Here is a 57529-nt window from a genome sequence, read left to right as displayed (position 1 = left end):
GGAGCCTCCGAGGGCGATCAGCAGCACCCCGGCAAACGCGATGACGATCCCGATGACCAGCGGTCGCGCAAACCCTTCGCCCATGAACAGACCGGCAAAGATCGCCACGAGTATCGGCGCGAAGTTGACGAGCAGGGCGGCGGTGCCGGCGTCCAGGTGCTGTTCGGCCCAGTTCAGCAATACCGTGTACGCCGCAAACCAGAGCAATCCGTAGCCGATGACCAGCGCCAGTGCGCGCCCCCGCGGGATGGGCCTGCGGTACCGCATCGCGATCACCACCAGCACCGCCGCACCGACCAGAAGCCGGGAGAAAGCCATCGCCCCGGGCGACAACGATTCCCCGACGAAACGGATGACGACAAAAGAGGACGCCCAGAGCAGCACGGTGATCACTGCGGCAACAACGGCGAGGTTGCTCGAGAGCTTGGCTTTCATACTCCTACTGTCGTCGACCCGCATACGTAAGCACAAGCGATTACTTCTTGTTGACAATTCAGTCCGACTGTACGGTTAGCAGATGCTGGATGTGCACCGCTTACGTATTTTCCGGGCCGTCGTCGCGGCCGGCTCGATCAACGGCGCCGCGGCCGCGCTCGGATACACGCCGTCGGCGATCAGTCAGCACCTCACCGCTCTGCAACGGGAAACCGGTCTCACCCTCGTCGAGAAACACGGACGCGGCATAGAGACGACCGCGGCGGGTCGAACCCTCGCCGAGGAAGCCGCTCACGTCCTCGAGCGGCTGGCGGAACTCGAATCACTCGTCGCCGATCTGCGATCGGGTCGAGTCGGCAGTTTGTCCGTGAGTTACTTCGCGTCGGCGGGCGCAGCCTGGATACCTCCCGTGATCGCCGCGATCACCCACGAGTTCCCCAGGCTCCGAGTCGATTTGCGGCTCGTCGAGCTGGCCCACGATTCTTCGGGTGACCCCGATGTGGAGATCTATGTCGAAGGTGCCGCGTCGACCTCGCTGCGCGGTTACGAGGTCGAGGAGCTGCTGAGTGAGCCCTACGTGGTGGTCTTGCCCGAACACCATCTGCTCGCCGGCCGCGACCACGTGGAACTCGCCGCGCTGCGCGACGAGCGGTGGGTCGACAACGATGTATCGCGCGGACCCTGCCGGCAATCGATTCTCGATGCCTGTTCGGTGGTGGGTTTCAGTCCCGGATTCCACATCGAGACACACGACTATCCGACGGCCATCAGCTTCGTCGCCGCAGGCGTCGGCATCACCGTCCTGCCCCGACTCGGCGTCGGGATCCTGCCACCGGGATTGGTGTCGAGGCCGCTGATCAATCCGACCCCGATGCGGACGATCGCCGTCCGGACCCGGGAGGCGGTACGAGACAACCCTGCGGTGCGGCGGATCATCGACCTGCTCCGGGAGCGGGTCGACGTGCGTCAGGCCGCCTGAGGAGGAATGTCGTCGACGCGGCGGACGATGATCGCGGCCATGCCGTAGATCATCCAGGTCGACAAGAGGATGCCCTGAAGGACGACGAGAATAGGAAAGAACTGCACTGGGGACTCCTGGAGTGAGGGGTTTACGATGCCGCTGGAGTCGGCACTGACTCACTTCTCGACTGACGTACTCGGTGATCAACCGTCCGATGTGGCCGGGTCGATCAAGGTCCCCAACATAGGCGCGCAGTGCGGCGGAGTCGAGCCAGGAGCAACCTCCTGTGACGAAGCCGACCATAGGCCCACTAATGTTGAAGGGTCCACGAGGTCCAGACCGCGCCCCGTCTCATCACTACACGTCAGAGGTGCCCATGGCTGAAAATCGAGTGAGTGGCGCGGTGGACAGGGCCACCGACAGCACGGCGTTCGAACGGGCGGCTCGCGCCGGCCACATCGTGAGCGGGCTGGTCCACCTGCTGATCGCGTTCATCATCACCCGCATCGCCTTCGGCTCCGGCGGCAACGCCGACCAGTCCGGGGCATTGGGGACGCTCGGCAGCAGCCCCGGCGGCAAGACAATGCTGTGGATCGCGGCCGTCGCCTTCCTGGCGATGGCGCTGTGGCGGGTCGCCGAGGCCATCATCGGTCCGCACGCCACCGAACCGGGTGACGGCGACTCAGGTGCGTCCGGACTCTTCGATCGCGCAAAGGCCGCCGGCGTGGCGGTGGTCTATTTCGGGTTCGCTTTCTCGGCGTTCCAGTTCGCCCGCGGCACCGGCCAGTCGAGCGGTCAGCAGAGCGCCGGTCTGTCGGCACGTCTGATGGAGAACACGGCAGGCAAGACCGTTCTCGTCATCGCCGGCTTGGTCGTCATCGCCATCGGCGGGTACCACGTGTACAAGGGCGTGACCAAGAACTTCCTCGACGACCTCAAGATCTCCGGCAGCACGATCATCACGCCGCTCGGCATCGCCGGATACACGGCGAAGGGTCTGGTCCTGGTCGGCGCAGGAATCCTGGTGATCGTCGCGTCCATCAACTCGGACCCGTCCAAGGCCACCGGTATCGACGGGGCCGTCAAGACCCTGGGGGAAGCGCCGTTCGGCAAGTTCCTGTTGATCCTCGCCGGGATCGGGATCGCCGCCTACGGCCTCTACAGCTTCGCGATGGCCCGCTACTCGCGCATGTAGCCCCCGGAAGTGGTGGGTTCTGGCGTCCCCCACCTGGGGAAATGCTCGCCAGAACCCACCAAAACCGGTCAGCCGAGCTTGCGCAGGCGGGGCTCGAGATCCTTCTGGAAGTTGGTCAGGAACCGCTGCTGATCGTGGCCCGGTGCGTGGAAGACCAGGTGGTTGAGGCCGGCGTCGGTGTACGCCTTGACCTTCTCGACCGCCTCATCGGGATCAGAGGCGACGATCCAGCGCTTGGCAACCTGCTCGATCGGCAGCTCGTCGGCGAGGCGTTCCATCTCAGTCGAGGAGTTCACACTGTGCTTCTGCTCCGGGGTCAGCGACAGCGGCGCCCAGAACCGGCAGTTCTCCAACGCCAACTCGGGGTCGGGATCGTAGGAGATCTTGATCTCGATCATCCGGTCGATGTCGTCGAAGTTCCGCTCGGCCTTGTCCGCGCCTTCCTTGACCGACGGGATCAGCTTCTCGGTGTAGAGCTCCATGCCCTTGCCCGAGGTACAGATGAAACCGTCACCCGACCGGCCCGCGTAGCGAGCGACGACTGGGCCACCGGCCGCGATGTACACCGGCACCGGCTGCTCAGGGAGGTCGTACATGTAGGCGCCCTGGGTCTTGTAGTACTCGCCGTCGAAGTTCACCTCGTCGCCGGTCCACAGCTCACGCATCAACCGGACCGCCTCACGCAGCCGCGCGAACCGTTCCTTGAACTCGGGCCACTCACCCTGGAAACCGGTCGCGTACTCGTTGAGCGCTTCGCCGGTGCCGACCCCGAGCATGATCCGGCCCGGGTACATGCAGGCCATCGACGCGAACGCCTGCGCGATCACCGCCGGGTTGTACCGGAACGTCGGCGTCATCACCGAGGTACCGATCTGCACCCGGTTGGTCCGCTCACCCACCGCGGCCATCCACGCCAACGAGAACGGGGCATGCCCACCCTCATGCCGCCACGGCTGGAAGTGATCGGACACCGCCACCGAATCCATGCCGTGTTCCTCGGCCGCCACCGCGATCTCGACCAGCTCACGCGGGTTGAACTGCTCTGCCGAAGCCTTGTATCCGAGCCGCAATGCCACCAGACCATCTCCCTCATCCGCCGTGTTGTCATTCCAGTTCATCACAGGCCGCAGACGGGGCCTTTTCGAGCGGTCGAATTCAGCTGTGGGCAAACTCCATTGACTTCAAGTGAACTTGAACTTCTACTGTAGGGATCATGAGTATGGAGTCAGTTGCCTGGAACACGATGTATCGGTCGATGAACGGGCCCGACCTGAGCAAGGAACGCCGTCGCGAGAACCGCGGCATCACGGTGCGACGGATTGCCGCGTTCGCCAAGCCGCACCGCGGCAAGCTCACGGTGTTCATGGTCCTGAGCATCGTCGTCGCCATCCTGACCGTCGTCACCCCGATCCTGGCCGGCCGGGTGGTCAACAACATCGTCGGCGACGGAGCGACCTCGACGGTGGTGTGGCTCGCCGTCCTGATCGCGATCATCGCGGTGGCCGAGGCAGCGACCGGCCTGGTGGTGAGCTGGCTGTCGTCGAACATCGGCGAGGGCTTGATCTACGACCTGCGCCGCGCGGTCTTCGACCACGTCCAGAAGATGCCGATCGCCTTCTTCACCCGCACCCGCACGGGCGCACTGGTCAGCCGACTGAACAACGACGTGATCGGCGCCCAGCGTGCGTTCTCCGACACCCTGTCGGGCGTCGTGTCGAACATCGTCACCCTCACCCTGACCTTGGCGGTGATGATCTCGATCAGCTGGCAGATCACGTTGCTGGCACTGGTCCTCTTGCCGCTCTTCGTGCTTCCGGCCCGCCGGATGGGCAAGCGGATGGCGGCCCTGTCCCGGGAGGCCGCCGAATACAACTCGCTGATGTCGACACAGATGACCGAACGCTTCTCCGCGCCCGGAGCGACGCTGGTGAAACTGTTCGGACGCCCCAGCCAGGAATCCGAAGAGTTCTCGTGGCGCGCCGACAAGGTCCGCGACATCGGCGTCCGGAGGTCTCTGGCGCAGAGCATCTTCGTCACCTCGCTGACCCTGGTGTCCGCGCTGGCTCTCGCGCTCATCTACGGACTGGGCGGATACTTGGCCCTACAGGGACATCTCAACGCCGGCGCCGTGGTCTCGCTCGCCCTGTTGCTGACCCGCATGTATGCGCCGATGACGGCTCTGGCCAACGCGCGCGTCGAGATCATGAGTGCACTCGTCAGTTTCGAGCGCGTCTTCGAGGTCCTCGACCTGGCGCCCCTGATCGCCGACAAGCCCGACGCCATCACCGCGCCGACCGGCCAGCAGTCCCTGAGCTTCCAGAACGTGAGCTTCAGCTATCCCTCGGCGGAGAAGGTGTCGCTCGCATCGCTCGAAGAGGTTGCAGTGCTGGACAAGCGGGGCGGCGACGAGGTGATCCATGACGTGTCGTTCACCGTCCCGCCGGGCAAGATGGTCGCGCTCGTCGGCAGCTCGGGTGCGGGCAAATCGACGATCGCACAGTTGGCGACGCGCCTGTACGACGTCGATTCCGGAGCGATCAAACTGGGCGACAACGATATCCGCGACCTGGAAAGCGGGTCGATGCACCGGGCCATCGGGCTGGTGACGCAGGACGGTCACCTGTTCCACGACACCGTCCGCGCAAATCTGTTGCTGGCCAACCCGGCAGCGACCGAACAGGACATCTGGGATGCGCTGCGGCGCTCACGCCTCGACGGACTGGTGGCGAGCCTGGCCGACGGTCTCGACACCGTGGTCGGCGAGCGCGGATACCGCCTCTCCGGTGGAGAGCGCCAACGACTGACGATCGCCCGGCTGCTCTTGGCCCACCCGGCCGTCGTCATCCTCGACGAGGCCACAGCGCATCTGGATTCGACGTCGGAGGCGGCGGTGCAGGAAGCTCTGGCCGAGGCGCTGGAAGGACGGACCTCCGTGGTGATCGCGCACCGGCTCTCGACCATCCGGGCCGCCGACGAGATCCTGGTCCTGGAAGACGGACGGGTTGTCGAACGCGGCACCCACCTCGAGCTGCTCGCGCGCAGCGGCCGCTACGCGGAGTTGTACCGCACGCAGTTCGCGGACGACACCGATCAGCGGGCGGTGTCCGACGACTCGCCCGGTCCTTCGGTGCCTTCCGAACGAGCCTGACTCACCAGCTTCGCGGCCTTCTCCAGGCTCAGACCCCGGTCTGCGCGACGTAGCTTGCGGATGGCATTGACCTCGTTGTCGATGCCGGCGGTGACCTCTCGGACCTCAGACATCGTCCAGGGCAGAGGCTTGGGCTTGGGCCGGAGTTCGGTCGCGACCAACGCGATGTTGACGGCGATAATCACCATCCCGAGCGCGAACCAGCCCCACCTACCGTCATTTGCCCAGCTCACCGACAACAATGCGACACAAATCATCAGCACCAGCGAGCCGATCACGGTCAGGCTGGAACCGAGCCTCTTCAGAACGTGCATGCCTCAAGTGAACACGGCCACCCCTCAGGGCCGCACTCCGGCCTGCGCGAATCCCTTCAGTGCGTACTTGTTGTATCGGACCTTCGCCGGCAGGCGCCGGTAGAGCGGATCGATCGCGCGGACGCCGGCACAGAACCGCCGGTAGTTGCGCTCTTTGCGCTCACTCCACGGCAGGTCGAGCTGCTCCCGCGAGCGTTCCGGCATCCCGCCGGTGGTGATGAAGGCCGCGAACGGATTCACCAGACGGGAGAGCACCTTCCACACCAGCGGGTGCATGCCAGGCGGCAGCGGATAACCCTTTGTGACGTATCCGACCCCGTACCGGGCGGTCTTGTGCGGAATGAGCACCTCGTCGACGGTGCGATCCCAGTACTCGACGAAGTCCGCGTAGGTAGCCGGCATCGGACGATCACTGACGCCGTAGCGGCGATACCAGGTGATCGATTCCGCGTAGATCTGCTCTTTCTCCGCGTCGGTCAGCTTCTTGATCATCCGATCGGTACCGGTGAGCAACGCATCGACGAACGTGGCGTGCGCCCAGTAGTACGTCTCGGGATTCAACGCGTGATACCGCTCCCCATCAGGCATCGTGCCCTTGATATCCGTGTGAAAATCACGAACCATCGCGCCCACCGGATCGCCTTCGGAAGAGTAGACGGTGCCGTAGATCCCCGGCAGAGACCGCTTGATCCGGGCGAACGGATCGTCGAAGAACACCGAGTGCTCCATCACGGCCTGCCCCAGCGCGGGCAGCATGTTCTCGAGAACCGCAGGACGCGGCCCGAGCAGACCCAGGCGGCTGTCGCCGAAGTACTTCCAGGTCAGCGAACCCGGTCCGAGTGGAGCTCCGACGAGCTCGGGACGGTCGGCATCGTCCGCCAGTTCTGCAGACGGCGTGTCTATTGCGTCGGTCATAGGGAAACCGTAGCAGCAAAGGAACACAATCTCCATAGTGTTCCATTGAGTCCGACGCAGCGGCTCCCTCAGACCGCGACGGCGCGATCTGAGGCTCGAGGATCGACGATGTCCGAGAAATGTGAGGCGTCGCCGGCGACGACTCGGCTCTGCGCACCGTCGACACCGACGGGGACATCACCGGCCAGGGTGATCCGGTTGAGTCGGCGGTACTGGTCGTCGTAGTCGGCGACCGCGTAGTGCTGCGTGGCGCGGTTGTCCCAGATCGCCAGGTCGCCGGACTCCCAGTTCCATCGGACCGTGTTCTCCAGCTTGATGATCCGGGCCTGCAGGACGTTGAAGAGCTCCGCCGACTCGACGCTCCCGAGGTCGACGAAGCGTTTGACGAAGTTACCGAGGAGCAACGCCCGCTCACCGGTCTCCGGATGGACCCGGACCACGGGGTGCTCGGTCTCGTAATACGACGACTGGAACTCGGCGCGGTAGGCGTCCGCGAGATTGGTCGAGCTCCGCTGCGCTACGTCTCCCGGGCCATTCTTGGCATTGACGAGTTCGGCTGCCGTTCCGGCGTAGTCGGTCACGTTCGTGTGGACCGCCCACAAGTTCTCGGTCAGCGCCTTGAGGGATGTCGGCAGATTCTCGTACGCCGCGACCGTGTTCGCCCAGGTGGTGGATCCGCCATAGGTCGGCAGTGTGACCGCACGCAGGATCGACGCCTTGGGAATCCGGTCAACGAAGGTGACATCGGTGTGCCAGCTGTTCGCGCGCCCGTAGTCGGAGTCGATCGGCAAGATGGTGTCGCCGCGGGAGGTGACCGTCGGGTGGGCGATCGTCGGGATCCCGAGTGACCGCGCGAACGCGAGCTGTCCGTCGTCGTCGAGATGATCCTGCCCGCGGAAGAAGATCACCTTGTGGGCGAGCAGAGCGTTGTTGATCGTTGCCAGCGTCGCGGAGTCGAGATCGCCCGAGAGCGTGACCCCGTCCACCCGCGCGCCGATATTGCCCCCGATTTTGACGACGTCGATCTGTGCAGACATGGCCTACCTCCCGAAGAACTGGACTGCGAATATGTTCTCCGCGAACGTAGTTGCCGCACCTCTCCTTGAGAACGTTATGACGCAGCGTGAGCCGAAGGGCGCCCACCAACACACCCAGCTACTCCAGGAAGACCCAGGTGCTGCAGCACCTGGGTCTTTTGGAACGAGTGGGTTTGCGGAATCAGCGGAAGGCGTCGTGACCCGTCAGCGCCTTGCCGATCATCAGCTGGTGCATCTCGGAGGTGCCCTCGTACGTCAGCACCGACTCCAGGTTGTTGGCATGCCGGATGATGGGGTACTCGAGGGTGATGCCGTTGGCGCCCAGTATCGTCCGACACTCACGGGCGATCTTGATCGCCTCGCGGACGTTGTTCAGTTTGCCGAGGCTGACCTGCTCCGGCCGCAGCGAACCCGCATCCTTGAGCCGACCGAGGTGCAGGGCGAGCAACGTCCCCTTGCCCCATTCGAGCGCCATATCCGCGAGCTTCGCCTGGGTGAGCTGATACCCGGACAGCGGTTTGTCGAAGACATCCCGCTCCCCGGCATAGTCGATCGCTGTCTCCAGGCAATCGCGCGCCGCCCCCACCGAGCCGAAGACGATGCCGAAACGGGCCTCGTTCAGACAACTCAGCGGTCCGCGCAGCCCCTCGACTCCGGGCAGCATCGCCGACGCGGGTAGCCGAACCTCCTCGAGGACGAGTTCCGAGGTCACCGAGGCACGCAGGGAGAGTTTGTGTTTGATCTCCGGCGCACTGAACCCGGGGGTATCGGTGGGCACCACGAAACCGCGCACACCCCGCGAGCCCTCCCCCAGATCGGTGCGCGCCCACACCACCGCGACATCTGCGACCGAGCCGTTGGTGATCCACATCTTGGTGCCGTTGAGCACCCAGTCATCTCCGTCGCGCTTCGCGTTGGTCCGCATGCCCGCCGGGTTCGACCCGAAGTCGGGCTCGGTCAGCCCGAAGCACCCGATCGCCTTGCCTGCCGCCATATCCGGTAGCCACTGCTGCTTCTGCTCTTCCGAGCCGAACTCGTGGATCGCGAACATGGCCAGCGAACCCTGCACCGAGACGAAGCTCCGCAGTCCGCTGTCGACGGCCTCGAGTTCGGTGCAGACAAGGCCGTAGGTGGTGGCCGACATCCCGGCGCAGCCGTAGCCGTCGAGGTGCATCCCCAGCACCCCCAGCTCACCGAGTTCGGCGGCCAGTTCCCGGACCGGAAGCGAACCATCCTCGAACCACTCGGCCACGTGCGGACGCAGTCTCGATCGACCGAAAGCCGCCACCGTGTCCCGGATCTCCCGCTCGTCGTCGGTGATGAGCGGGTCGGTGGCGAACAGCTCGGCCAAGGTTTGCTTGTCGGTCATCGGTATCAACCCACTCCTTCTAGTTCACTGTTCTCGCGCCCGACGCGCGCCGCAGCGGCGGCCTCTTTGGCGAATGCGGCTGTACGCGCAATGGCCCGCAGTGCGTCGGGCAGCCTGCCCGCGAGCACCGGGAACGCGTGGACCTGCCAGGAATAACTGTGCAGTTCGGCCTGCACCCCGTCGGCCGCCAGGTTCTCGATCAACTCCAGCGCGTCGGGTTCGAGCATCTCGTCTTCGGCCGTGACGAGGATCGTCGGCGGGAACGCCTCCGAGGGAACGTCGGCGATACGGCGGGCGCCGCGTAGCGCGATCGGGCCCTGATCGAACCGCGGCCGGAGTTTGCCCAGTTTGCCGATCGGCAGATACGCGTCGGATCTGCTCGTTCGGTCCGGGTTGGCCGCGAGATCGAGATCGAGCAGCGGCGAGTAACCGATGAATGCCGCGGGAGCTGGCATCCCATCACGGTGTGCGAACTCGATGACCTTGCCCGACAGGAAGCCACCGGCCGAATCCCCGGCCACCACCACGTGAGAGAAACCGCGCTCGGTGATGAGCTCCCGGTAGGCCTGATAGGCGTCCGTCGCCGAGGTACCGACCCCCGCCTCGGGCAGTTGCCGGTAGGCGACGGAGTACACCGGCAACCCGGTGTCGCGGCACAACCGAGAAGCAACCGCCCGGTGCGTGGCGAGACCGCACACGACCATCGCGCCGCCGTGCAGGTACAGGATCGCGGTGGCGTCATCGCGATTGCTCGGGCCGGCGGGCAAGGACAGTTCCACCGGCCGCCCAGCCAGTTGCATCTGCTCCCGCACTATCCCCTTGGCCTTGGGACCCAGGGCGAAGATCTCGTCGATCAGGAACAGCGGCCGCAGCCCCAGCGCCCCGATCGGCCACAGCGTCAGGGCCGGTTTGATCAGCAGTCGCGACGCCAGCCAGACCGGGTACGAGCGAAGGCTCGGGTGGCGGTGCCTGGTCACAACCATCTGTTACTCCCTTCCACGGTTACTTCCATCCTGCTGCGCGCCGCCTGCAACGACAAGGCCCGCCGGTTCCGTGTTCGTGAACGGGAGGCCAACCGTTGGTGAAGTTACGGCTCTCACCTGCGCTGTTGAGCCAGCGCAATGGCTGGAAAATGCCCGACGCGTCCTCTCGTGGGCATCGCGGTACGCGCCCAGCTGAGACAATGACCGGACCAAGTACGACGAAGGAAGGACCTCGGTGACCGCTCCGACCCTCGCGCAGTTCAACAGATCTGCGCAGGCGCCGACCGCACGGACCCTGATGGACATCTTGACGGAGACCTCGTCAGCCCATCCCGATGCGCCCGCCATCGACGACGGCGACGTCGTCCTCACCTATTCCGAGGTGATGGAACTCGTCGATGAGGGTGCGGTCTGGCTGGGGAGTCGAGGGATCGGCCTCGGTGATCGAGTCGGGATCCGGATGCCGTCGGGCTCCCGCGAGCTCTACCTGGCCATTCTGTCGACCCTCGCCGCCGGAGCCGCCTACGTCCCCGTCGACGCCGACGATCCGCCCGAGCGCGCCACCCTCGTGTTCGGGGAGGCGAAGGTGGCAGCGATCCTCGGCGCCGAAGGACTCACCTGGCCGTCGGACCTGGGGCTCACCCGCAGCGACACCGATGGCGATGCCGTCCGCCCCGACATCGACAACGACGCCTGGATCATCTTCACCTCGGGTTCCACCGGGACACCGAAAGGCGTGGCCGTCACCCATCGCAACGCCGCCGCGTTCGTCGACGCCGAAGCGCAGATGTTCTTGCAGGACGAGCCACTGGGCCCGGGTGACCGGGTGCTGGCCGGGCTGTCCGTCGCCTTCGACGCCTCCTGCGAAGAGATGTGGCTGGCCTGGCGTCACGGCGCCTGCCTCGTCCCCGCCCCGCGGTCGCTGGTGCGGTCCGGGATGGACCTCGGCCCGTGGCTGGTGCAACGCGACATCACCGTGGTCTCGACGGTCCCGACCCTCGCCTCCCTCTGGCCGCCCGAGGCCCTCGAGGCCGTCCGGCTGCTGATCTTCGGCGGCGAAGCCTGCCCGCCCGAGCTCGGCGAACGGCTCGCGGTGGACGGCCGCGAGGTGTGGAACACCTACGGTCCGACCGAGGCAACCGTCGTCGCCTGCGCCGCGCTTCTCGACGGCAGCAAGCCCGTGCGTATCGGGCTGCCGCTCGCCGGCTGGGATCTGGCCGTCGTCGACGCCGAAGGCGTACAGGTGGCGCCCGGGGAGGTCGGCGAACTGGTCATCGGCGGCGTCGGACTGGCCCGCTACCTCGACCCGGCCAAAGACGCCGAGAAGTACTCGCCCATGGCCACCCTGGGCTGGGATCGCGCCTATCGCAGCGGCGACCTCGTGCGGTTCGAGGTCGAAGGCCTGGTGTTCATGGGCCGCGCCGACGACCAGGTGAAGGTCGGTGGACGCCGCATCGAACTCGGCGAGGTCGACAACGCCCTGCAGCACCTGCCCGGAGTGGGCGGCGCGGCCGCCGCGGTCCGAAAATCGGCCGCCGGCAACTCCGTACTGGTGGGCTACCTCGTCTCCACCGATCCCGGCTTCGACCTCGCCGCGGCTCGTGACCACCTGTCCGACCAGCTACCCGCAGCCCTGATCCCCCGGCTCGTATTGGTCGACGAGCTGCCGACACGCACCTCCGGGAAGGTCGACCGCAACGCCTTGCCCTGGCCGCTGCCGTCCTCCGGAGGAGATGACGACACGAGTCATCTCGGAGCCACCGAGGCCTGGGTCGCACAGCACTGGACCTCGGTACTCGGGGTCACGATCACCGACACCAAGGCCGACTTCTTCTCCGAGGGCGGTGGCTCATTGGCCGCAGCCCAATTGGTGACGATCCTGCGCCAGCGCTTCCCGACCGTGACCGTCGCCGATCTCTATGACCATCCGCGGCTGGGCTCACTGGCGCAGATGCTCGACGACATCAATCCCGGTGCAGTCACCGAACCCCGCATCGTCGCACCGACCCCACGCAGGGCCGGTCTCGCGCAGGTCGCGTTGTCGGTGCCGCTCACCACGCTCACCGGCCTGCAGTGGGTCACCTGGCTGGCGATCGCCAACAACGTGCTGTCGCGCTTCTACGACGCCGCCTGGATCACGCCGATCAACTGGTGGATCGTCGTCGCCGCGTTCATCGTCTTCATCACTCCGCTCGGCCGGATGGTCACCGCCGCGGCCGGGATCCGGATGTTGCTCGCCGGGGTCGAGCCCGGCGACTACCCCCGCGGCGGGTCGGTGCATCTACGGCTGTGGATCGCCGAACGGCTGACCGAGGCGAGCGGCGCCGCGAATCTGTCCGGAGCCCCGTGGATGATCTACTTCGCCCGCTCGCTGGGCGCGCAGATCGGCCGCGGCGTCGACATGCACACCCTGCCCCCGGTCACCGGCATGATCACCCTTGGCGACGGCTGTTCGGTGGAACCCGAGGTGGATCTGGCCGGCTGGTGGATCGACGGCGACGTGGTCCACATCGGCGACATCGAGATCGGTTCCGGAGCCAGCGTCGGCTCCCGCTCCACTCTCATGCCCGGCACCCGGATCGGCCCGAACGCCGAGATCGCGCCGGGCAGCGCCGTGATGGGCAAGATCAAGGGCGGCCAACTCTGGGCCGGGTCACCCGCCGTCAAGACCGGCAAGGCCCAGCGTCCCTGGCCCGATCACCGGCCGGAGAAACGCAGCTACTGGGTGCCGATCTTCGGGATCTCGTCCGTCCTGCTCGCCGGGGTGCCGTTGCTGTCCCTCGGTGCCGGGCTCGCGGTGATCGGCAGCTGGGCCGCCGATGCCGACCGATTGCGGTCCGTCGCACTGCGATCCGTCGCACTGCTCCCCGTCGCAACCCTGGTGAGCCTGCTCGTCTTCGCGGTCATCACCGCGGTGCTGGTGCGGCTGTTGTCCATCGGGATGCAGAAGGGCTATCACCCGGTGCGCTCGCGCGTCGGCTGGCAGGTATGGGTCACCGAACGGCTGATGGACGCGGCGCGAACCTTCCTCTTCCCGCTCTACGCCTCGCTGCTGACGCCCTGGTGGTTCCGGCTGCTCGGCGCCGACATCGGCAAGGGCACCGAGATCTCCACCGCCCTGGTGATCCCGAAGTTCACCACCGTCGGCGACGGCGCGTTCCTGGCCGACGACACCATGGTCGCGTCGTACGAACTCGGCGGTGGCTGGATGCACATCGATGAGGCCAAGGTCGGCAAGCGCGCCTTCCTCGGCAACTCGGGGATGACCGGCCCGGGCCGCAAGGTCCCGAAGAACTCTCTGGTGGCTGTGCTGTCGGCGACCCCCAGCAAGGCGAAGTCGGGGTCGAGTTGGCTGGGTAGCCCGCCGGTACGTCTGCGCCGCGCCGCCGCCCAGTCAGATACGTCGCGGACCTTCGATCCGCCGCTGAAGCTGAAGGCGGCCCGCGCGTTCGTGGAGACATTGCGACTGATCCCCGTGATGATCACCTTCGGGCTGGGACTGTTCGTGCTGATCGGACTGCAGTACATCGCCCAGTCCTCGAATTACTTCATCGCTGCTGCGGTCAGCGGACTGGTCCTGCTGGTTGCCGGGGCCGCCGCCTGCTGTATCGCCGCCGCGGCCAAGTGGGCCGTGGTCGGGAAGATCGAAGCCACCGAGCATCCGCTGTGGAGTTCCTTCGTGTGGCGCAACGAGCTCTCGGACGCGTTCGTGGAGACGGTCGCGGCACCGTGGTTCGCCAACGCGGCGACCGGCACCCCCATCCTGAACCTGTGGCTGCGGATGCTCGGCGCCCACATCGGCAAGGGCGTCTGGTGCGAAACCTATTGGCTCCCTGAGGCCGACCTCGTCACCCTCGGCGACGGCGCGACCGTACAACGCGGCTGCGTGGTCCAGACCCACCTGTTCCACGACCGCGTGATGGCGATCGACGAGGTGGTCCTGGGACCTGGCGCCACCCTCGGGCCGCACTGTGTGGCGCTGCCCGCCGCCGGACTCGGTGCCGGCGCGACCGTCGGCCCGGCGTCGCTGGTCATGCGCGGTGACGTGGTGCCGGATTCGACCCGTTGGCAAGGTAATCCGATCGCACCGTGGAACTGACGTGGTGGCGCTAGACCCGGTTTCGCCGTCGGCTCGTGAGATATCCGTCGGCACCGGTTCGACCGGTCTCGGCGAGTCCGACGGCCACGAGACCGGCGATGAGCGCGAGCGGCAACTCGTAGCCACCGTCTGCATTCCAGAACCCGTTGTCGATGTGGGCGTAGAAGATGGCACCGATCATGTCGGCGATCAGCAGCAGCGACACCAGGGGCATCAGCACCCCGAGGATCAGCAGGATCCCGCCGCCGAACTCCACCAACGCCGAGTACCAGGCCGCGGCCTTCGGGAGCGGGATGTCGAGCATCTTGAAGTAGGCCTCGGTGGCGTCGATTCCGTTGGTGTGCAACTTCTGCCAGCCGTGGAAGATGAAGATGACGCCGAGGATGACCCTGGCCACCAGAGAAGCGAAATTTCGAGATGTACCCATGACTGTCGTCCTTGTCCTCGATGTACACGCGTGGAGGAATCCCGGCCGCCGGCACCACGGGTCTTCGAGCGCCGTCGCCGCACACTCCATGTAACGTCATGAAGAACCAAAAATCAGCTGGAACTGGAGGATTTGTGCCGGGTAAACCAGGCAGGCGGTCAGGTGGGACCGGACAGCCGCTCCTCGGCGACCCCTCCGACGGTATCGATCCCTATCTGCCCGGAAACGGCAATCTCGGGTATCACGTGTCCCGTTACGACCTCGACCTCGAATACAAGGTGGCCACGAACCGTCTTGCGGGTACCGCGGTGATCACCGCGACCACGGTCAGCACTCTCGGTCGGTTCTCCCTCGACCTGTCGAACTCGCTGAAGGTCGATCGTGTCACCGTCAACGGCGAGAAGGTGCGCCGGTTCTCTCATCGCAGCCGCAAGCTGACCATCACGATGGCCACGGACCTGCCTGCGGGCGGTGTCATGACGATCCTGGTGAAGTACGCCGGCAACCCGCGGCCGATCCGCGGCCGGTGGGGCGAGGTCGGCTGGGAGGAACTCACGGAGGGTTCGCTGGTCGCGAGCCAGCCCAACGGGGCCGCGTCCTGGTATCCCTGCGACGACCACCCGACGTCCAAGGCCGCCTACGGCATCTCGATCACCACCGACACCCCGTTCATGGCCGTCGCCAACGGGGTGCTGATCCGTAAGCGGATCAGGGCCGCGCAGACGACGTGGGTGTACGAGCAGGTCGAGCCGATGGCGTCGTACCTGGCCACCATCCAGATCGGCCAGTACACCCGAAAGACACTGACCACCAAGCCCGTTCCCATCCACGCGGTCTTCCCGCCGGCCCTGCGACGCAACGTCGAGCACGACTTCGCCAAGCAGCGGCAGATGATGGATGCGTTCGTGGACATGTTCGGCCCCTACCCGTTCCCGGAGTATTCCGTGGTGATCACCGACGACGAGCTGGAGATCCCCATCGAGGCCCAGGGCATGTCGATCTTCGGCGCGAACCACTGCGACGGCTCCGGATCGTATGAACGCCTGGTCGCGCACGAGTTGGCGCACCAGTGGTTCGGTAATTCCCTGACGCTGAACCGGTGGAGACACATCTGGCTCCACGAGGGTTTCGCCTGCTACAGCGAGTGGCTGTGGTCGGAACGGTCGGGTGGCATGACCGCCGAGGCACACGCACGCAAGTACTACGATCGCCTCGCCGCGTCGCCGGTCGATCTGATCATCGGCGACCCGGGGCCGGAGAAGATGTTCGACGACCGGGTGTACAAGCGCGGCGCGCTGACCCTGCACGCCCTGCGCAAACAGGTGGGCGACGACAAGTTCTTCGATCTGCTGCGGGAGTGGACACGTCAGTACCGGTACAGCTCGGTCACCACCGAGGATTTCACCGGACTCGCCGCGCGGTTCAGTCCGCGGCCACTGAACGATCTCTGGGACAAGTGGTTGGGGCAGCGGTCGCTGCCGATGTACCCAGGGCTCTAGTGGGACGGGGTGGCCCGATGAGCCAGGTGTGCCCATGAGCCGGGTGGCACTGGCGACGGTGGTCGCCGCGATCTCGGGGTATCTGGTGCTGCTGCTCGCCGCCCGCGGTCTCGGGGCCGACGGATATGCCGCGTTCGCCGTGTTCTGGGCGGCGTACGGCCTGGTCACGGGCACCCAGAACGGTCAACTCCAAGAGACGACCCGGGCGGTCCGGGGAGCGCGGATGAAAGACGGGCCTGCGCCCGGCGCGCGTCCGATGCCGCTCAACGCAATGGTCGGTCTCGGCCTCGGCGCCGTCGTCGCCGTCACCGCAATCGGCTGGGCGACAACTGTGTTCGAATCGCATCGCCTGGAATCGGTGGCGCTGCTCTCGGCCGGGGTCGCTGCGTTCGGGATCTACGCGGGCCTCGGCGGCGCGCTCTCGGGACTCGGCCGCTGGGGCCCGTTCGGGACGTTGCTCGTCGTCGACGCCCTCATCCGCCTCACCTTGACCGTCATCGCCGTCGCCGAGGGGTGGGGTCTGGGTGCATTCCTGATCATCACGGTGGCGGGCACGGTGTCCTCGGCGGTCGTGCTGCTGTTCCTGCGTCCCGCGCGCGCGGCCCTCGGCGTCCGGGGTGATGTCGCGACCCGCGAACTCGCCCGCAACACGTTCACCGCGATGTCCGCGGCCCTGGCAAGTGCGATCCTGGTCATGGGCTTCCCGGTGTTGATCAAGCTCTCCACCAGCGGCGCCCTCGACTCCGCAGCCGGGGCGGTGATCCTGGCGGTGACCCTGACCAGGGCTCCACTGCTGGTGCCGTTGAACAGCTTCCAAGGGGCTCTCATCAGCCGCTTCGTCGAGAATCGGGAACGGCTGCTCAACGCCCTCACGGTGCCGCTGGGCATCGTGATCGGGGTCGGCGCAGTGGGCTCGGTCGCTGCGTGGTTGCTCGGCCCGTGGCTGCTGGAGAACATCTTCGGTGGCGACTACCGGCTGTCGGGAACCACCGTGGCCGCCCTGACGGCAGGGGCCGTCGCGATGGCAGCGCTCACGCTGACCGGTGCGATGGCACTGGCAGCCGGTCGGCACCGTCTCTACGCGACGGGGTGGTGGGTGGGCACCGCGGTCAGCATCGGACTGCTGTTCATCCCGGCCGACCTCGAGGTGCGGGTGCCGCTCGCATTGATCGTCGGCCCGCTGGTCGGCATGTCCGTGCACCTTGTCGCGGCGGCGCGTCCGGGCTCAGCGCACGAGGTGCCGAGCCAACTCCCCGGCGACCGGCCACTGCCTGCCGAGTAGCGCGCCGGGCAGCAGTGTCGCGGCATTCAGCCGGGAGGTGGGATGACGACGGGCGGCCTTCGCGGCGGTGGTCCAGCCCAGCGACTCGCACGTCCTGGCCTCTGCGGCGAAGAACTCCCGCTCCTCGGCGAAGCGCCTGCCGTCGACCGCACGGACCGAACTGACCGACGCCACGTGTCGCCGGTAGGAGAACGTCACCTCCGGATCGAAGACCAGTGATCCGCCCGATCGGGCGATGTCCACCAGAAGCGCCAGGTCCAAGACCACCTCCAGACCCTCCCGGAAACCGATCGGCCGGGCGATGTCGCGGCGCCAGAGCAGCGACGGGAAATAGGTCCAGTTGCCGCGATACAGACCGGCGGCCAGTTCTTCGCCGCGCAGGGTGGTCGCCGCGCTCGGCGCCAGCATCGACTTCACCCGGTCCCCCAGGGGCCGTACGACGGTCCCGGAGGCGTCGATGACCTCGACCCCACCCGCCACGATCGCGGCGTCGGGATTGCCTGCCAGCGCGGCGACAGCGCGGGCCAGATGGTCCGGACCCATCAGGTCGTCGCACCCCATGATCGTGAACGCAGGTGCCTCCACGAGGTCGACGCAGCGCCGGAAGTTGCCGTTGACCCCGAGGTTCTCGGTGTTGCGCAGGTAGTGCAGCCGGGGGTCGTCGACGGCCTGGAACCAGCGCGCAGGCTCGGGGTCGGGATATTGGTCGTCCACCATGACCAGGCGGAACCGGGTATGGGTCTGCGCGAGAACGCTGCGGACTGCGGCCTGGAAGAGGGACATGTCGCCGTAGAACGGCAGCATGACGTCGACCAGCACGGTGGAAGAATACGCCGCCGGTGCCGTTAGACTCCCTATCGGCCTGTTTCTTCTCGACGAGCGCGCGGAGGTGTGTGAGATCGCTGACTCACCTGCCGTCGACAGCAACGGCAACGGCGATGTGTGGCTGATCGTCCCGGTGTACAACGAAGCTCCGGTGATCCGCTCGGTCGTCTCCGCCGCAAAACTCACCTTCCCCAACATCGTCTGCGTCGACGACGGCAGCAAAGACGGTTCCGCGGACGAGATCCTGGCCGCCGGAGTGCGATTGGTACGCCATCCGGTGAACCTCGGGCAGGGGGCCGCCATCCAGACCGGGGTCGAGTACGCCCGATCCCAACCAGGCGCAGCGTACTTCGTCACCTTCGACGCCGACGGCCAGCACCAGGTCGACGACGTGGTCGCCATGTTGGAGCGTCTGCGCACCGAGCCACTGGACATGGTCATCGGCACCCGTTTCGCGGACGATCGCAGCAAGAGCGTTCCGATCATCAAGCGAATGGCGCTGCGCACCATCGTTTTCCTGAGCCCGCGCACCCGGCGACTCGGATTGACCGACGCCCACAACGGCCTGCGCGTGTTCAACAAAAAGGTGGCCGCCGAGCTGGATCTCATCATGAACGGGATGAGCCACGCCTCGGAGTTCGTCGCGCTGATCGACGCCCGCAAGTGGCGGGTCGCCGAGCAACCCGTGACGATCCTCTACACCGAATACTCGATGGCCAAGGGACAGTCGTTGCTCAACGGGGTCAACATCTTGGCCGACGGCCTGCTCCACGGCCGGATGAGGCGATAACACCATGCTGGCAATCCAGATCATCCTCATCCTGTTCGTCATCGCACTGGTCGGTTACTTCATCACCCAGCGCGGCAACGCCCGGGCATCGGCCTGGGTGAAGCTCGCGTTCCTCGGCTTCCTGGCGTTCGGTGTCTACGCCTTGCTGCGGCCCGACGACCTGACCACTCTCGCCGGCTGGGTCGGGGTCGGACGTGGCACCGACCTGGTGCTGTATTGCCTCGTCGTCGCCTTCGCGTTCACCACGATCAGCACCTACCTGCGGTTCCGCGACTTGGAGATCAAGTACGCCCGCCTGGCTCGCGCGATCGCGCTGCAGAACGCGAAACTGGAGAACCGGCCAGACGAGGACTGAGGTCGGCCACCAAATTCGTCCCCCTGAGCAGCCATCGAGGGCACATTCCCCTCCGACACCCCTGACGGGGCCGAGAAACCCCAGTCCGTTCAGTGCTCGTGCGCTGAATGCTCCGCGTGTTCGGCGCCCATGATGTCGTGCAGGATCCGGTGGACGATGGCGTCTGGAACGATCCGGTAATGAACGGTCCGCCCGGATTTGGTGGTGGTGACCCAGCCCTGGGCGCGCAGGGCGCGCAACGATTGTGACGCCGCGTTCTCCGTGATCGACGCGGCGTCGGCCAGCTCGCTGACGGTGGCCCCCGGGTGCTCGTGCATGTGGGTCAGCAAGCTCAGCCGGGTGGAATCCGACAGCAGCGCAAAGCGATTGGCCCACCCATCGATCTCGGTGTGCTGGTGCCCGGCCATCGCCAGTCCCTTCGCCGCTCGTACTGCCACCCGCTGCGTCCGGTGTTAGGGTACGACACATTAATGTGTCTGCGCAGACACATATTGGAGTCGAAGGGATCAGCCGGTGCGTCGAAGTGGCCTGCGGGCAGTGGTCGCGTTGAGCGCTGCCGCACTTGCCATCAGTGCCTGCGCAGGGTCGCCTGTCGAACGACCCGATCGCATCGTTCTCGCCGACGGCCAGGAGCTCGGCGGTTACAACCCGGTCGCCGGTTACGGCGAACTCGGGGTCTCGCCGATCTATGAAGGCCTGCTCCGGCCGCAGGCCGACACCGACGACCGCTTGCCGGATCTCGTTCCGTCGCTGGCAACCTCCGGGCCCGCGCAGATGGGCCCGCGACAATGGCGACTACCGCTGCGGGCCGGGGTGAGGTTTTCGGACGGGTCAACCCTCGACTCGTCGGATGTGGTCACGACGTACGCCGCGGTGCGCAATCCTGTTGTGGCGTCGGAGATCTCCACCAACTTCACCCCCATCGTCGACATCAGGGCCGATGGACCGGGCGCTGTCGTGGTCACCATGAACACCGATGCAGACCCCTCCCCCTACCTCTTGCTCGGTATCGCCCCGTCGGAGAAGATCGAAGACGCCCCGGTCGCCGATTGGGCCCTGAACACCGCGCCGGTGGGCACCGGTCCGTACGAACTGGAAAGTCTGCGGCCCGATCAGGCGGTGATGACCGCACGCGAGGACTACTGGGGTGAGACCCCCGAGGTGACGTCGCTGGTGTTCACCTACACACCCGAGGACAACACCAGAGCTCAGCGAATCGCGGCCGGTGAGGTCGACGGCGCGAGTCTGCCTCCGAAAATGCTTGCGGCGGTGGCCGGTCGCGATGGTGTCGAGACGGTGGGCGTCCAATCCGCCGATTGGCGTGGGGTGTCGTTTCCCGCGCAGAACCCGTTCACTGCCGATCCGCGAGCCCGGCTGGCGATGAACCTCGGCATCGACCGCGAGGCCGTGATCACCGATGTCCTCGATGGCCACGGCCGCGCCGCCGGCACACCGGTCGCGGCGGTCTACGGCGACGCCTACGATCCCGACGCCGAGTTCGCGTTCGACGCCACCGGCGCCGAATCCGTACTCGATGCCGCAGGATGGGTCACAGGGCCGGCCGGCATACGTGAAAAGGACGGTCGAGAAGCCTCTTTCGAACTGCTCTACAACGCTCAGGACACCCTGCGTCGTGACCTGGCAGTCGCCTTCGCAGCTGCCATGAAGCCGCTCGGAATCGAGGTCACCCCCCGGGGCAGCAGTTGGGACGAGATCGAGACGTTGCTGGGTACCTCAGCGGTCGTGCTCGGCGGCGGAGCCACGCCGTACAGCATCGACTCCCAGGTGTACGACACGCTGCATACCCGCGTGCCGAATTCCTCGCCGTATTCGAATCCGGGCGACTTCGCCCCACCTGGAATGGATGCCTTGCTACAGCAGGCCCGCGAGTCGGCGCCGTCGCCGGAGAACGATGCGCGGTATCGGGACATCCAGTCGCTGTACAAGACCGCGCCGTCGTACGTGTTCCTCGTGTTCCTCGATCACACGTACGCCTATCGGGATCTGGGCTGGCAACAGAGCCCCCCGATCCTCGAACCGCACTCCCACGGGATCGCCTGGGGCCCGTGGTGGCATACCGCCGCATGGACGCGGTGAGCCGCCTCGCGCCTGCTGCGCGCCTGCTGGGCATCCGCACGCTGATCGCTGTTCCGGTGACGCTGGCGGTGTCGGCGGCGATGTTCGCGATCGCCTCACTGTCGCCTTTCGATCCGCTGGCGGTCTATCTCGGGGACAACTACCAGACGGCGACCCTGTCTCAGCGGCAGGCGGTGCGGGCCGCCTACGACACCGATGTCTCCTGGTACACGGCCTGGTGGCGCTGGCTCGGTGACCTGTTCACCGGCGACCTCGGCTGGTCGTCGACGCAGTCGCAATCCGTCGAGGCGGTTCTCACCCAGCGGATGCCCTTCACCCTGGGCCTGTCGGCCGCAGCCCTGATCGCCGCGACCCTCATCGCGGTCACCCTGGGCGCGTTGGCCGGGATGCGCCGCGGCGGAGTACTCGACAAGCTCTGCTCGGCGCTGTCGGCAACCTTCGCTGCAGTTCCGCCATTCGTGGTGTCGCTGGTGCTGGTGGCGGTGCTCGCCGTTGGCCTCGGCCTGTTCCCGACGTCGGGGGCCCGCTCACCAGGCGATCCGTACACGGTCGGCGGTCTCGTCGCCCACGCGGTACTTCCCTTTGTCGCACTGACCATCTCGCAGGTGCCGTGGCTGTTGCTGACCACGAGGGCTGCCGTCGTCGACACCGCGGGCACCGATGCCATCCGCGCCGCGCGTGCCCGCGGTATCCACGGCTGGGCCTTGCTCAAGGGTCACATCGTGCCATCCTCGATCGCGCCGACCCTGGCCCTGCTCGGCACCCGACTGCCCGAGGTGATCGCCGGCGCCGCCATCGTGGAGACGGTGTTCGGCTGGCCCGGCGTCGCGGCGGTGCTCGTCGAATCGGCGTCGGCTCTGGACTTCTCGCTGTTGGCCACCCTGACCGTCGGCGCAGCCCTGGCCGTACTGCTCGGCTCTGCCCTGTCCGACGCCGCGGCCACCGCGCTGGACCCCAGGATCGGGATGCGCGCGTGACCACCATGATCACCACACGACTGCGGCTCGGCTGGCCCTGGGTGCTGGTCGTAGCGATCGCGCTGCTCGCCATCGTCATACCGATGGCAGCGGGTGATCAGGTCGCCGATTTCGCTGCGGCCCTGCAGGCCCCGGGTTCGGGGCACCTGTTCGGCACCGACCATTCCGGCTATGACCTGCTGGTGAGAACCGCCCAGGGATTGCGGATCTCCCTGGTGATCGCCGCTATCTGCGCGGTGGCGGCGACGCTGCTCGGAGTGCTCGTCGGGGTCGGATCGATCGCGGCCGGCGGCTGGGTCGACGCCGTGGTGATGCGCATCGTCGACGGGGTCAACGCACTTCCCCACCTCGTCGTCGGGATCGTCATCGCCGCACTCTGGCGCGGTGATCCGCTGGCGATCATCCTGTCGATCTCTCTGACCCACTGGCCGTCGGTCGCGCGGGTCGTGCGGGCCGAACTGCTGTCGAACGCTGAAGCGGGATGGGTCAGATCGGCACGGCTCGCCGGCGCGAGTCGCTGGTTCGTCGCGCGCAACCACCTCCTTCCGGTGGTGGGCGGACAGGCCCTGGTCGCGATGATGATGCTGCTCCCCCACGCCGTCTGGCACGAGTCGACGTTGTCGTTCCTCGGAGTCGGACTGTCCCCCGACCGCGCGAGTCTCGGCACCCTACTCGGACAGGCGCGAGGCGATGTGATGCTCGGAGCATGGTGGACCCTCGTCGTCCCGGCCACGGCGCTGATCGTCACCGCACTCGCCTTCGCCGCCGGTGGCTCGATTCTGCGGAGGCAGATGCAACCCCCGGGAGGGCAGGTCTGGTGAGCGCCGCACACCTGCGCCGCTTCGGTGTGACGATCGCAACCCGCGGCAGACACCGCGATCGTGTGGTGGGTCTGCAGGGCGTCGACCTCGATGTGGAGGGTGGTCAGGTCACCGCGCTCGTCGGTGAATCGGGCTGCGGCAAATCTCTGGTGGCACTGGCGTTGTGCGGCTTGCTCCCGCCGGGATCGTCGGCAACCGGCGAACTGGTGATCGGCGACGATACCATCGCCTTCGACGACGAACGGCGGTGGCGTGCCCTGCGCGGACGGACGGTCGGCCTGGTCCCACAGTCGCCTGCGACGTCGTTCACGCCCGTCCGGACACTGGGATCACAACTCACCGAGGTCGTCCGGATCCTCGACAGTGACCGCGACGCCGCAGAATTGGCCGCCCTGGTCGGGCTTCCGAAGGACGCGTTGAGGTTGTACCCGCACGAACTGTCCGGGGGGATGGCCCAGCGCGCCGCCATCGCCGCGGCCATCGCCGGCAGGCCCGCGCTCGTCATAGCCGACGAACCCACCTCGGCACTAGACCCAGAGCTCGCAGACCTGGTGTGGAAGTTGCTGCGCGCGATCGCCGACGACGGCTGCGCGGTGCTGGTGGTCACGCACGAACTGAAGTCCTTGCTTCGCGCGCAGATCTGCGATTCCGTCGCTGTCATGCGCGCCGGCGAGGTCGTCCTGCAGGACGCCCCGGCGCGGGTGCTGTCCAGTGCCGACCGCTACATCGGCCGGTTGTTCGCAGGAGCGCAGGCATGATCTCCGCCGAGAACGTGACCGTCCGCTTCGGCGATCACATCGTGTTGGACGGCAAGGACTTCGCGGCCCCGGCCGGCGCGATCAGCGGCATCTATGGGCGCTCCGGAACGGGGAAGACCACTCTGCTGAGAGTGCTTGCCGGCCTCCGCCGCCCCGACGCGGGTACGGTGCGCTTCGATGGCGGCGCAGCAGCGCCTGCGGGGTCCATCGCGATGCTCGACCAGCACCCGCGGCTCGTCTGCAACCCGAGGTGGACGCTGACGCGCATCATCACCGAGCCGGGCGACATCGCCGACCGCCCCGTCGATCCGGTGTCGTTTGCCGAACGGACCGGGTTGGGCCGGGATCTGCTGTCCCGGTATCCCTCCCAGGTCAGCGACGGGCAATTGCAACGCGCATGCCTGGCCCGGGCGCTGGTACAGCACCCGCGTTATCTGATGTGCGACGAGCCCACCGCGATGCTCGACCCCATCGCATCCGCCGACGTGGTGGCGATGCTGCGGTCGGTCGCCGCCGCGGGCACCGGCATCGTGCTGGTGAGCCACGATCCTGACATCATCGACGAGTTGTGTTCGACCACAACCGAACTGCGCTGAGGGGTGCGGGGATCAGCTTTCCGCGAGTCCGCGGAGGAAGGCAGCGACGTCATCGTGGCCGGGCAGCAATCCCATCGAGCGGGCCTCGGACAGACTCGGGGCGTCGGTGTCTTTGTCCGACAACGTGAACTGCAGCGGTGAGCCGTCGCGGGCGGTGGTCGGGAACTCGATGCCGATCTCCGGATCGAGGGGGTGGATACCGTGTTCCCCGGTCGGGTTGTAACCGGTCGAGCACAGATAAGTGACCACAGAATCGTCTTCGAGCGAGACGAAGGCGTGGCCGAGTCCCTCACCCACATACACCGCACAGCGGTCGACGTCATCGAGGAGCACCCCGTCCCAGGCACCGAAGGTCGGCGACCCGACCCGGATGTCGACGACGACGTCGAAGATGGCCCCGCGCGGACAGCTCACGTACTTCGCTTGTCCCGGTGGGACATCAGCGAAGTGGACACCGCGCAACACACCCGCGGCCGACACCGACAGGTTTTGCTGCTGCAGGTCGAACGGGTGTCCGATGACCTCGGAGAGCACGTCAGCGCGAAAGGCTTCCATGAACAGGCCGCGCGGATCACCGAACTTCTTCGGGGTGATCTTCCAGGCGCCGTCGATGGCCAGTGGTTCGATCAGCATGAATGTCAGTGTTCCTTACCGCGTTCGAGGAGGTCGAGAAGGTAGGTGCCGTATCCCGACTTGGTCAGGCCCTGCGCCCGCGCGCGGAGCTGGTCGTCGTCGATGAATCCACGGCGCCATGCGACTTCTTCGGGGACGGCGATCTTGAGTCCTTGGCGTTCTTCGACGGTGCGGACGAAGTTGCCTGCGTCGAGCAGCGAGTCGAAGGTGCCGGTGTCGAGCCAGGCTGTGCCTCGTGGCAGCACTTCGACCTGGAGCAGGCCTTTGTCGAGGTAGGCGCGGTTGACGTCGGTGATCTCGTACTCGCCGCGCGCACTGGGCTCGAGGTTCGCCGCGATCTCGACGACGTTGTTGTCATAGAAATACAAACCGGGAACCGCGAAATTGGACTTGGGTTTCTCCGGCTTTTCTTGCAGATCGATCGCCGTGCCGTCGCTGTTGAAATCGACCACGCCATAAGCCTCGGGATTGCGCACCCAATAAGCGAAGACCGCGCCGCCCTCGATGTCATGGAACCGGCCCAGTTGCGAACCCAAACCGGGGCCGTAAAAAATATTGTCGCCGAGGACCAACGCGACCGAGTCGGAGCCGATGTGGTCGGCGCCCAGGACAAAGGCCTGCGCCAGGCCGTCAGGGCTTTCCTGAACCCGGTAGGTCAGAGTCAGCCCGAATTGGCTGCCGTCGCCGAGCAGTGATCGAAATGCCTGTTCATCATGCGGAGTGGTGATTATCAAGATTTCCCGAATACCCGCGAGCATCAGCGTCGTCAGCGGATAGTAGATCATCGGTTTGTCATAGACCGGGACCAATTGTTTGCTGACACCCTGAGTTATGGGATGCAGCCGAGTTCCGGTTCCCCCGGCCAGGATGATTCCACGCATACGTGACACCTTAAGGCCGGAGCCCGCCACATGACCGGTGACGATCTTGCTGGGTAAGGTTGCGGCAATCGAACGGAGGATTGTCATGCGGGTATTGATCACCGGTGGAGCGGGCTTCATCGGCGCGAACTTTGTGCACCGAACGCTCGCCACCCGGCCGGACGTGCAGGTCCGCGTCCTGGACGCGATGACCTACGCCGCCAACGCCGCATCCCTGGCCCCGGTCGCCGACCAGATCGAACTCATCGAAGGTGACATAGCCGACACCACCCTCGTCGACCGACTCGTCGCCGACACCGACCTCGTCGTCCACTTCGCCGCCGAATCCCACAACGACAACTCCCTCGCCGACCCCTCGGCCTTCGTCCACACCAACCTCGTCGGCACCTTCTCCCTCCTCGAAGCCGTCCGCACCCACGGCGTCCGCTACCACCACATCAGCACCGACGAGGTCTACGGCGACCTCGCCCTCGACGACCCCGCCCGCTTCACCGAAGCCACCGCCTACAACCCCTCGAGCCCCTACTCGGCCACCAAAGCCGGCAGCGACCTCCTCGTCCGCGCCTGGGTCCGCTCCTTCGGCATCGGGGCCACCATCTCCAACTGCTCCAACAACTACGGCCCCTACCAACACATCGAAAAATTCATCCCCCGCCAGATCACCAACGTCCTGGCCGGTATCCGCCCCAAGCTCTACGGCCACGGCACCAACGTCCGCGACTGGATCCACGTCCACGACCACAACGACGCCGTCTGGACCATCATCGACAAAGGCACCATCGGCGAGACCTACCTCATCGGCGCCGACGGCGAAGTCGACAACCGCACCGTCATCGAAACCATCCTCGAACTCACCGGCCAACCCACAGACGCCTTCGACTTCGTCACCGACCGCCCCGGCCACGACCTGCGCTACGCCATCGACTCACACCGCCTACGCACCGAACTCGGCTGGCAACCCCACTACACCGACTTCCGCAGCGGCCTCACCGACACCATCGCCTGGTACCGCAACAACCCCGACTGGTGGCAACCACTCAAAACCCAGGTCGAAAACAAATACGCCGCCACCGAGAAGGCGATCACCTAGCCGCCGACCGTGCCGAAACCACCGCCCCGTTCGGCGGAAGTCAGGTGGTGCGGAAGTCAGGTGGTGCGGAAGTAATCCACGGTTCGTCGAACACCCTCTGCGAGGGCGACTTCAGGCCGCCAGCCGAGGACGTCACCTGCCAGCGATCCGTCGATCGCCGATTCCCGGACGTCGCCGAGGCGTGCCGGTTCGAACGTGGGATCGTCTGCAGCGCCCGCAGATTCGGCGACCAGAGTGTGCAGCTCACGGTCGGAGGTCTGGACCCCGGTTCCGACGTTGAACCGCGTACCCCCACCGGCAGCACCCGAGGCCAGTACGAATGCAGCGACGACGTCGTCGACGAAGACGTAGTCACGGGTGTTGCCGCCGTCCCCGAACAACTTGGTCGGGGTACCGGCCAGCAGGTTGCGGGCGAAGATCGCGACCACGCCTGCCTCTCCGTGCGGATCCTGGCGCGGCCCATAGACATTCGCCGGAGCGATGTGGGAGCAGTCGAGTCCGTAGAGCGATCGGTACATGTTCAGGTAGACCTCGCCGCTCACCTTCGCCGCGGCGTAGGGACTCATCGGCGCGACAGGAGCGGACTCGGTGACCGGAAGGTGTTCCGGCGAACCGTATATCGAGCCACCGGACGAGGTGAAGACGACCTTTCGGACTCCGGCCAGTCGCGCCGCCTCGGCCAGACGTACCGTACCGAGGACGTTGACCTGTGCATCGAACACCGGATCGGCCACCGACGCCCGGACGTCGATCTGGGCGGCCAGGTGGAAGATGACCTCGGGTTTCGCGTGCGCCACGACAGCATCGAGATCGAGGGCGGTGAGGTCGCCCTCGATCACCTCGGCACCCGCGGCGATGGCAGCAGCGAGGTTCTGCCTGCTTCCCCGCGAAAAATCATCGAGCACAACGACGTCGTTGCCGTCGGCCAACAGGCGGTCGGTCAAGGTCGATCCGATGAATCCGGCACCGCCGGTGACCATGGTGCGCATCAGTGGCCTCCGTTCCGTACGTCCTCGGTGACCTCGAAGATGGTCACATCTCCCTGCCGATAGATCTCCCGCAAGCCAGGGGCGCCCGCGTCGCGCAGCGTCAGGAATGGGTCGCCGAAGATGCCCTCGGCCAGATTCTGCGGACCGTTCTGGAACCACCAGTAGCTCGGCGGGCTGTCGAAGACGTAGCGGATGTTCAGGTCGCGCACGGTTTGGTCGATGGCCGGGTCGCTTCCGATCTTTCCCACATTCCAGTAGAGGTCGGCCTGGCGTTGGCTGAAATCGTTGGCCCGGTAGAACGGAAAGAGCGGCGTCAGATCGGCGACCGGATACATCCAACCGCTGCCCTGATCGAGGTTGTTCAAGATCACCGTGTCCTGTGCCCCCGGCTGCTGTGCCAGCCACTTGTAGGCGGCCACGTCCTCGAGCCCGATCCGGGCCTCACTCCGGTACTGCGTCGCGATTGCGCCGTTGTCTGCGTACCGGACGGCACCTGCACCCATGACCAACAGCAACGCCACCAGCGTCGCGGCCGGGAGCAGGAGCGGACTACGCAGTCGGTCGGTGCGGTCGAGTAGCCGGACCGCCCCCAGCACCAGCACCCCGACCCCGATACCTGCAGCGATCGCGGTGAAGATCGACACCACGAAGGTCAGGCGGTGCGGGGAGTTGTAGAAGTACCCGCCGAGGGTGCCGAGAACTCGGGAGACCGGACCGCCGATCTCGTAGATGGCGTTGGTGGTCGCGGCGATGAACAGCAGCCACGCTGCGGCGACGGCCCAGTTCCGCGACCAGATCAGCCAGCCGAACCCGATGGCGGCCGGGATCAGCAGATAGAGCAACGGGTACTGGTGCCCGAGCAGTTCCGTGCCCTGGAACGTCGCCCGGGTCAGCGCGGTCGCCAGATTCGCCTGATCGTCGCGGAACTCGAATCCTGCCAGTTCGTTGTTCTCGGAGATCTTCAACGTCCCGATGATGACCGGACTGATCAGGACCAGGGCGATTACCCCGGTGACAGCCAACGTCGCGATGTCGGCCAGGCGGCCACGGACCGGGTTCGGGAGCAGCTGCAGCAGCCACCACAGCCCGACGATGACTGCTACGACCACCAGACCGGACGGGTGGGTGGCCGCAGTGCCCGCGATGGCCAATGCCGCGGGCAGGATTCGCCTGCGATCACTGATCGCCGTGGTCACCAGCACAGCCGTCACCGGCGCGAGCGAGACGCCGACGGCATTCGGCACCGAGGTGAAGGCGAGTTCGACGTACGGCAACGACGGGAACGCCGCGGTGATCGCGGCGCAGACGGCGGCGAAGACGGCTGCCTGATCGGGGGCCAGCCTGGCGCGGCCGAGCCAGTACGCCGTGGCGCCGACGCTGATCGGCAAGGTGAACGCCAGAACCGCAGGCGAGTACACGTTGTAGAGCTCGACCGTGTCCGCACCGGTCAGCGGGTACAGCAGCGACCCGAGCGCATGCCAGGTGTTGGGGTAGTAGTTGAAGCCGTGGGTGTCGTAGTTCATCAGGTCACCCATGTGCAGTGCCGATGCATCGCCCGTCTGATGGATCCACTGCAGCGCGTCCGCGTGCCAGAGCGCGTCCCACACCTGCGAGATGTTGTTCAGCCCGAGGAACGTGGTGCCCATCAGCCTGCGGATCGAGGTGAGCACGATGATGGCCGCACCGAGCAGGACACCGGCGATCATCCCGAGGAGCGCCGGCCTGCCGAGTCGCGGAGCGTCGGCGTCGACAGGCGAGGGCGCCGGCAATCCGATCCTGCGGCCGACGAGGTCCCAGCCCCAGGCGATGAGCCAGCACACCAGGACCATGAGCAGCGCTGTGAGCAGATTCCAGGGGATGCCGATGGCTCCGTACAGCACCGTGAACACGCCGACCATGCCCAAGGTCAGTGGCGCGGACACCGCCACCGCGATCGGCCAGGGTAACGCCATCCGCCGACCGACGAGCGCACCGGGCACGATCAAGATCACAGCGGTGACCGCCGTGACCCAAGCGGCCAACAGCATGCAATTCCCATTCGTCGTCTACAGGTTCACGTTGAACCTTAAACGAGGCCGCCTCGGCACTACCGTGGGCTCATGGACTGGCCGCGCCGTATCCCGACGATCGCCGATGACGTGATCACGCTGCGCCCGCTCGAGGCGGGTGACATCCCGTCGGTGCTCGCAGCCAGCCAGGATCCGGTCACCGCGGAATTCACCGTCGTACCGCAGCCCTACACCGAGGCGGACGCCCGCGATTTCGTCGAGAGCAGATCGACCCGGGTGTGGCCGGGTTTCGACCTCGCCATCGTCGATTCCGGTAATCACTTCCTCGGTCTGTGCGGGCTGCGTGCCGAGGACGAAGACGATGTCACCAAGATCGGGTATTCGGTGGCGCCGCACGCCCGGGGCCGGGGCGTGGCCACCCGCGCGACGCGGCTGCTCATCGGGTATTCGTGGCAGATCGGGGCCGTCCGTGTCGGTCTCGACGCGTATGCCTCGAATACGGCCTCGCGCACCGTTGCCCACAGATGCGGCTTCGTCGAAGAGGGGGTGCTGCGTTCGGCTGTCCTCGGCCGGAACGGCACGCGCCACGATCTGGTGGTGCACGGACTCCTGCGGACCGACCCGGGCGCGATCTGACCTCTGTCGGTCTTGTCAGAAGCTTTCGGCCGGAACGGTGTCGGGGTCTTCGACCACCCGCTCCTTCGAGAGCAGGAAGTACGACGCGACGAGGCCCACCGCGAATACCGCTGCTGCGGCATAGAATCCGATCGCGATGGCGTCCGCCGAGTTGTCGATGATCTCCTGCTTCGGATTTCGGCTCGCGTGGGCCGCCTGGGTGCCCTCGCGTTGCTGGGCCAGCACGATCGCGCCGATCACCGCGACACCGAGCGTGCCGCCGAGTTGACGAACGGTCTGCACGATGCCCGAGGCCTGCGCGCGTTCGGCGGCCCCGACCCGACCGAGGGCGTCGGTGTTGACCGGCGAGAACACCAGCCCCAGGCCGAACCCGGTGATCACCATGCCCGGTATCTGCACCACGTACTCGAGTTGCGAGAAGGTGGCCGCCCAGACGACCACACCCACCGTGGCCACCGCCATGCCGGCGATCACCGGTGGCCGAACCCCCTGCTTGTCGTACCAGCGACCGGCCAGCTGAGCGCCCACCGCCAGGGGAAAGATCAGTGGCAATGCAGCGACGCCTGCCATCATCGGGCTGTAGCCCAGCAGATCCTGCACGTAGAGAGTCGAGTAGAGAACGATCGCGAGCAGACTGAACTGGGTTGCGAACAGCACCGTCACGTTGCCGAGGAATGCCCGGCGCGCAAGCATCTGGACCTGCACGAGCGGGTCGGGCGTCTTGAGCTGCGACCAGACGAAGATCGCCGTCACCAAGATCCCGGCCGCCAGGAGTCCCAGCGTCTTCGTCGACCCCCATCCCCACGTGCCCGCCTGCTGGATGGCATACACACTCACGCCGAGACCGATGATCATCAGCGCCACCGGGATCGGCTTGATCACCGACGACGGCTGCTTCGCATTGTCGGGACGGGCCCTGGCCACCAGCAGCAACGCGATGATCCCGACCGGCACGTTGAGCCAGAACACCGCACGCCAGCTGACCCATTCGGTGAGTGCGCCGCCGAGCAGCGGGCCGACAGCCAGAAAGATCTGGCTGATGCCCACGTAGACGGCCATTGCCTTCCCGCGCATGGACAGCGGGAATGCGCCCATCACGATGGTCGCGCTCACCGGCATCATCAGCGCCGCTCCCAGCCCCTGGGTCGAGCGGGCGATGATGATCCATTCCTCGCCGAACGAGCCGGACGGGGCGAGCCCGCACATCGCCGAAGCAAGGAAGAAAATGACCACGCCTGCGCGGAAGGTGGTGACGGGACCGTATTTGGCTCCCAGCTTGCCGCCGAGCGCCACGGTCGCGGCCATCGCGAGTACGTAGGCGTTGACCACCCACTGCTGACCGGTCGGCGACAGTGGCAGTTCCCGGGTCATCGTCGGCAATGCGACAGTGACGACGGTCTGATCGAGCATGATCATCGACAGGCTGCCGGTCATCGCTACCAGCGTCAGCCAGCTGTTACGGGTCGGGACGGCCGGGGCCTGCGGAGCGGTCATGGGCGATCACCTTTGCGGGGAGGATCAAGCAAATGCTTGAATCATAATCGCTGATCAGAGGGGCAGCGAGCGTTCTCGCGGTCCGTCGACACCGCGCACGCGACGGAACCATTCGAGTCCGAAGGCTGCACGCAGTTCGTCCTCGGTCATGCCCAGAAAAGGCCCGAAGTCACCGATCTGGGTCGCGTGAGCCACCATGGCCGCGCGCTTGGCGGTCATGTACTCGCTGACGTCGACCTCGGTGGTGATGTCGGCGTCCGGCAACCCGATGGTCGACAGATCGATCGACGCGTCCTCCTCCGTCCACTTCGGGTTCGACCGGATCAGTTTCTGCATGTGGTCACGGTTGACCACGCTCTCGTACACGTATGCAGTACCGGCGATCTCGGCAGCGCGACGACCCACGTGATGGACTTGGATGTGGTCGGGATGTCCGTAGCCGCCGTTGCTGTCGTAGATGGTCACGACATCGGCCTGTTCCTCGAGGAGCACGTCTGCCAATTGCTGCGCGGCCTCGTCGACCCCGATGTTCATGAACGCCAGCGGATTCGCGTTCTCCGCGGTGCCGGCCATCCCCGAATCTGCATATCCGAACATCACCAGGCGATGTACCCCAAGGATCTTCGCCGACTCCTCGAGTTCGTTTCGACGGCGATCCGCCAACGCCTCGCCCTCGTCGAGTATCCCTTCGGGGAACTCCCCCACCGCGCCATCGGTCGCCGTCACCAGCACCACTCGATGGCCGGCATCGGCGGCCGCGCGCATCACGCCACCGGTGCTGAACACCTCATCGTCCGGATGCGCATGAAAACTCACCAAAACGCTCATGACCGAACTCCCACCGATTGTTGCGCACGCGACCACGGACGAAGACGCCAGTCTACCCAGCGGTCGTCGATTTCTTCGCTGCCGCCGCGGCCCGCGTTGCCGGTGCGACTCGGGCATGAAAGCCCAGGACGGCCAGGCCACCGAGCAGGGAAACAGCCGCTGCCACCACCGCTGCCACATTCCACCCGGCGATCAGGCCTTCTGCCGACGAGCCGGCCCGGGGATGAGTCGCGATCACTGCGACGACGGTGACCCCGATGGCCGACCCGACATATCGCGCGGTGTTGTTGGCGCCACTACCCATTCCGCCGCGACCCGGCGGAACGCTCGCCACCGCCTCTCGTCCGAGTGCGGCGTTGACCACACCGGAGGCGACGCCGGCGACGATCAGGCCCGGTAAGAACCGGGCCCAGCCCGAGCTCTCGTCGATTCCGGCCAGTCCCAGCAGTCCCGCCGCGATCCCGACCAGGCCGAGTGCCAATTGCACCCGGCCGGGCACCCGCGGCGAGATGCGTCGCGCCAACAGAGCGGTCACCACGCTCGTTGCCGACCACGAGAACAACAACCACGCGGCGCCGACCGCCGAGATCCCCAGCGCCGCGCCCAGAAAGCCCGACATGAACGACATCACCGCGATGACACCCGCGCCGGTGACGAACGCTGCCGTTGTCGCCGCCACAAACGCGGGTGATCGGAGCAGCGCGAGGTCCACCATCGATGTCGTGCTGCGGTATTCGACGAACCAGAACGCTGCCAGGACAACACCGGCAGCCACGAACAGGACGATGACCGTCGGTTCAGACCAGCCCTGCCTGCCCTCGACCAGCGCGGCCAGCAAGGCACTGATCCCTCCCGCGAACAGCACGGCCCCGGGCAGATCCAGACCCCGGCGGTGCTCCGACCGCGACTCCCGTACCAGCTTTTCCGCCGCGACCGCGAGGATCACGGCAGCGGCGACAAGGACCCAATAGGCGTCGTGCCAGCTGTGCACCCGTTCCAGCAGCGCAGACAGTAGCGGTCCGATCGCGATACCCGCGCCGACACTGGCTCCCCAGATGCCGCTGGCGGCCGCACGTGCGGGCCCGGGTGCGAAGGTGTGCGCGATGATGCCGAGGCTGGATGCGATCACCGCCGCGCCCCCGACCCCGACCACGACCCGCGTCAACACGAAGGCGACGACGTCCGGGACGAGAACACCCACGACCGACCCGGCCGCGACCACGAGCAAGCCGATCACCAACGTGCGGCGGCGACCGAAGTCGTCCGCGATCGTCCCGGTGGACAGCAGAGCCGCAGCAAGGCCGATGCTCATCGAGCTCAGGATCCAGGTGGTTCCCGACACCCCGGCGTCGAGGGAGGCCGCGGTGGCGTTGATCGTCGACAGCGGCGCGGTGAACGCGACCAGGACCAGCAAGGTGCCCAGGGCCGAGACGACGAGCGAGCGCCGTGCCTGCACTGCGGTGTCCTGAACATCCGAACTGGTCATGGCCGCCCTTTGGTCTGATCACCGAACTATCACGAAAAGTTATCACAAGGTCTGGTGAACAGACCATCGGTGTAGAGTTGCGGGCCATGGCACTCGGCACCGATTACGACACGCAGGACTGCTCGCTGGCGCGTGCCCTGGAAATCGTCGGCGAACGCTGGACGATGCTCATCCTGCGCGAGTGCTTCTTCGGGGTCCGCCGTTTCACCGACTTCCAGCAGCGCCTCGACATCTCCAAAGCGGTACTGACCCAGCGCCTTTCGGCCCTGATCGACGCGGGAGTGCTCGAACGGGCGCCCCGTGGAGGCCGCACCGACTACGTGCTCACCGCCGCCGGCCTGGACCTGTGGCCGGCACTGCACGCACTGATCCGCTGGGGTGATGGTCGATCCGATCCGACGCGGCGCCGCCGAATTTTCTCTCATAGTGCCTGCGGCACCGACATCGACGAGTTCGGCCGCTGTCCGCAGTGCGCGGGGGTGCCCGGTGCGCCCGAATTGCTCGTACGTCCCGGACCAGGGCTCGGCGCGGCGACCCGAACAGACCCCATCTCCATGGCCCTCCGATCCGAGCGCCCGCTGCTCACCCCGTTCTGACACAGATGCACACGTTTCGGTCATATGCACACGTTGCGACGTGTGCATATGACCGAACGGTGTGCTTTTGTGTGAGTGCCAAAAGGCCCCCACAGTGGGGGGCCTTTTCGTGGAGCCGCCTGCGAGAATCGAACTCGCGACCTTTTCATTACGAGTGAAGCGCTCTACCGACTGAGCTAAGGCGGCGTGCTGCGCGAGGCAGCGAGAGCCAGTCTATCGAGCACGATCGGCGAGCACCAAACCGGCTCAACCGACTGGGGTCCGCACCGGTATCAAGCCCAGGTCAATGGCCCTGCGAACGAGGTACCGCGCGGCGGCGATCTTGGTGGGTCGATCCGTCGTCGCGGTGGTGACCTCGAACGCGTTGCGAATGAGGGCCGAACCGACGAAGCCCAACCAGACCTCCTCGAGGTCGACTGCCATCCCTTCGTCATGAAGGCCCAGGAGGTACGCCGCCACGATCGAGTCGATGACGCCGGCGCCCATCCCGACAACGGGGCTGTGGCGCCCGAAGATCAACTGGCCCAGGTCATAACCAAGCGCATGTCGTGGGGTCAGCGCGAGATCGATGAGCACCACCGCTTCCCAGTCGACGGGGTCGACGACGACGTTGTCCGGAGCGGCGTCCCCGTGCACCGGGGTGTGACGCACCTGGAGAACGCGATCGAGCACCTCGTCCAAGTGCTCTCCGACCCAGCGCAGGTCATCGCCCAGGTCAGTCGGCATCACATCCTCTGACACATCGCGCAGTGGCCCCCCAAGAAGCGGCAGGTCACCACCCTGAACCCGGTTGCGGGCGATCATCGTCAGCGCGAAGGAGTCGTCGAACCGCTCCGACAACGGCGAGCCCGCGCTGTCCCTGCGGGCCGCCAACGCGCCCAGCAACCGAGCTGCGGTGACGAATTCGGTTGCAGCGGTGAAAGTCCGGACCTCGCCGAGATCTTCCAGCCACATCGATCGCAGGCTCTCACCGTGCCACTGCGTGGCGAGCAGGCCCACCGTCCTCAGACCCGCGGGGCAGAGGTCGGCGACCTCGCACACAACCTCAGGGTCGTCCGACCACGGGAATTGGTGGATGAACATGGCCTGGGCGTCCGGCGGGAGTTGGGCCAGGATCGGCCAGTCCCGGGGGTGTCGGAGCAACTTGACGACGGCGGTTCCCTCTCCGCGGTCACCGTTCAGGCGAGCCCGCCACAATCCTGCGGTCCCGGGCGCTTCCACGTCGACATCGAGCGGCCGACATTCATAGGTCGAACAGTCACCGATCCCGAGTTGGGCAGCCACAGTCTGCAGCGTGTGATCGGTCGGCGTCGGCATCTCGATCATCGCGGGCCCCCAGTACGAAATTGGTAAACTAAGTTGATAATAAAGTATGTTGACTACATGGCACAAGAGCACGGGCCACCTCACCTCGCCGAGTTGATGAGTGGCGCCTTCGAGCGATTTCGGATCGACCTCCAGGGGCAGATGGGATCCATTGCCCCTCTGCGGGTGTCCCATCTGCGCTTACTCGACTCGGTCGACGACCACGGAACCCGGCCCAGCGCGCTCGCCGATCGGAGCCGGATCACCCGGCAGGGCGTTTCCCAGCTACTTGCACACCTCGAGACGCACGGTTTCGTCAGCTCAATTCGAGATCCTGCGGACCGTCGCGCCACACTGGTCACCCCCACCGCAGCAGGTGCCGCGATGAAGTCCCGGACGGCTACCGCGATGGCCGCGGTCGAGGCGCAGTGGCAGCAGCGGCTCGGCCGCAACCGCTACCTCGAGTTCACGAACTGCCTGAAGGAGGTGGCGGCTGCCGATCAGTAGGGTTGCCACATGGAGGTTCGATGACGAAACGCACGGCACCCGAGGACACCGAACGCGCGGTCATCGCACTGGCGACGAGGGCGCTCCGGGATCTCGGTATCGAGGTCGAGGCCGTCGACGACCCCGAGTACGGGGACGTGTTCTTGCTGGGCCCCGACGGCGAGCGCTACTTCTTGCAGAACCTCGTCGCCGCCTGCCGGACCCTCCCCGAGAGCGGATGGTCCGCGCACATCGGGACACATTTCGCCAGGCATCTGGAAGGGCGCTCGGCCCCCGACGCCGAGGAATTGTCCGAGCCCGACCTGCTGACCGAAGTCCGTACCCGGCTTCAGCCCGTCGAGGTGGGCGCCGACCCACAGCTGTCGATGACGTACGCCCGCCGGTTCAGCGACGACCTGGTCACCCACCTGTGCCGCGACCTGCCGACCACCGTCGAGACCCTCACCGACAGCAGCCTGCAGGGCCGCGACCTCGACCTGCTCTACCAGGCCGGCCAGCGCAATACCGACGCCGAACCCTATGCCACCCAACAGATCCCGATCGACGGCACGCCGGGGATCACAGCACTGGTCGGCGACTCGTTCTTCATAGCCACCAAAGCGCTGAACATGCGGCGGATCATCGCTACCGAACTCGGGGAGGCCGAGCACGGCGTGGTGTTCAGCGTCCCGCACCGCCACCTGCTCATGGTGCACCCCGTCACCAACCTCAAGTCCACCCTCGCGGTGAAGGAGATGGTGGGCTACACCCTCGGACAGGTCGCCGAGGCCCCGGGCGGCAACATCAGCCCGCACACCTACTTCTGGTACGGCGATCAGGTACAGCAGATCACCCGCATCGACCCCGATGAGAACTCCATGGTCATCGAAAGCCAGGGAATGTTCGGCGACGCCCTCGCCCTGTTCAGCTGACCCGGTCCGACTTCCCAACCCACGCACGTCAGTGGCGCAGCGCCAGACCGATCTCCGCCACCATCGCGTCGACGGCGAACTTCGGCTTGACGTTGAAGCCCAGCGCTTCTCGGCACTGCAGTACCGCCTCCACGCACGCCAGCAGTTCCTCAGGACGTGCGTAGCCGGCCATGGCGACGGTCTGCTCGGACATGTCCGGGTGCATCGCGGCCACCGGCGACCCGAAGGACGCGGCCAGCGCGTCGCGGAACAGCGCCGCGAGGTCGACCAGGGCTCGATCGAGCAGATCTCGACCGGTGCGCGTCTCTCTCGACTTCTGCCGGCGCTCGAGTTCTTTGAGGATGCCGGCCGATCCCCGAAGCGCCCCGCCCGCGCCCTTGCCGGTACCTCCGGCGCCCAGGGATGTCCGCATCTCCTCGGTCTCTGCCTCGTCGAGTCGCGCACTGATCGCTTTCGCCGCGTCGGTCGCGGTCTTCACCAGCGCCTCGGCGGCCGCATACGCGGTGGCATCCCTGGTGGCGGCCCTCGCGACCCCCAGGGCCTGTTTGCGTTGCTCCCGCGACTCCTCGTCTGTCGCCAGCCGCCGGGCCCGTCCTACGTGGCCGCCGCAGATCGACGCCGCCCAACGGGCCATCTCGGGGTCGATGCCGTCGTTGCCGATGAGAACCTCGGCGATCGCCGAGACCGAGGGCATCGTCAACGCCACATGCCGGCACCGAGACCGCAGGGTCACCGCGATGTCCTCGGGGTCGACGCTCGGCGCACACAAGAGAAACACGGTGCGAGGGGGCGGCTCCTCGACCGCTTTCAGCAGAGCATTGGCCGCGCCTTCGGTGAGCCGGTCGGCATCTTCGATGACCACGACCTGCCAGCGGCCCACGCTGGGACGGCGCGCAGCCGTCTGCACCACCGCGCGCATCTCCTTGACGGAGATGGACAGACCCTGGGGCACGATCCGACGAACATCCGCGTGGGTTCCCGCCATCACGGTCGTGCAGGCGTGGCAGCGGCCGCATCCGGGCGCATCGGCCACCTCACACTGCAGGGCCGCAGCGAAGCACTGAGCCGCCACCGAGCGTCCTGAACCCGGCGGACCGGTGAAGAGCCACGCGTGCGTCATCGCCGAGGAGCCATGTCTCGGGCCGTCGTCCGGCGTCCCACCGTGAGCTTCCAGATCACGGGAAGCGGCCAAATGAGCTGCGGCGACAGACGCGACTGTGAGTTCTCCCACCACATCCGGCTGGCCGACCAGTCGATCGAACACTGTTGTCACAGGTCAAGCCTATCTGCACCCTCCGACAGCCGTGTTTAACTCTTGCAAGCAGGCAGCTACCGTGTTCACGTGGTCGAGAGACAGTCGCAGCTACAGCGCACCTGGCACTTGTTGCGCTGGTTGGTGCGCACTCCGTGGCCTGTGCTGGCTCTCGACATGCTCCGCGCGAACGTTGCCGGCGCCCTGTTCACCTTCGCTTTCCTCCGTTTCGGCCTGCCGGCCCAGACCTCCGTGAGCCTGTCGGAGATCAGCGGCGTCGGACAAACCATCTTCGTTCTCTACCTGGTCATCGCGGGCATCGTCAGCGGCTACGCCACGATCCGGCTCTCGTTGCCGGTGTTGGTCTGGCACCGGCGCCGATCGCGCCTGGACAACGAGAGTGCGCGCCGCCGGGCCCTGCGCCTGCCGTTGCTCCTGATGATCGTCCACGGCGCCCTCTGGCTGGTCGGCGGCGCGGTCTTCTCCTTGCTGAGCCTTTCCCAGTCCGGTCGCACCGCGCTGGTCGTGGCGCTCGGGTCGTTCGTCGGCGCGCTCGTCACGTGCGTCCTGGGGTACATGCAGTCCGAGAAGGTGCTCCGCCCGATCACCGTGGCGGCCATGGCCAACAATCCCGAAGACGCCACCGCACCCAGCGTCACCCAGCGCATCATCCTCTTCTGGGTGATCAGCGTGGCCGCGCCGCTGGCCGTGATCATCGCCCTCGTCGTCGGGCAGCAGATCGGCGTCATCGACACCGACGCCGCCGGGCTGCAGCGCCCCATCCTGTGGATGGCGGGTGCGGCTCTGGCGTTCGGATCGATCGGGCTGGTGCGTCTGGTCTCGGCCATCGCCGACCCCATCAAGCAACTGCGGCTGGCGCAGCACGAGGTGCGCGAGGGCAACCTCGACACCTCGGTCCGCATCTACGACGGCAGCGACCTGGGTCTGCTGCAGGCCGGCTTCAACGAGATGGTCGCCGACGTGCGGGAGCGTCAGCAGCTCCGCAACCTGTTCGGCCGCTACGTGGGTGAGGACGTGGCCCGCCGCGCCATCGAGATCGGCACCGAGCTCGGCGGCGAGGAACGCTACGTCGGGGTGCTGTTCGTCGACATCGTCGGCTCGACCCGCCTCGCCGTCAACCGACCACCGCGCGACGTCGTCAACCTGCTCAACGAGTTCTTCCGAGTGATCGTCGACGTGGTCGGCAGGCACGGCGGATTCGTCAACAAGTTCCAGGGTGACGCGGCGCTCGCCATCTTTGGAGCCCCGCTCGACCAGGAAGACTTCGCAGGCCAGGCGCTCGCCGCGGCGCGGACGCTGCGTCAGGAACTCGACGCCGCGCTCGGCGACACCGACGTCGGCATCGGGGTGTCGGCGGGCAAAGCCATCGCCGGGCACATCGGTTCGCAACAGCGCCTCGAGTACACCGTCATCGGCGACCCGGTCAACGAGGCCGCCCGGCTGACCGATCTGGCCAAGTTCGAGCCGAGCCGAGTCCTCGGTTCGGCCCGCGCCGTGTACCTGGCCTCGTCCGAGGAAGCGTCCCACTGGGATATCGGCGAGGGCATCGAGCTACGCGGACGCGGCATCGAAACCCGCTTGGCCAGGCCCAAATACGAGGTCGACGTCTGAGAACCTAGTCCGTCGACTTCTTCGGCGGGGTCTTCTTGGCTGCGGTCTTCTTGGCGGTCGTCTTCTTGGCAGCGGCCTTCTTCGCCGGAGCCTTCTTGGCGGCGGTCTTCTTGGCAGCGGCCTTCTTCGCCGGCGCCTTCTTGGCTGCCTTCCTCGCCGACTTCTTGGCGGGCCCACGAGCGCGCCGGTCCGCCAGCAGTTCAGAGGCCCGCTCGTCGGTGATCGACGCCACGTCGTCGTCCTTGCGCAGGCTGGCGTTGGTTTCACCGTCGGTGACGTACGGACCGAATCGGCCGTCCTTGATCACCATCGGGGCCTCCGACACCGGGTCCTTACCCAGTTCCCGCAGCGGCGGCGCGGCGGCCGCACGACCGCGACGCTTGGGCTCGGAGTAGATCTTCAGCGCCTCTTCGAGGGTGATGTCGAAGATCTGATCCTCGCTCGTCAGCGACCGGGAGTCGGTGCCGCGCTTGAGGTACGGACCATACCGGCCGTTCTGGGCGGTGATCTCCTGACCTTCGGCATCCTGGCCGACGATCCGGGGCAGCGACAGCAGCTTCAGCGCATCCTCGAGGGTGACCGAACCGATCTCCATCGACTTGAACAACGACCCCGTGCGCGGCTTCGGCCCGGCCTTCTTGGCAGCCTTCTTTGCGGTCTTCTTGGCCGTTGCCTTCTTGGTCGCGGTCGCGGTGCCGCCGCCACCAGAGGGAGCGTCCAACGGGGTCGCGCCGTCGTCGAGCGGGGTGGGCGCCGGCGGTGGGGCGAGTGCGGGCGACGACGCGTCGTCGTCTCCATCGTCTTCGGGATCAGGCAGGATCTCGGTCACATACGGACCGAAACGGCCTTCCTTCGCCACGATCTCGTTGCCCGAGAGCGGGTCGACACCGAGGGTACGGCCCTCCTGCGGGGTGCTGAAGAGCTTCTCGGCGAGTTCGAGCGTCAGCTCGTCCGGGGTGATGTCGTCGGGCAGGTTGGCTCGTTGCGACTCCGGCTCGCCGCCGCCGTCAGGCGTGACGGTGCGCTCGAGGTACGGACCGAACCGGCCGACGCGGACGTACACGGGCCTGCCCTGATCGTCGTCGAACAGGCGGATCGAGTTCACGGTCCGTGCATCGATCTCTTCGAGATTGATGCCGACCAGCTTCTTCAGACCGGTCGCAGCCTGACCTTCGGCGCCTTCTTGCCCGAAGTAGAACTGCGTCAGCCAGTTGGTGCGGTTCTCCGCGCCGCTGGCGATCTGGTCGAGATCGTCTTCGAGCGAGGCGGTGAAGTCGTAGTCCACAAGCCGTTTGAAGTAGGCCTCGAGCAGCCCGACGACGGCGAACGCGATCCAGGACGGCACGAGCGCCGAGCCCTTCTTGTGGACGTATCCGCGGTCCTGGATGGTGCCGATGATCGACGCGTACGTCGACGGGCGGCCGATCCCCAACTCCTCCAACGTCTTCACCAGCGACGCCTCGGTGTAGCGCGCAGGCGGGTTGGTGGTGTGCCCGTCCGGCCGCAGTTCGGTGGCGGTCAGCGCCTGACCCTGAACGAGGTTCGGGAGACGGCTCTCGGCGTCGTCGGCGGTGCCACCGGCCTGCTCGTCGACGGTCTCGACGTAGGCAGACAAGAATCCGGGGAACGTGATGGTGCGACCGGAGGCGGCGAAGGTGCAGGTCTCCCCCGTCCGCGCGTCTCCGGTGATCCGCAGACTCATCGTGGTGCCGCGGGCGTCGGCCATCTGGGAGGCGACGGTCCGCTGCCAGATCAGCTCATAGAGCCGGAACTCGTCGGTCTGCAATGCAGAGGCGACCTCACCGGGGGTCCGGAAGGACTCACCGGCCGGCCGGATGGCCTCGTGGGCCTCCTGCGCGTTTTTCACCTTGCGGGTGTACTGCCGCGGCGTCGGATGGACGAAGTTCGCCCCATAGAGGTCACGGGCCTGATTACGGGCCGCCGTGATCGCCGACTCGGACAGCGTGGTCGAGTCGGTACGCATATAGGTGATGTAGCCGTTTTCGTACAGCCGCTGCGCGACCCGCATCGTGCGGTCAGAGGTGAACCGCAGCTTGCGGCCCGCCTCCTGCTGCAGCGTCGACGTCATGAACGGGGCATACGGCTTGCGGGTGTACGGCTTCTCCTCGACCGAGGACACCGACATGGAGGCGCCCTGCAGCCCTCCGGCGAGTGCGACCGCGCGGTTCTCGTCGAGGATGACGACGCCGTCGGCCTTCTTCAGGCCTCCGACCGAGTCGAAGTCGCGTCCACTGGCGACACGATCGCCGTCGACGCTGACCAGGCGGGCACCGAAACTGCGTGGCGTCGCCTCTGCGCCGGCGTCGAGCGTCGCGGCGATGTCCCAGTAACTGGCCGAGCGGAACGCCATCCGCTCGCGTTCGCGCTCGACGATGATGCGGGTGGCCACCGACTGCACACGGCCCGCCGACAACTTCGGCATGACCTTCTTCCACAGGACCGGCGACACCTCGTAGCCGTAGAGACGGTCAAGGATGCGGCGCGTCTCCTGGGCGTCGACGAGGTCTTCGTCGAGGTCGCGGGGATCTTCGGCGGCCGCCCGGATGGCCGATTCGGTGATCTCGTGGAACACCATCCGCTTGACCGGGATCTTGGGTTTGAGGGTGTCGAGCAGGTGCCACGCGATGGCTTCACCCTCGCGGTCACCGTCTGTCGCTAGATAGAGCTCGTCGACGTCCTTGAGCAGCGCCTTGAGCTCGGTCACCGTGGACTTCTTGTCCGGCGACACCACGTAGAGCGGTTCGAAGTTCTCGTCGACGTTGACGCCGAGCCTCGCCCACGCCTGCCCCTTGTACTTGGCAGGCACATCGGCGGCGCCGCGCGGCAGGTCACGGATGTGACCGCGCGATGACTCCACGATGTAGTTGGGACCGAGATATGTCGAGATCTTGCGGGCCTTGGTCGGGGACTCCACGATCACGAGCCGGCGCACGACACCACCTGTCTTGCCGGCTGTAGTACCTGAATCCGCCACCGTCTTTGCCTGCACCTTTCCATGGTTCTTCTGGCCCGTTTGTACCTTATGTATAGCGCTAGTGACATCCCCGCACCTGATCTGCCACCCGTGAACACCGTCGAAGCGGGGCGGGAACCGGTCGTTTGGACAGGTTGTCAGTGCAGTTCAGACACGTTATCGATCACGCTGTCAAATAAATGGCCACTGCAGGGCCGCCCCGGGTATGTCCGGGGCCTCTCCGACCGATTCGATCAGTCGGGTCAGGCGCCGCTTGCCCGCGATGCGCAGGGCCGGGCTAGAGCTCCGTGTGCCCACCAGGGTGGGCGCGATGCCCGCCCGCATGACCGCGGTCGCGAGCGAACCGTGCGAGTCCGGGGCGTGGGCGTCGAGACCCAGAAGATAGCGGTCGGCGTCGCGCTGGCCGGCCGCCATGACCCACAGCCGCAGTGCCCTCGGAGTGGGGACCCAGGTGGCGGGCATCGTCTTCACCGCACCTTTGGTCCACTGGCGGTACAGGCCTTCGAGTACCGGCGTCGCCGTGGTGCCGACGAGAGGCGAGCCTTCCGACGACAGCGATATCTCCGCGGCCACTCCGCAGCGCTCGATCTCGTCGGCAAGAGCCCGGGCACGCCAGTCGTCTGCCACCACGACCGACAGCCGCGCACCCCGCGGTCCGATGGCCACCTGCCCGGCAGACGCCAAAATCCCGGCGAGATCGTCCAAGGACGGCTCGTCGGTCTCCGCGGAGAACATGGACAGCTGACCCACGATGAAACCGTACGGTATGCGGGGCCGAAAAAGACTCACCCCCCGGCGCCGTGGTTTCGGCGTCGGGGGTGAACCTGCGATTTTCGCGTGGTGCGAGGACGAGTCCTACAGACCGCGAACGCCGGTGGCCTGCGGGCCTTTCGTGCCCTGACCGACCTCGAACTCAACCCGCTGGTTCTCCTCGAGGGTCCGGAAACCGTTTCCCTGAATCTCGGAGTAGTGGACAAACACGTCGTCCGGGCCATCATCGGGCGCGATGAAACCGAACCCCTTTTCCGCGTTGAACCACTTCACAGTCCCCTGAGCCATGCCGTATTCCTTTTCTATCACCGGTAGCGGCGGAGAGTTACCCGCGCCGGGCCGGTTCCGACCGCCATACCTACTGGCGCCGCTTGCGAGCACGCCCGCACACTGACCTTCAGTACCACGCCCGCAACACGATCTGCGAGTGAGAAGGCCAAATGCTTGAACCCGCCCCCCGAGAGCTGCGACCACAATGAGTCAATCATGTTCTCGGCGTGCACAACAGTGGAGAGTTCAACTTGATTTCAAACGTCGCCGGCAGCGCATTGTGGGTCGTGAATGCCGGGCGAACTTCGCTTTGCTGCATTCGGCGGGCCTAGTATTACGAGGTGATGAACTGGAACGATGAGTAACGCAGACTTCGGCACCGAACTGCTCGCCCGGACGCTTGCGGGGATCGATCCTGATGACTCGCCCCTGACACACAAGTCAGTAATTCCCTCCAGGACAGCCGCTTTCGCCAGTTGGCCAAATTGGGTCGCCGGTCCGGTTCGCGAGGCCCTGGTGGAATCCGGCGTACAGGCACCGTGGACCCACCAGGTCACTGCAGCCGAACACGCCTGGGCCGGAGAACATGTGGTGCTCTCGACGGGAACGGCCTCCGGAAAATCGCTTGGCTACCAGGTGCCAATCCTGTCCAGGCTTCTCGAGGATCCGAGGGCAACCGCGTTGTATCTCGCACCCACGAAGGCGCTCGGCTCCGATCAATTGCGGTCCGTGTCCTCACTGCTGGCCGGGCGCAAAGAGTTCATGCATCTCCAACCCTGCGCATACGACGGCGACACCGAACCCGCCGTGCGTCAATGGGCTCGCGAACACTCCCGGTGGATCTTCACCAACCCGGACATGTTGCACATAGGCATTCTCGGGTCCCATGGCCGTTGGCGGCAGTTCATGCGCGGACTGCAATTCATCGTCCTGGACGAATGCCACCACTACCGAGGCGTATTCGGCTCGCACACCGCGCTGGTCCTGCGCCGTCTACTCCGCATCGCGCGGGCGGCGGGCGCGAATCCGGTCGTGATCGGCGCCAGCGCCACCGCCGGAAGCCCCGGCGCGGCCATGAGCCGGATGATCGGCGCCGACTGCGTGGAGATCACCGAAGACGGGTCACCACACGGCGCACGCACGGTTGCACTGTGGGAGCCGGGTTTCGTCCCCGAGATCACCGGCGAGCACGGCGCTCCCGTGCGCAGGCAGGCCGGGGCCGAGGCCGCGCGCATCCTTGCCGATCTCGTGCTCGAAGGCGCCCGGACCCTGTGCTTCGTCCGTAGTCGTCGCGGTGTCGAACTGACGGCGCTGTCGGCCAAACGGATACTCGAGGAGGTCGACCCGGCGTTGGCGCCCCGGGTGGCCGCCTACCGAGCGGGCTATCTCGCAGACGACCGCCGCACCCTCGAACGCGACATCGCCGACGGGAAGCTGCTGGGGGTCGCCACCACCAATGCACTGGAACTCGGCGTCGACATCAGCGGACTCGATGCCATTGTGGTGGCCGGGTTTCCGGGGACTGTCGCGTCGTTCTGGCAACAGGCCGGGCGAGCAGGCCGACGCGGCGAAGGGTCACTGGTCGTGCTGATCGCCCGCGATGACCCCCTCGACACCTATCTGGTGAACCATCCAGAGGCATTGCTGAACAAACCGGTCGAGGCCACCGTCATCGACCCCACCAATCCGTATGTGCTCGGTCCGCAATTACTCTGCGCGGCTGCGGAACTGCCGCTCAAAGACGCCGAGGTCGACGCCTTCGGGGCGCGGGAACTGCTGGAAGATCTCGCCCGTCAGGGACTCATCCGACACCGCAAGGCGGGTTGGTACGTCGCGGCCGGGGTGGACCCGCACGGCGCAGTGGACATTCGCGGCGGCATCGGCGGGCAGGTGATGATCGTCGACGAGACCACCGCGCAGCTGCTCGGCACCGTCGACACCGGCCGGGCGATGTCGACTGTCCACAAGGGCGCCGTCCACATCCACCGCGGCGAGAGTTATGTAGTGGACGAACTCGACCTCGACGACGGTCTGGCACTGGTGCATCCCGAGGAACCGGACTGGACCACCAGCGCCCGCGAGACCACCATCGTCGACATCACCGACGTGATCGAGACGGCAACCCATGGGCCGCTCACCGTGGCGTTGGTGCGGGTGGACGTCACGCATCAGGTGGTTGGATACCTGCGCAAATTGATCTCCGGCGAGGTCCTGGATTCGGTGGAGCTCGACATGCCGCCGCAAACGCTCTCGACGCGGGCCGTCATGTACACGATCACGCCTGAGGCCCTGGAGTCCGTGGGGGTGGACCCGGTGCGCTTTCCCGGAGCGCTGCATGCCGCCGAACATGCCGCGATCGGTTTGTTGCCGCTGGTGGCGACCTGCGATCGCTGGGACATCGGTGGACTGTCGACCAATCTGCATCCCGACACCGACCTGCCCACAGTATTTGTCTACGACGGTTATCCCGGCGGAGCCGGCTTCGCCGACCGTGGACACGAGGCCTTCGAGATCTGGATCCGCGCCACCCGAGATGCGGTGTCGGGGTGCGGGTGTGAGACCGGGTGCCCGTCGTGCGTGCAGTCCCCGAAATGTGGCAACGGCAACGAACCGCTAGACAAAGACGGGGCCATTCGGGTGCTGAACCTGATCCTGCACGAGCTGCCCGTGAGCGCAGGGGTGGGCCGCGCGTGATGCAGTCGTGAGCGCAGGGACGGGCCGCGCAGGATGCAGTGAGGAACGAGGGAGCGCAGCGACTGAGAGACGAGGGAAGAGTGCGCAATAGGGCCCGGCCTGTAGCGAACAATCAAACACCGCTCACTGAGGCCCACGACGGAGCGAACAATTAGCACTGTCGATCACGTGCATGAAATCCGAGCTCAGTTTCGCTCTGCCGTGCGCGGAAATGGATTTCTGAGGGCGCATCGGGTTTACCGTGAGAAATCCGATCAGCGAAGAGGCAAGAACCATGACGCAGACACCCGGGCAATCCGACCCGTATGACCAGACCCGCATCACGTCCACCAATCCACCACCGGTGAATCCCCAGCCGGGCGGTCCGCGGCCGGACGTCTCGAAGCCCGCCGGAACCGATCATTCGACCGCAGGCGCAGAGCCGCCGCGTCCACCGGAGCACGGCGGCCCACCACCGGGACAGTACGAGCCGGGCCAGTACGGGCAAGGTCAGTACGGGCAGGATCAGTACGGCCAGGGTCAGTACGGGCAGGGTCAGCAAGGTGCAGGACAGCCAAATCAGTACGGCGGTCAGCAGCCGCCGCAGCACTACGGATCACCCTCGCAGCCGCAGTACGGCGCCCCTCAGAGTCAGCCGCAATACGGTGCGCCGCAGGGCCAACCGCACTACGGTCAGCAGGCACCCTATGGGCAGGGTGGACAGCAGCAGCCTTATCAAGCCGGTCAGAATCCTTACGGTGCGCCGCAACCCAACCAGGGTCAACCGCAATACGGCAGCGCGTACGGCTCACCGCCGACTGCCGAGCCGGTGTCGCAGGCCGTCAAGATCATCGGGCTCGTCATTGCGGTCATCGCGGTGGTCATCGCGATCTCGGCATTCCTGCCGTGGGTCTCGGGAACGTTCAGCGAGAGCGGGCTCGGCGGCGGTGATTCCGATACCGACGCCAATGATGGCGTCCTGACCTTGGTCCTTGCCGTCGTCGCCGGAATCTTCGGTGTGATCAGCGTTCTGATCGCCAAACGGTCCGGCCTGCATCTGACGGCCGGCATCGTCGCGGTGGTGACGGGAATCCTGGTGGCACTCATCGCGATCGTCGACATCACCGACATCTTGGACGCCAAGGAGACCGCCGAGGTCTTCGATATCACCATCAACGTCGGCGTCGGGCTGTGGCTGACCCTCGTCGGCGGGATCGGGCTGGTGATCGCCGGAATAGCCGGGATCGTCAAGCGCAAGTAGAACTTGCCCGGCCCGGCACTGCCGAAACGATCAGATCAGGCGGAAGCCACTGCCGACGATGTTCTGCCCGTTCAGGTCTTTCATGATGTAGCCGATCCCGGTGCTGAGCGTCGGCACGTGGACCGGGTTGCCCGGGTCGTTGCATTCGATGTCGAAGTTCAGGCCGGTGCCGCCGATGTTCTTGAAGATGCGGCCACCGTTGAGCAGGCCGACGAGCTTGTTGTCGACGACGACAGGCGCGCCGGAGTCACCGTGGTTGGAGCAACTCTGGTTGAGGGTGAAGGTCGGGCTCTCGGGGTCAGTGCCCCAGACGACGCCGCAATTGGTGCCGGTGGTGCGGCCTGCCTTGCAGGCGTTCTGGCCGAAGGCCGGTTGCGGACCGAATCCGCCAAGGGTCAACCCGCGGTAGTTTCGCTGCGGTTCGACCCTGGCAGCGTCGAAGCGGATCACCGCGTAGTCCCAGTACTTGTTGGACGACGTGACCTGGCCGATGACGCCGGCCCCGGCAGCCTTCTCGGCTCGGATGGCGTCGCCGGTCTCGGCGCAGTGGGCTGCGGTCAGCCCGACCAGGCGACCTGCGGAGTCGTGGCCGATCGCTGTCAGCGTGCACACCGAACTGTTGTTGATGATGATGCCCGCGCCGCCACCGAGTGCAATGCGAGGAGCAGCGTTGGCTGAGCCGGCCGCCAGTCCTGACATGCAGATCACTGCGATGAGTCCGGACACGACCGCCAACAAACGCTTCTTCAAGAAATCCCCCACCATTCACTTCGGTAAATTCTGTTCCGCGAAGCATATCTTCGCGTCGCGCAGTCACATGATCGCGCACCAGTGTGAACGTCGACACGTCCGCCCAATACACCGGCCCTGTCCTGTCTACCTCACAGACCCCCGTCTGCCTACTCGGACAACTCCTGCCCGTCACTCCACCGGCCCGGCCCGCGCCGTCGCCAAGGCGTCACGGCGACCGAATAATCCGAGGTCAACAGCAATTCTCACCGACACCACCACGTCCTCGCCATCCGGATTGCAGGACGCGAGGACGACCTCCATCCGCCCCGCGATCAGCCCTGCCTGCGCGCACGGATCGGCCTCACCGAGCACCAGGGCTGAAGAACCCGCGAGGTCCACCCTGGGCAGCAACGGCACATCGACCCGGGCCAGCACGACGATCAACTCTTTCAAACGCCGCGTCGAAACGGCGGAAGTGAGCAGCGACGGCCACCTGGGACGCGGACGCCTTGTGGGGCATCGCCGAGTGTCCTTAGTCCCTCCAGTCCTGCACGCGATCGTCCGTGACACGCCCGGCCCGCAGCCGTTTCGCATCGTTCGGATGCATTGCAATACCGTCGGCGCTAGGCATCATCGCCGGGGCGCTACCGTAGCCGTCAAATCGTCCATCAGGAGAGTTCGGTTCGACTGTCCGCCACTGTCTACCCGTCTGGATAATCACGGCCGGTGACGCCTTTCGCTCGGACCAACAGGCTGCCATCGTCTCTGTAAGCGCAGCAATGAACTCGCACAACGAGTTGAGGAGGCCATCGAGCACGTCTTCAGTACGATTGATGAGAAACGAAGCCCTCCAACCATCTCTACTAGGCCCGCCCCTCGCACGTACCTCTTGCATCGGCCCGTAGACCATCGTTTGCAGCTCGCTCCACTTCGGCTGGAGGTAGAACGGCTGGATGATGCTGCCATCCTTCTGTAGGAGACTCATGCGCTTTGCCGGCGACCTGTGGGTCAACGCGTTTCGGGTGTCCCGAAGCCAAGCCAGCCAAGATCTCAGAGCCGTAGTTTTGCAGCAGTCCAGCGGGCGCGAGCAGTCGCCGCTGAATGTCCCGGCCTGCGGTTCCACGCGGCGCGACGGTGCCCTTCTCACGATCCTCATCAAGTGCTGCCCATAGATCCTGGACCGTCTTCCAATCGGAGGTGACTACATCTTTGACCCCGAACCCACCAACGATCACCAGCGCTGCAGAGAACCTGTCGAGCGCCTGGCCCATATGGAAAAAAGTGTGCTCGGCGGCCGACTCCGCTCGTAGGCTTCGCTTCCGCGCATCACTCGACCCGATAACAGCATTCAAGTACTGAGTCGGAGTCAGACTCCCTGCATGCAAGTCTTTGTACGCCACCCTCGCTTTGGCGTTTGCCGAGTAGGTGACCTGCCGGTGCTCGATCGCAGTTAACCCCGCAGCCTCGAGGGCAGTCGTAGTTCCAAGGACAGATTGGATCAAGTAATCGGCGAGCAGCGCATACGTCTTCCAGTCGCACCCACCGCGCCAAAAGCCGAACGCGCCATCCTCGTCGTCCAGTTCTTCAAGCAACTGTGCATTGAACGCCAGCAACGGCCTCACGGCTGCTCTGACGCGAGTCTCGTAGTTGATCGACTCCTGGTTCGACATTGCTGCAGCTTAGCCAGTCTTGTCCAACAACCGAAGTGAATAAAGTGGTACTCCCCACGTGACCTTCGGTCGTTGTTGAGGGATAATCGAAATCTATTGCGCTTGGCTTGGTATCCACGGCCGACCATCGTTCAGATTCGTACAGAACCGCTGAATCGACTGCCACTGCTGCGTGGCACCGGGAACAGTCATCGGGCCAAGTTGCGCGATGTCGTACCGGGTGCGGTGAGACAGCTCCATCAAACTCATATACGAGACGGCGATGGGGGAATAGAGAGAATGGACCATCTGATTAGTCCCCCGCGCGCCAGGCTCTATGCTTGAGTGCTTACGGGGATGCCGTTCATCCTTGTTCAGGGTCATTTCGTCAGCCAGCGACGAATGCACCAAGTGCATGGCTGAATAGAACAACGCGACCATCGCCCAGTCCTCGTGAACCGGTAGCAAATAGTCAGACACGTCTTTGTGATGTTTGGCACGCGCAAGGTGCCACTTCCGAACGCCCATCAGGCTTCAGCGAACTCCTCGTCCTGGACAGCGTTCAACGGAACGATGTCGAAGTCGAGTGCAAAATCATCCGCATGCGCCTGCTGGAACTGAACCAGCCGCTCCAGAACCTGCATACGAGGTTCCCACGTGTAGTTGGTGATACAAGCCCCGACCCGAGCAACCTTCGACATCGGCTCCCAGCGGATGCTCAGATGAGTCTTACCAATCGACTCTTCGACATCACGAAGCCGACCTTCCAACTCGAATCGTATTGTCTCGATGCTTGGCACGAAACGTTCCTTCCCATCCACTCGCACGATGTTACGCACTCAATCACGAGCTTCTGACATTGAACAGGAAAAAGTACTTCCCGAAGGCCCCGAAGAGCGCCTTCAACCGCCACGGCAACCTCCTGCGCGGCCGGGCAGCGCACGTCGCGCCACCTCCGAAGTGGCCTCAACCCTTCGCAGAACCGCACCCCAGAGCACGCTGATACGGTCCTACATCCACTTCGCCACGACCGACAGGACCGCACCCGGTGCGCAGGAGCGAACAACCCAGCACGGCCACGCTTCCTCAGGGCCAACTGACGACGAAGGAGTTCGTGGCCGCTTCACCCTCGCCGCGAGGGACGCGGCGAGGGTCTGCATACACGTTCGGTGGAGCGACGGACGCGATGCAACCCTTCGAGGCACTGCAGAGTTGGCACCGTAGCTGCCGCGACAAACATCACCCGCGTAACCTCCCGCTTCAATTCACCGAGGACTCGACACTGGATCTCGACATCGGGATTTTTCCTAACAAGATCGGGGCAATCGGATCGACTGCCAGCGACCGGTTGGCAGAGCTAACTCAACAATGGGTCGCTGCCTAGCCGAAGGCACATCAGACTTGAAGTCGCTGAGCCACTACGCTTAAAACATGTAGGGCAGTCAATCCTCACGATCCCCGCAGTCGCCATTTTCACGGTATCAACGGAGGAGTTGCCGGGGGCCGCCTGGCTGATCCTGGCGACAGCCGAGGCCCTATTCGTATCGTAGGCTCTCGCGGTCCAGTTCGGTCCATCCTTACGCTCTGCGCGTCAACCCTTGACGCTGCACCGCAAGGAGTGAGGAGTACGGTCCGAACCTTCTTGCTGGGCTAACGGTAATGATCACGCTTTTCGCAATCGTCCAGATCTTCGTCGCCTTGCTGTAACTATGCACGCTTAATACCCTCTGAACAGCTAAGATGCACTGGCATATGACCCCGAGAGCCGCTGCACCACTTTCCCAACGGTGAAACTCTTGGTCGGAGCTACCCACGTGACCGCAACCGTGCTCGCTTTCGCGAGGAACCGCTTCGCTGCCGTATCTACGCCCTCCACCTGCGCCCGGTGGGTCATAGGTCACGAGTAGAGCGTTGACTTGGCGCCGCATAGGTCGCTGCCTGTTCGCTCTACCCCGGAGCGCTAGCGGAGCATAACTAATCTTATCCCGTGGGCAATGAGGAACTGCTGTATGTCTCGGCCAACCCATGACCCCGCCACTTCACTTCATTTGGGCGAGTGCCCCGTGGGGACACCGAACGTCTATGCCCTCGCCTGCCCCACCAGTTGTAGTGACGGCGTAAGTAAGACCTCCGGAGCGCGTCTGGTGCCAGGCGTCTAGACCAGCTTGGCGTGAAGGAGTTCATCCAACTAAACAGGCGCGATTCGATCCCGACCTAAGCTGATTACTCATAGTTGGCGATTAATGCTAACTGGACGTCGATGTTTGTCCGAATTGACGCGCAAACCTTCCGATTCTCTAGAGTTTTGGGTAAATTGCCCTCGACGACCGCCGCCGCTTCGCAGTTCGATAGATCGGCGGATAAAGCGACCAGATTTGCGACCGCCATACCACTTGGCGTCTGGGCCTCGCCTTCTCCGGAGGAATTCGCCGCATTGCAGTCATCAGGCAGCGTAAAAGTTGCTCCACCATCATTGAGCGCCTTCCGCGCGTCACCGCACGCCTTCGCGGCAGCGATCTTATCTGAATCAGATGTGTTGTACGCCCTCATAGCGTCCGAAAAAAACCACACGGCGATCAGAGACGCGCCGAACACACCGATGGCGATTAGTGGCTTCTTTGCTATCGTCGCCCTCCGCACGCGATCTCGTATTACGACGACTGCCGCTCTCGCCCGGGTAAGGAGTAGGTCCGCACGAATCTGCGCCGCGCGCGTGAGGCCGAAGTTGAGCTTCGTTAGTTCCTCGTCGTCAGTCGGCGCTGAGACAGTGTTAGTCAGCCGGTCGTATCTGTAGGCCCTCTCTACATTTGCTTCGTACAGAGTTGCGGGCGCGAAATAAGCCTGCATTGCGTTGGAAACTATTGCATTTGCAGCTTTACGCCTCTCGGCAAGCTGACCTTTAGTCTCGCTAGGCCCCGGCTGAGGTTCAGGCTGATCGTGAACGTTAAGCCCGTTTAGCTTGGCGAATTGGTGATATACACCCCGAACTCGGTCGGCCTCAGTATCAGATATCTCTTGATTATCGACCATGTCTTGTATGTTCGACGACATAGCCAATGGCCTGTTCTGGACCGAAAGATTCCAACCAACGTAGATCGCGCTTATCGCCATCAAAATAATGCATAAAAGAATTAACCCTGCCAGTAACCAACCTAGATCATGAGTTGGAAAGACATTCACCAGTTCGTCAAAACCAATCCACGCGACCGCTGCGAGACCGAGTGCCTGGATCGCACCACCCCACGCACCAGCTCTCGCACGGAGCTTGTCCGCGGTATCTTGATACCCCTTGGCAGTGTCTTGGGACTGTTTAGCCAGGGTCGCTAGCGGGTTGAGCCGATTGCTTTCGTCGCTTGACATATTGGCCCTTCGTAGCTTCCCAGCCCGATGTGATGAGGTGACGCTACACGAGAGACAGGACCGCGCGACTGAATCTAGAAAACCTCACTCCTTAGTTGCACTAAGAAAAAGAGGCAGTAATCCCTCGCTAAACTCGCCGATAGACACTCCAATTCAACTTTATTCTTAAGAGTTGCACGAGCCCTAGTAAGAATGCCCTTTCACTCGCGATTCCAGCAAGAGTTGGCGAGCGCCAGTAGTGACTGTTTAACGCGCTGCCCTCGCTCTCACGAGGTCCCACACGACTTAGTCACCCTTCCGTTAGGCAACCCCCAGCCGTGGATTGAACGTCACTGCGGCGCCCGCACGATTACGGCACAGAGGGGTTCGTACTGGTATCGATCGTCTAATCGCGCGGCCACCGCACAACAATCAGACATCCGCTGGCGTGCGACCGTAAGCGCGGGAGACGATCGACTCACTCCACCGGCCCGGCCCGCGCCGTCGCCAAGGCGTCACGGCGACCGAACAATTCGAGGTCAACAGCAATTCTCACCGACACCACCACATCCTCGCCATCCGGACTGCAGGACGCGAGGACAACCTCCATCCGCCCCGCGATCAGCTCTGCCTGCGCGCACGGATCGGCCTCACCGAGCACCAGAGCCGACGCGGCCGCGAGCGAGGCGAGATCGGCGGCCGACTGGGCGTGATGGCGCGCAGCAACCGCAGCACCCACGTACAGAACCAGCACCACCAACCCCGCCAGAGCTGCTATCGCGCACGCCCCGGCCACCGTCGCCGAGCCACGCTCATCGCCCGCGATCCTCACTCGTCGCCGCCCGGTTCGACCGCCGCCACCGCCCGCGCACCCACCTCCACCCCAGGCAGCAACGGCACATCGACACGCACCCGTGCGACGATCAACTCTCCCTCCGTGCGAATGCTCACCGACGCCCCATCAGGACCGACCTTTCGCGCCACCTGCTCGGCACGAACCGAATCACCCTGCGCCGCAATCCTCGCCGCCTCCCGCGCCGCGTCGATACAACGAACGTGAGCAGCCACCGCGGCCACCGCCACCACCCCGATCACCACCATCACGACAATCGAGGCGAGCGCGATCGCCGCCTCCACCGTCACCATCCCCTGTTCATCGGCCGGCAGACGGCGACGAACGCGCCGCACCATCATCCGACCGTGGTCTGCAACGCCTTGTCGATGATCCCCGTCAACGCGGACACGATCGAATCACCGGTCACGACCGTGTAGAGAATGGCACCGAAGGCGGCCGCAGCGATGGTGCCGATCGCGTACTCCGCGGTCGACATCCCGTCCTCGTCCGTCATGAGCACCGCAACTCGAGTCTGCACACTCCGAATCATGTTGCCTATCATCGATTCCCCCTATTCTCGCCATGGACAGTCCACGGCAGATCTCAGAGCAGACCGCCACCGAACACTTTTCCCGCCAGGCCCATCACCACGGGCACGATGCCCAGGCAGACGAAGGCCGGCAAGAAACACAGTCCGAGTGGTCCGCTGATCGCAACCCCTGCTCGTTCGGCAGCGGCTGCCGCCCGGTCTTGGGCCTCGCTGCGCTGGTTGTCGGCCAACTCCTCCAACCCACGCACCGGCGAGGACCCCGATCGCGCCGAACGACGCGTCACTGCTGCCAGCATCGCGGCAGACTGATCCGCTTCGTCCGGTATCGCCCACGCCTGTAACGGATCTGCGCCCAGAGACAACAGATCGGACGCCTGGGCGAGGATCCGCGCCAGCGCAGGCGGAGCCGACTGCGACACCACCTTCGCTGACGCGGCGACCGGCAGCCCGGAACGCAGGCACACCGCGAAGAGTTCGTAGCTCGCGGCCGCGGCGAAAGGGTCATCGACCGGTTTCTTCTTGCCCAGCCACCGCGGTACCCGACTGCGGGCCGGTGCCACCGGCGGAGCGACGATCCGGTACGTCGACCACACCGGGCCCGGGACCAGCAGCAGACCAGCAGCCGCGGCCACAGCGGCGACCACGACCCCGGTCACCGGCCCGTCACCTTGCCGACGATCCGCCGCGACCACAGCAGTCCGGCGCACACCAGGCCCACCCCGACCACGAGCAGGATTCCGCCGAGCCCACCACCGAGTAACACCGCCACCGGCGCCGCCCCCATCGCCTGTCCCAGCAGGATGCCGAGTATCGGCAGTAGAGCGAGAACCAGCGCGGTGGCCTTCGCGCCGGCGAGCGCCGCTGCCGTCCGCGCGCGGAAACGCTGGCGCGCCAACAGATCGCCGCGCACCGAGGTCAACAGTTCGGCCATCGGGAGTCCGTACTGTTCAGCGGTTCGCCACGCGACGGCGATCCGCTGCCACGCGTGGAAGCCGATGGCCCTCGACCCCGACGACGTGCCGTGGCGCCCCTGCGACTGCTCGATCCCCGCGGCGACATCACCACCGAGCGCGGCACGACCCGCCATCATCTGCAGCATCTGCGCCGCCCCCGCATCCGCAGGACCGACGCAGTCCTGCGCCGCCTGCCGGCACGCATGTGCGGGATGCGCACCGACCCTCAACTCGGAGACCATGACCTCCAGCGCCGCGAGTAGCCTCGCCATCTCTGCGGCCCCTGCCCGCTCGCGCCGCCGCGAAACCAGCAGAGCCTGGGCCATTGCTGCGGCCATGGCTGCAGCCAGCGCCGCACTGACACCGACG

The 57529-nt window shown here is 65.6% G+C and carries 54 protein-coding genes and 1 tRNA gene (2 of these 55 only partly in view); 21 read left to right on the top strand and 34 right to left on the bottom strand.

Annotated features, from left to right (window positions below):
- Nucleotides 1-435, bottom strand: the beginning of a protein-coding gene (locus tag BH683_RS26045) for a DMT family transporter (protein WP_210405274.1). It extends 492 nt beyond the left edge of the window; 435 of the gene's 927 nt are visible here — the first part of the coding sequence; it begins with the start codon at nt 433-435; its stop codon lies off the left edge, out of view.
- 82 nt (nt 436-517) lie between these two features.
- Between BH683_RS26045 and BH683_RS26040 the strand changes: the two genes are divergently transcribed.
- Complete coding sequence (locus BH683_RS26040) at nt 518-1414, top strand: LysR family transcriptional regulator (protein WP_084839183.1); 897 nt, start codon at nt 518-520, stop codon at nt 1412-1414.
- A gap of 358 nt (nt 1415-1772) precedes the next feature.
- Nucleotides 1773-2591: a DUF1206 domain-containing protein gene (locus BH683_RS26035; RefSeq protein WP_084839182.1), complete on the top strand. Its 819-nt coding sequence runs from the start codon at nt 1773-1775 to the stop codon at nt 2589-2591.
- A gap of 68 nt (nt 2592-2659) precedes the next feature.
- On the opposite strand, the gene fgd is transcribed toward BH683_RS26035, so the two are convergent.
- Entirely contained in the window at nt 2660-3709 is a 1050-nt protein-coding gene (fgd, locus tag BH683_RS26030; RefSeq protein WP_084839181.1) for a glucose-6-phosphate dehydrogenase (coenzyme-F420), read from the bottom strand.
- Nucleotides 3710-3804: 95 nt separating this feature from the next.
- Between fgd and BH683_RS26025 the strand changes: the two genes are divergently transcribed.
- Nucleotides 3805-5739, top strand: a complete 1935-nt coding sequence (locus tag BH683_RS26025) for an ABC transporter ATP-binding protein (protein WP_084839180.1) — start codon at nt 3805-3807, stop codon at nt 5737-5739.
- Here the strand turns inward: BH683_RS26025 and BH683_RS26020 are convergent.
- From BH683_RS26020 to BH683_RS26000, 5 genes are all read right to left on the bottom strand, one after another.
- On the bottom strand, nt 5682-6053 hold the full coding sequence (locus tag BH683_RS26020; RefSeq protein ID WP_094647768.1) for a hypothetical protein: 372 nt from the start codon (nt 6051-6053) through the stop codon (nt 5682-5684). The genes BH683_RS26025 and BH683_RS26020 overlap by 58 nt on opposite strands.
- Before the next feature lie 24 nt (nt 6054-6077).
- Nucleotides 6078-6968: an oxygenase MpaB family protein gene (locus tag BH683_RS26015; RefSeq protein WP_084839179.1), complete on the bottom strand. Its 891-nt coding sequence runs from the start codon at nt 6966-6968 to the stop codon at nt 6078-6080.
- A 68-nt stretch (nt 6969-7036) separates the two neighbouring features.
- Nucleotides 7037-8005, bottom strand: a complete 969-nt coding sequence (locus BH683_RS26010; protein WP_084839178.1) for a TauD/TfdA family dioxygenase — start codon at nt 8003-8005, stop codon at nt 7037-7039.
- Between the two features lie 181 nt (nt 8006-8186).
- Nucleotides 8187-9374 carry an acyl-CoA dehydrogenase family protein gene (locus BH683_RS26005; RefSeq protein WP_084839177.1) on the bottom strand — a complete coding sequence of 396 codons (1188 nt, stop codon included), beginning with the start codon at nt 9372-9374 and terminating at the stop codon, nt 8187-8189.
- 5 nt (nt 9375-9379) lie between these two features.
- The gene (locus BH683_RS26000; RefSeq protein WP_084839176.1) at nt 9380-10357 is read right to left on the bottom strand and encodes an alpha/beta hydrolase; all 978 of its coding nucleotides are present in this window, start codon (nt 10355-10357) and stop codon (nt 9380-9382) included.
- A gap of 298 nt (nt 10358-10655) precedes the next feature.
- Between BH683_RS26000 and BH683_RS25995 the strand changes: the two genes are divergently transcribed.
- Nucleotides 10656-14456 carry a Pls/PosA family non-ribosomal peptide synthetase gene (locus BH683_RS25995; RefSeq protein WP_094647778.1) on the top strand — a complete coding sequence of 1267 codons (3801 nt, stop codon included), beginning with the start codon at nt 10656-10658 and terminating at the stop codon, nt 14454-14456.
- Nucleotides 14457-14466: 10 nt separating this feature from the next.
- Here the strand turns inward: BH683_RS25995 and BH683_RS25990 are convergent, their stop codons facing one another.
- On the bottom strand, nt 14467-14883 hold the full coding sequence (locus tag BH683_RS25990; RefSeq protein WP_084839174.1) for a DoxX family protein: 417 nt from the start codon (nt 14881-14883) through the stop codon (nt 14467-14469).
- Nucleotides 14884-15017: 134 nt separating this feature from the next.
- On the opposite strand from BH683_RS25990, the gene BH683_RS25985 reads away from it, so the two are divergent.
- Together BH683_RS25985 and BH683_RS25980 are read left to right on the top strand one after the other, a co-directional pair.
- Complete coding sequence (locus tag BH683_RS25985; RefSeq protein ID WP_084839173.1) at nt 15018-16382, top strand: M1 family metallopeptidase; 1365 nt, start codon at nt 15018-15020, stop codon at nt 16380-16382.
- 34 nt (nt 16383-16416) lie between these two features.
- The gene (locus tag BH683_RS25980) at nt 16417-17664 is read left to right on the top strand and encodes a polysaccharide biosynthesis protein (protein ID WP_084839172.1); all 1248 of its coding nucleotides are present in this window, start codon (nt 16417-16419) and stop codon (nt 17662-17664) included.
- Here BH683_RS25980 and BH683_RS25975 read toward each other — a convergent pair.
- Nucleotides 17608-18483, bottom strand: coding sequence for a glycosyltransferase (locus BH683_RS25975; RefSeq protein ID WP_084839171.1), 876 nt, complete (start codon nt 18481-18483; stop codon nt 17608-17610). The genes BH683_RS25980 and BH683_RS25975 overlap by 57 nt on opposite strands.
- Between BH683_RS25975 and BH683_RS25970 the strand changes: the two genes are divergently transcribed.
- Nucleotides 18467-19279 (top strand): glycosyltransferase family 2 protein, encoded by an 813-nt coding sequence (locus BH683_RS25970; protein WP_084839170.1) that lies wholly within the window; start codon nt 18467-18469, stop codon nt 19277-19279. The two genes, BH683_RS25975 and BH683_RS25970, sit on opposite strands and share 17 nt — an antisense overlap.
- A 4-nt stretch (nt 19280-19283) precedes the next feature.
- Nucleotides 19284-19634 carry a DUF2304 domain-containing protein gene (locus BH683_RS25965; RefSeq protein ID WP_084839169.1) on the top strand — a complete coding sequence of 117 codons (351 nt, stop codon included), beginning with the start codon at nt 19284-19286 and terminating at the stop codon, nt 19632-19634.
- 89 nt (nt 19635-19723) lie between these two features.
- On the opposite strand, the gene BH683_RS25960 is transcribed toward BH683_RS25965, so the two are convergent.
- Nucleotides 19724-20041 carry a metalloregulator ArsR/SmtB family transcription factor gene (locus tag BH683_RS25960; protein WP_084839266.1) on the bottom strand — a complete coding sequence of 106 codons (318 nt, stop codon included), beginning with the start codon at nt 20039-20041 and terminating at the stop codon, nt 19724-19726.
- A 106-nt stretch (nt 20042-20147) separates the two neighbouring features.
- Here BH683_RS25960 and BH683_RS25955 point away from each other — a divergent pair, with 106 nt between their 5' ends.
- Genes BH683_RS25955 through BH683_RS25935 form a run of 5 tightly spaced genes read left to right on the top strand, consistent with a single transcriptional unit; the run spans nt 20148 to nt 24883 of the window.
- A complete protein-coding gene (locus tag BH683_RS25955) occupies nt 20148-21731 on the top strand; it encodes an ABC transporter substrate-binding protein (protein ID WP_084839168.1) in 1584 nt (527 codons plus the stop codon).
- Nucleotides 21719-22708, top strand: coding sequence for an ABC transporter permease (locus BH683_RS25950; protein ID WP_084839264.1), 990 nt, complete (start codon nt 21719-21721; stop codon nt 22706-22708). Before BH683_RS25955 ends, BH683_RS25950 begins: the two co-directional genes overlap by 13 nt.
- Nucleotides 22709-22713: 5 nt before the next feature.
- Nucleotides 22714-23529 carry an ABC transporter permease gene (locus BH683_RS25945; RefSeq protein ID WP_084839263.1) on the top strand — a complete coding sequence of 272 codons (816 nt, stop codon included), beginning with the start codon at nt 22714-22716 and terminating at the stop codon, nt 23527-23529.
- On the top strand, nt 23526-24287 hold the full coding sequence (locus BH683_RS25940) for an ATP-binding cassette domain-containing protein (RefSeq protein ID WP_246833597.1): 762 nt from the start codon (nt 23526-23528) through the stop codon (nt 24285-24287). Before BH683_RS25945 ends, BH683_RS25940 begins: the two co-directional genes overlap by 4 nt.
- Nucleotides 24284-24883, top strand: coding sequence for an ATP-binding cassette domain-containing protein (locus BH683_RS25935; RefSeq protein WP_084839167.1), 600 nt, complete (start codon nt 24284-24286; stop codon nt 24881-24883). Before BH683_RS25940 ends, BH683_RS25935 begins: the two co-directional genes overlap by 4 nt.
- A gap of 12 nt (nt 24884-24895) precedes the next feature.
- Here BH683_RS25935 and rfbC read toward each other — a convergent pair whose 3' ends face one another.
- Complete coding sequence (gene rfbC, locus BH683_RS25930; protein WP_084839166.1) at nt 24896-25516, bottom strand: dTDP-4-dehydrorhamnose 3,5-epimerase; 621 nt, start codon at nt 25514-25516, stop codon at nt 24896-24898.
- 5 nt (nt 25517-25521) lie between these two features.
- Complete coding sequence (gene rfbA / locus BH683_RS25925; protein WP_084839262.1) at nt 25522-26397, bottom strand: glucose-1-phosphate thymidylyltransferase RfbA; 876 nt, start codon at nt 26395-26397, stop codon at nt 25522-25524.
- Nucleotides 26398-26482: 85 nt separating this feature from the next.
- Here rfbA and rfbB point away from each other — a divergent pair, with 85 nt between their 5' ends.
- Complete coding sequence (rfbB, locus tag BH683_RS25920) at nt 26483-27487, top strand: dTDP-glucose 4,6-dehydratase (protein WP_084839165.1); 1005 nt, start codon at nt 26483-26485, stop codon at nt 27485-27487.
- 56 nt (nt 27488-27543) lie between these two features.
- Here rfbB and BH683_RS25915 read toward each other — a convergent pair whose 3' ends face one another.
- Both BH683_RS25915 and BH683_RS25910 read right to left on the bottom strand, forming a co-directional pair.
- On the bottom strand, nt 27544-28476 hold the full coding sequence (locus tag BH683_RS25915) for an NAD-dependent epimerase/dehydratase family protein (protein ID WP_084839164.1): 933 nt from the start codon (nt 28474-28476) through the stop codon (nt 27544-27546).
- A complete protein-coding gene (locus BH683_RS25910; protein WP_084839163.1) occupies nt 28476-30503 on the bottom strand; it encodes a DUF6541 family protein in 2028 nt (675 codons plus the stop codon). The genes BH683_RS25915 and BH683_RS25910 overlap by 1 nt, the downstream gene beginning before the upstream one ends.
- 72 nt (nt 30504-30575) lie before the next feature.
- Between BH683_RS25910 and BH683_RS25905 the strand changes: the two genes are divergently transcribed.
- On the top strand, nt 30576-31121 hold the full coding sequence (locus BH683_RS25905; RefSeq protein ID WP_084839162.1) for a GNAT family N-acetyltransferase: 546 nt from the start codon (nt 30576-30578) through the stop codon (nt 31119-31121).
- Nucleotides 31122-31136: 15 nt separating this feature from the next.
- On the opposite strand, the gene BH683_RS25900 is transcribed toward BH683_RS25905, so the two are convergent.
- The 3 genes from BH683_RS25900 to BH683_RS25890 are packed head-to-tail and all read right to left on the bottom strand — an operon-like array spanning nt 31137 to nt 34929.
- A complete protein-coding gene (locus BH683_RS25900; RefSeq protein WP_084839161.1) occupies nt 31137-32615 on the bottom strand; it encodes an MFS transporter in 1479 nt (492 codons plus the stop codon).
- A gap of 54 nt (nt 32616-32669) precedes the next feature.
- Entirely contained in the window at nt 32670-33443 is a 774-nt protein-coding gene (locus tag BH683_RS25895) for a PIG-L family deacetylase (RefSeq protein ID WP_084839160.1), read from the bottom strand.
- Between the two features lie 52 nt (nt 33444-33495).
- Entirely contained in the window at nt 33496-34929 is a 1434-nt protein-coding gene (locus BH683_RS25890; RefSeq protein ID WP_084839159.1) for an MFS transporter, read from the bottom strand.
- Between the two features lie 86 nt (nt 34930-35015).
- Between BH683_RS25890 and BH683_RS25885 the strand changes: the two genes are divergently transcribed.
- Nucleotides 35016-35525, top strand: a complete 510-nt coding sequence (locus BH683_RS25885; protein ID WP_084839158.1) for a helix-turn-helix domain-containing protein — start codon at nt 35016-35018, stop codon at nt 35523-35525.
- Between the two features lie 110 nt (nt 35526-35635).
- On the opposite strand, the gene BH683_RS25880 is transcribed toward BH683_RS25885, so the two are convergent.
- Nucleotides 35636-35711, bottom strand: a tRNA-Thr gene (locus BH683_RS25880).
- Between the two features lie 60 nt (nt 35712-35771).
- On the bottom strand, nt 35772-36851 hold the full coding sequence (locus BH683_RS25875; RefSeq protein WP_084839157.1) for a phosphotransferase: 1080 nt from the start codon (nt 36849-36851) through the stop codon (nt 35772-35774).
- A gap of 57 nt (nt 36852-36908) precedes the next feature.
- Between BH683_RS25875 and BH683_RS25870 the strand changes: the two genes are divergently transcribed.
- Nucleotides 36909-37337, top strand: coding sequence for a MarR family transcriptional regulator (locus BH683_RS25870; protein ID WP_084839156.1), 429 nt, complete (start codon nt 36909-36911; stop codon nt 37335-37337).
- Nucleotides 37338-37357: 20 nt separating this feature from the next.
- Entirely contained in the window at nt 37358-38248 is an 891-nt protein-coding gene (locus tag BH683_RS25865) for a hypothetical protein (RefSeq protein WP_084839155.1), read from the top strand.
- Nucleotides 38249-38276: 28 nt separating this feature from the next.
- Here the strand turns inward: BH683_RS25865 and BH683_RS25860 are convergent, their stop codons facing one another.
- A complete protein-coding gene (locus BH683_RS25860) occupies nt 38277-39521 on the bottom strand; it encodes a DNA polymerase III subunit delta' (RefSeq protein WP_084839154.1) in 1245 nt (414 codons plus the stop codon).
- Between the two features lie 156 nt (nt 39522-39677).
- Between BH683_RS25860 and BH683_RS25855 the strand changes: the two genes are divergently transcribed.
- A complete protein-coding gene (locus BH683_RS25855; RefSeq protein ID WP_246833606.1) occupies nt 39678-41132 on the top strand; it encodes an adenylate/guanylate cyclase domain-containing protein in 1455 nt (484 codons plus the stop codon).
- A gap of 4 nt (nt 41133-41136) precedes the next feature.
- On the opposite strand, the gene topA is transcribed toward BH683_RS25855, so the two are convergent.
- The 3 genes from topA to BH683_RS25840 all read right to left on the bottom strand — a co-directional run bounded on the left by topA (nt 41137) and on the right by BH683_RS25840 (nt 45186).
- Nucleotides 41137-44127 (bottom strand): type I DNA topoisomerase, encoded by a 2991-nt coding sequence (gene topA, locus BH683_RS25850; RefSeq protein WP_084839260.1) that lies wholly within the window; start codon nt 44125-44127, stop codon nt 41137-41139.
- 171 nt (nt 44128-44298) lie between these two features.
- Complete coding sequence (locus BH683_RS25845; protein ID WP_084839259.1) at nt 44299-44877, bottom strand: hypothetical protein; 579 nt, start codon at nt 44875-44877, stop codon at nt 44299-44301.
- Nucleotides 44878-44982: 105 nt separating this feature from the next.
- Nucleotides 44983-45186: a cold-shock protein gene (locus tag BH683_RS25840; RefSeq protein WP_084839153.1), complete on the bottom strand. Its 204-nt coding sequence runs from the start codon at nt 45184-45186 to the stop codon at nt 44983-44985.
- A 339-nt stretch (nt 45187-45525) separates the two neighbouring features.
- Here BH683_RS25840 and BH683_RS25835 point away from each other — a divergent pair, with 339 nt between their 5' ends.
- The gene (locus BH683_RS25835) at nt 45526-47862 is read left to right on the top strand and encodes a DEAD/DEAH box helicase (protein ID WP_084839152.1); all 2337 of its coding nucleotides are present in this window, start codon (nt 45526-45528) and stop codon (nt 47860-47862) included.
- A gap of 274 nt (nt 47863-48136) precedes the next feature.
- On the top strand, nt 48137-49102 hold the full coding sequence (locus BH683_RS25830) for a Trp biosynthesis-associated membrane protein (protein ID WP_084839151.1): 966 nt from the start codon (nt 48137-48139) through the stop codon (nt 49100-49102).
- Nucleotides 49103-49132: 30 nt separating this feature from the next.
- Here the strand turns inward: BH683_RS25830 and BH683_RS25825 are convergent, their stop codons facing one another.
- The 11 genes from BH683_RS25825 to BH683_RS25765 all read right to left on the bottom strand — a co-directional run.
- On the bottom strand, nt 49133-49852 hold the full coding sequence (locus BH683_RS25825; RefSeq protein WP_143696137.1) for a S1 family peptidase: 720 nt from the start codon (nt 49850-49852) through the stop codon (nt 49133-49135).
- A gap of 171 nt (nt 49853-50023) precedes the next feature.
- Nucleotides 50024-50287: a flp pilus-assembly TadE/G-like family protein gene (locus BH683_RS25820; RefSeq protein ID WP_084839150.1), complete on the bottom strand. Its 264-nt coding sequence runs from the start codon at nt 50285-50287 to the stop codon at nt 50024-50026.
- Between the two features lie 410 nt (nt 50288-50697).
- Nucleotides 50698-51504, bottom strand: a complete 807-nt coding sequence (locus tag BH683_RS25810; protein ID WP_084839148.1) for a hypothetical protein — start codon at nt 51502-51504, stop codon at nt 50698-50700.
- Between the two features lie 93 nt (nt 51505-51597).
- Nucleotides 51598-51963, bottom strand: coding sequence for a hypothetical protein (locus BH683_RS25805; protein ID WP_143696136.1), 366 nt, complete (start codon nt 51961-51963; stop codon nt 51598-51600).
- 47 nt (nt 51964-52010) lie between these two features.
- On the bottom strand, nt 52011-52283 hold the full coding sequence (locus BH683_RS25800; protein WP_143696135.1) for a hypothetical protein: 273 nt from the start codon (nt 52281-52283) through the stop codon (nt 52011-52013).
- Between the two features lie 1423 nt (nt 52284-53706).
- Nucleotides 53707-54843: a hypothetical protein gene (locus BH683_RS25790; RefSeq protein ID WP_084839144.1), complete on the bottom strand. Its 1137-nt coding sequence runs from the start codon at nt 54841-54843 to the stop codon at nt 53707-53709.
- Nucleotides 54844-55300: 457 nt separating this feature from the next.
- A complete protein-coding gene (locus BH683_RS25785) occupies nt 55301-55654 on the bottom strand; it encodes an Rv3654c family TadE-like protein (RefSeq protein WP_084839143.1) in 354 nt (117 codons plus the stop codon).
- On the bottom strand, nt 55651-56013 hold the full coding sequence (locus BH683_RS25780; RefSeq protein ID WP_084839257.1) for a TadE family type IV pilus minor pilin: 363 nt from the start codon (nt 56011-56013) through the stop codon (nt 55651-55653). The genes BH683_RS25785 and BH683_RS25780 overlap by 4 nt, the downstream gene beginning before the upstream one ends.
- Nucleotides 56013-56219: a DUF4244 domain-containing protein gene (locus tag BH683_RS25775; RefSeq protein WP_084839142.1), complete on the bottom strand. Its 207-nt coding sequence runs from the start codon at nt 56217-56219 to the stop codon at nt 56013-56015. Before BH683_RS25775 ends, BH683_RS25780 begins: the two co-directional genes overlap by 1 nt.
- 41 nt (nt 56220-56260) lie before the next feature.
- The gene (locus tag BH683_RS25770) at nt 56261-56863 is read right to left on the bottom strand and encodes a type II secretion system F family protein (protein WP_084839141.1); all 603 of its coding nucleotides are present in this window, start codon (nt 56861-56863) and stop codon (nt 56261-56263) included.
- Nucleotides 56860-57529, bottom strand: the 3' portion of a protein-coding gene (locus tag BH683_RS25765) for a hypothetical protein (protein WP_084839140.1). Its footprint extends 167 nt past the window's final position; 670 of the gene's 837 nt are visible here — the last part of the coding sequence; the start codon falls outside the window, past its right edge; it ends in the stop codon at nt 56860-56862. The genes BH683_RS25770 and BH683_RS25765 overlap by 4 nt, the downstream gene beginning before the upstream one ends.

Origin of the sequence: Williamsia sp. 1138, assembly GCF_002095435.2 — a bacterium.
Classification (GTDB): domain Bacteria; phylum Actinomycetota; class Actinomycetes; order Mycobacteriales; family Mycobacteriaceae; genus Williamsia.
The sequence above is the reverse complement of the archived record's forward strand: the minus strand, read 5'-3'. Positions and strand labels throughout refer to the sequence as shown.

Bases quoted from the DNA above. Each gene is read 5' to 3' on its own strand.
- BH683_RS26040 (WP_084839183.1), top strand. From the start codon at position 518: ATGCTGGATGTGCACCGCTTACGTATTTTCCGGGCCGTCGTCGCGGCC.
- BH683_RS26035 (WP_084839182.1), top strand. From the start codon at position 1,773: ATGGCTGAAAATCGAGTGAGTGGCGCGGTGGACAGGGCCACCGACAGC.
- fgd (WP_084839181.1), bottom strand. From the start codon at position 3,709: ATGAACTGGAATGACAACACGGCGGATGAGGGAGATGGTCTGGTGGCA.
- BH683_RS26025 (WP_084839180.1), top strand. From the start codon at position 3,805: ATGAGTATGGAGTCAGTTGCCTGGAACACGATGTATCGGTCGATGAAC.
- BH683_RS26020 (WP_094647768.1), bottom strand. From the start codon at position 6,053: ATGCACGTTCTGAAGAGGCTCGGTTCCAGCCTGACCGTGATCGGCTCG.
- BH683_RS26015 (WP_084839179.1), bottom strand. From the start codon at position 6,968: ATGACCGACGCAATAGACACGCCGTCTGCAGAACTGGCGGACGATGCC.
- BH683_RS26010 (WP_084839178.1), bottom strand. From the start codon at position 8,005: ATGTCTGCACAGATCGACGTCGTCAAAATCGGGGGCAATATCGGCGCG.
- BH683_RS26005 (WP_084839177.1), bottom strand. From the start codon at position 9,374: ATGACCGACAAGCAAACCTTGGCCGAGCTGTTCGCCACCGACCCGCTC.
- BH683_RS26000 (WP_084839176.1), bottom strand. From the start codon at position 10,357: ATGGTTGTGACCAGGCACCGCCACCCGAGCCTTCGCTCGTACCCGGTC.
- BH683_RS25995 (WP_094647778.1), top strand. From the start codon at position 10,656: ATGGACATCTTGACGGAGACCTCGTCAGCCCATCCCGATGCGCCCGCC.
- BH683_RS25990 (WP_084839174.1), bottom strand. From the start codon at position 14,883: ATGGGTACATCTCGAAATTTCGCTTCTCTGGTGGCCAGGGTCATCCTC.
- BH683_RS25980 (WP_084839172.1), top strand. From the start codon at position 16,417: ATGAGCCGGGTGGCACTGGCGACGGTGGTCGCCGCGATCTCGGGGTAT.
- BH683_RS25970 (WP_084839170.1), top strand. From the start codon at position 18,467: ATGACGTCGACCAGCACGGTGGAAGAATACGCCGCCGGTGCCGTTAGA.
- BH683_RS25965 (WP_084839169.1), top strand. From the start codon at position 19,284: ATGCTGGCAATCCAGATCATCCTCATCCTGTTCGTCATCGCACTGGTC.
- BH683_RS25960 (WP_084839266.1), bottom strand. From the start codon at position 20,041: ATGGCCGGGCACCAGCACACCGAGATCGATGGGTGGGCCAATCGCTTT.
- BH683_RS25950 (WP_084839264.1), top strand. From the start codon at position 21,719: ATGGACGCGGTGAGCCGCCTCGCGCCTGCTGCGCGCCTGCTGGGCATC.
- BH683_RS25945 (WP_084839263.1), top strand. From the start codon at position 22,714: ATGATCACCACACGACTGCGGCTCGGCTGGCCCTGGGTGCTGGTCGTA.
- BH683_RS25935 (WP_084839167.1), top strand. From the start codon at position 24,284: ATGATCTCCGCCGAGAACGTGACCGTCCGCTTCGGCGATCACATCGTG.
- rfbC (WP_084839166.1), bottom strand. From the start codon at position 25,516: ATGCTGATCGAACCACTGGCCATCGACGGCGCCTGGAAGATCACCCCG.
- rfbA (WP_084839262.1), bottom strand. From the start codon at position 26,397: ATGCGTGGAATCATCCTGGCCGGGGGAACCGGAACTCGGCTGCATCCC.
- rfbB (WP_084839165.1), top strand. From the start codon at position 26,483: ATGCGGGTATTGATCACCGGTGGAGCGGGCTTCATCGGCGCGAACTTT.
- BH683_RS25915 (WP_084839164.1), bottom strand. From the start codon at position 28,476: ATGCGCACCATGGTCACCGGCGGTGCCGGATTCATCGGATCGACCTTG.
- BH683_RS25910 (WP_084839163.1), bottom strand. From the start codon at position 30,503: ATGCTGTTGGCCGCTTGGGTCACGGCGGTCACCGCTGTGATCTTGATC.
- BH683_RS25905 (WP_084839162.1), top strand. From the start codon at position 30,576: ATGGACTGGCCGCGCCGTATCCCGACGATCGCCGATGACGTGATCACG.
- BH683_RS25900 (WP_084839161.1), bottom strand. From the start codon at position 32,615: ATGACCGCTCCGCAGGCCCCGGCCGTCCCGACCCGTAACAGCTGGCTG.
- BH683_RS25895 (WP_084839160.1), bottom strand. From the start codon at position 33,443: ATGAGCGTTTTGGTGAGTTTTCATGCGCATCCGGACGATGAGGTGTTC.
- BH683_RS25890 (WP_084839159.1), bottom strand. From the start codon at position 34,929: ATGACCAGTTCGGATGTTCAGGACACCGCAGTGCAGGCACGGCGCTCG.
- BH683_RS25885 (WP_084839158.1), top strand. From the start codon at position 35,016: ATGGCACTCGGCACCGATTACGACACGCAGGACTGCTCGCTGGCGCGT.
- BH683_RS25875 (WP_084839157.1), bottom strand. From the start codon at position 36,851: ATGATCGAGATGCCGACGCCGACCGATCACACGCTGCAGACTGTGGCT.
- BH683_RS25870 (WP_084839156.1), top strand. From the start codon at position 36,909: ATGGCACAAGAGCACGGGCCACCTCACCTCGCCGAGTTGATGAGTGGC.
- BH683_RS25865 (WP_084839155.1), top strand. From the start codon at position 37,358: ATGACGAAACGCACGGCACCCGAGGACACCGAACGCGCGGTCATCGCA.
- BH683_RS25855 (WP_246833606.1), top strand. From the start codon at position 39,678: ATGCTCCGCGCGAACGTTGCCGGCGCCCTGTTCACCTTCGCTTTCCTC.
- BH683_RS25840 (WP_084839153.1), bottom strand. From the start codon at position 45,186: ATGGCTCAGGGGACTGTGAAGTGGTTCAACGCGGAAAAGGGGTTCGGT.
- BH683_RS25835 (WP_084839152.1), top strand. From the start codon at position 45,526: ATGAGTAACGCAGACTTCGGCACCGAACTGCTCGCCCGGACGCTTGCG.
- BH683_RS25830 (WP_084839151.1), top strand. From the start codon at position 48,137: ATGACGCAGACACCCGGGCAATCCGACCCGTATGACCAGACCCGCATC.
- BH683_RS25810 (WP_084839148.1), bottom strand. From the start codon at position 51,504: ATGTCGAACCAGGAGTCGATCAACTACGAGACTCGCGTCAGAGCAGCC.
- BH683_RS25790 (WP_084839144.1), bottom strand. From the start codon at position 54,843: ATGTCAAGCGACGAAAGCAATCGGCTCAACCCGCTAGCGACCCTGGCT.
- BH683_RS25780 (WP_084839257.1), bottom strand. From the start codon at position 56,013: ATGGTGCGGCGCGTTCGTCGCCGTCTGCCGGCCGATGAACAGGGGATG.
- BH683_RS25775 (WP_084839142.1), bottom strand. From the start codon at position 56,219: ATGATAGGCAACATGATTCGGAGTGTGCAGACTCGAGTTGCGGTGCTC.